Here is a 57,671-nt window from a genome sequence, read left to right as displayed (position 1 = left end):
TTATAGGATTTTCTTTTTCACGTATGCCTTGAGCAACCCCCATTACCGCTTTATTATATTCGGCTTTGCCTTCTTTTGACATACCCCATGTGGCGGGGCCATACGCCGCTGATTGAATGCTTGCAGCAGAACTTTTATTAAATTGTTCCGCAAAAAATTCTATATCTGAGGCTCGGTTATTATAAAGCTGACTCATCACCCCGATAGTCATCATGTTCTGTGCATCATTGATGTCGCTAATCGTACTAACTATTGATTTAAAATAAGAATTTGATTTTGAATCTACCGACCCTGTTATATTATCTCCGTCAATTAGTGCAGCCTCTTTTGCAATATCCAACACTTTCTCAACGGTATACAGCAGCCCCGGTACATTACCGTTATTCATCAGCACATCAGAACCGTGATACGCCGCCGCATTACCACAAAAACGCACCGTTGGTGAACCGCTGGTGATAATACAATCTCCGCTGCCTTGACTTGTGCCCGAAATAATCCCCGAACCCGCATTACTCTGAGTGCCTTTAATAATACTCCCGACGGTTAACGTCGGCACGCCATTGACACGAACACTTTTGACATACGACTGCTCTGAACTTAATTGCTGATAGCTATCAAAGGGAACGACACTATTACCTACTTTACAGACATCAGGCCCTGATGAGACAACACAATAATCCCCATTTTTATTTCCGACGACTTTTTTCATGCCTGACATTATCCTTATGGTAGCTTGTAAGCATTTAATTGCAGCACTGTCCCTGCCTGTAAAGCCAATTGACTGTAACGCCATGTCAAATACAGTTTTCGCTCATCTAATGACACATGCACAGTATCAAGATTGAGTTGATGATATTCACTGGCTTGTTCTGGCGCTTGCTGTTCTGCTAAAAAACCGATTTTCGGTAAGGAGAGCATGACTACGGGATTTTCAGCAAATACCCCCTTTAACGTGAGAGTTTCATCCCCCTTAAAATAGACTTGCTGTTGGTCAACAGGCGCCCCCATTAAAAAATCACGTTTAAAATCAGCAGGGTAATAAGGGCGAGTTTCATTGAGCCACATATCATCATACGTTCCCGCATATTGCAGCCGCTGTTGCCACCATCGGCTATATAAGCCAAACCCCGCAACGGGGAAAGTAGCTCCAATTTCATTGTCTAGTTGTGAATAGGTGATTTGCGGTGCCGCATATTTCTCAGATGTATTGAATTTTGTCGCGTCATACCAGCCTAACCCTATCGGATTATCGGGATAAGCTTGATTCTCATAGTGACCACCAAATGCATGCTCATAAATTAGCGGCAATGCCGCAATCGGCAACGGCTCTGTGAGTCGCCATGTATCTTGGTATGCCCAATAACGCGGTCCACTCAAGGTTAGTTGCTTATTGAGTGAACCAAGGGTAAATCCACTTTCCCACTGAGGGACTGCTTGCCCTTCGAGCGCACGTGCAGTCCCCGTTAGATAAAATTCCCCTCGCGGTTTATGGGACACTAAATCCGTTTCGACTAATAAGCTGCTATTTTCGGGTGTAGTCCGGTATTTATCAGCCATCACAACGGGCAATTGCGTATCAGAAAACTCACAATGGTTTGTTGTGGGATTAATATCACACGTTGCCTTGATAACGACAGTAAACCAGTGCTCATTAATATAACCGAGCTTTTCAAACGCAAAATGGGGAAACGGCGTTTTATTTATCACTTGAGCTAACATGAAAAGACCTCAGTTAATGTCCACATCTTTACCCGTAATTTGCACAGGACCTGATGCATTAAACGTAAATTCCGTGCCATTAATCGTGACATGACCGCCACTGTCCATACGCAGAACACTTGCGCCACAACGTAGCTCAATCACATCACCCACATTGATTGAGAGGGTATTCCCCACCGTGATGCGCTTGTGTTGCCCCACCGTTTCCGTATTATCTTTATCAATATTTTCGGTGCGATTGCCTTTCACCCGCATGGCTTGATTGTTATCAATCACTTCCGCATGGTCATGCAATACGTGTGTGGTGCGGTCATTCAACACTTTAGTATTCATGTCCTTTTGGGCATGTATAAACACTTCCTGTTTGCCGTTTTCATCCTCAAAACGCAGTTCGTTAAACCCATCCCCTTTGTGGGTTTTCGTCCGAAACGTAGTGCGGGTTTTGTTTTCAGGAAAACTGATTGGGGTCGCATTGCGCCCATCGTAAGTACAACCCGTAATAATCGGCCTATCGATATCGCCATTCAGGTAACTGATTTGAACGACCGTTCCGATGCGTGGTACCGCAGAAAAACCGTAGCCACCGCCGCTCCACCCCATCGCAACACGCACCCAGCACGAGGCACTGTGGTCAGGCTCGCCCCGTCTGTCCCAGTGAAAGTGCACTTTCACTGCCCCGTGTTCATTCACATAGATTTCTTCACCCGGAGGACCCACGACAGTCGCAACTTCATCCCCATCCGCGGTTGGTTTATAACGATAAGGTGGGCGCCACTCTTGCGTGCCGGGGATAAAGGACACGCTGTTCGACAACTGGGTGCCTTCGCCGCCGCCATTGTCTGCCAGAGGTTGCACGCCATGATGGCTGACGCTAATTACCTGCCAACTGTCATTCATTGGTAGGTGCGGGTGGTTCGATAGCGTGAAGATTTTACCCGGCATCAGGGCAAAACAGTTCGTTGTGGCATTGCCCACCTTGCTGCCATTACGCAACTGTTCAAATCGGATTTGGGTCAGTGGTTTACCTTCGTCATCCAATTGGAAGCGGCCGTAACTTTCAAAGACACTGTGCTGCCCGCCATTTTCCACTTTATTTTCATGTTTGAGGGGGTAAGAGGGGCGAATAAAGTTATTGTCTTTATGAATAGTTTCATCCACACACAGGTATTCACCGTATTGCCATGTCATGGCGGTGCTGTCACTGATATCCGTATCCGCTTGGGGGTTATACGTCAGGTAAATCCCTGCCGTCATCCCCATGTGTTCATCACTGTAAAATAATTGGTTTTCTTCAAACCAAAAGTTAATCCCTTCCTCAAAGGCAAGGCGACACCAGAAATCAAACGCAGACTCGCGCTTTTGGGTGGTGTAAATCCGTTCGGGATGTAAATCCTCACGGTAAAATTTGCAGTCCGACTTCACATGCGCTTCATCCAGCAAGGTTTTTAATATCGTCGGGACATTTTGGTTTTGAAAAATACGGCTATCTTGATTGAGGGTCATGACCCACATTTCAGGGCGAATATCAAAGTGATACCACGTCTTCACGCCATCCGTGTTTCCTTGAACTGCCCCGGCTAAAATGCCATTCACTTTACGGACTTGAACACCATCACGCTTGACGGTTAAAGATGAGGCGACGCCAAGGTGTTGCTGAAAATCAATAAACGGTAAGGCACTGACCGCACTAATCGAAAGGGAAAATAACGATGATAACCCTTCTGTTAAATTAAATTCGGTGACTTGAAAGGTCTCATCCGGTAGCCCAGCAATCGAGCAGGTGAATACCAAGCCACTTTCCAAACTTCTCATGCCTAATGCATCTAATAATGCCCCATGAGCAGCTTGTAACGCCTGACTTTCTGAAAAAGTGTGCCCACCACCGAGTTTCATGCCGCCACCGAACCCACCGCCGGGAATGAGTGGATTATTGGCAACGCTGTTTAATTGCGATGTCGCCTGAGTTGTCATGGATGCCGCGGTTGATGCCAAAGCCCCACCTTGCTGTACAAATGCCGCCGCTGTTTGGGCTTTACTGGACACCAACTTATTGACTTGAGATTGCACGTTATTTTTAATTTGGTTTACCGCTTCATCTTTAACAATGGAAGCTGGGTCAATGATTGCTTTTGGGGAGCCTTTGTTATCGTCATTCGATATTGCTGATGCTTGGCTCTGTGTTGAAGATGAGCCACTGGTTGGTGCGGATGACGCACCTGAAGTTGAGGTTGTCGCCGAACTTGCCGTATTCGATGTTGCTGATGTTTGGCTCTGTGTTGAAGATGAGCCACTGGTTGGTGCGGATGACGCACCTGAAGTTGAGGTTGTCGCCGAACTTGCCGCATTCGATGTTGCTGATGTTTGGCTCTGTGTTGAAGATGAGCCACTGGTTGGTGCGGATGATGCACCTGAAGTTGAGGTTGTCGCCGAACTTGCCGCATTCGATGTTGCTGATGTTTGGCTCTGTGTTGAAGATGAGCCACTGGTTGGTGAATTAACCTTTTTTAAATCAGCAACATCCTTTTTTAATTCTTCTATCTCTTCATCTTTTTTCTTATTTATTTTTTGCTCTTTTGATACCTTAAACATACTGGCAATAGTTGTGGCTACACCAACTCCGACCGCCACTGATTTTAATGCAGTTTTTGCCTCAGGGGATACTTCTCCAACAAGTTCACCAACTGAACCTGTTAAATCTTTAGCACCACCTAATCCATCACTAACGACTTCAGCTGGATTCTCGTTAACGCTCCCATCCATTACTTTACTGATAACTTTTGCACTTGATCTAGCAACCCCTGCTGCAATACCTACTGATTTCATTGCAGTTTCAGCTTCTGGGGATACGTCTGCCAAAATGTCACCTATCGAATTAAAGGTATCGCAGCCCCCCTCTAATCCCTCAGAAGCAATATCGGCCTTATCGGTATGTGATTTTTTGTCATTCATCAAAGAAACCTTCACGTTTATGCATTGTCATTAAAAGATTGAAATAAGGTACAATGAAGAAAAATAATTGATTTGAAAGGTATCTCTTACTTCCTTATTTATTTCTTCTGAAGCATGACGCGAATAAAGTTCTCGCGTCATGTGAGGCTTGTAACAATACCTACTAATTTATATTTCTTACGCTTCGAGCGGTGCACGCCAGTCATCAGCACCAGATGTGCCTGCAACGGTGTGCTCCCAATCAATTTTACGGTAGGCCAGTGACACTTCAATTAGCTGCGTGAAGTCCGCTTTTGCCGGGTCTTGGCAGTGCGGCATTTGGCAATCGATATTAACAATCGTCGCATCGGTCAGTGTGGTGGTGAAGAAATGCTCTTGCTTGCCTTCAACCGAGGTGCGGTACCATTTCAGTTCCACTTTCGGCAGCATTTCACCCGACGCTAAGGCGTTATACAGCAGCGGAACCGCTTTGTTTAACGCTACGGTAAAACGAAATGGTTTGTGCGCACGTTGACCGGAAGGCTGACCAGATTGTGGGTCAGTCGGCACAGTCACAACGTGAGAAAACTCTTGCACCAACATTTGGTCTTCATGACCTTCAACGTAGATATTACCCACTGAATCTGGGGTAAATGCACCCGCGGTAATGTTACCTTGGGTTTTGCCTTGAATAGCGATATAACATGGAGTTGGCATAGCGATGTCCTTTATCAATAATAATGAGTTGAGTTAGGTAAATAGTTCTACCTATTAATTTCCATTATCTCAGCCAGTGCGCACGGTAAGATTTGCGTTAAGGATAATAAAAGCGGATGAAGGGACTGTAAACCTGATGACTTTTTTGTATCTCTCTAGGATAAGTGACTTAGCGTAAACTGGTTGAAATATCGATATATAATGCCAGTTAAAACACTTCAAATGAATTATATCAGAATAATCATCGAACAAAAAACGCACCAAACTACGATGAGCCCAGTAAGTTCTAATGTACATAGAAATAAACTATGTAACCAAATGTTATTAATTAAAAATTATTTTAATTAATTGATTTAATTGAAATAAACTTCATGAAATCGATTTTTATCTGTTTGAGCAGAATATGCCCTGAAATAACCCAGATAATTAAACTGTTAAAATAAATTTATTGGCGATATATTTTACACTTAGTCATTTTACGAATTATTCTATAATTTAAGCTGTTATTTTCAATTTAAACCATGAGATATTCATCAAATAATGACAGAGAATGTATCCTTTGTGAGGCCTCAAATTCATCGACAATCTATTTATCCTGAATGACATATTTGGTTATTTCTAACTAGGAGGCGTTAATATTCACGTAGACGTTTATATAGGGTGTTCCCCCATCTTGAATAAGCTTAGAATAAAATAATGACCAATATCGCCTACACCTATATATTTAAATTGATAAATACTCATCGTAATTGAGGCAATAACCATGAATAGCGTACCATCTTTTCGAGATATTATTTATAGCCTCATAGGAAGTATTCCTAGCGGTAGAGTCGTGACTTATGGAACGCTGGCTAAAATGGCAGGTTATCCTGCTCATGTGCGTCAAGTTTGCCAAGCTATTAGAACTATCCCTGCGGATAGCACCCTACCCTGCCACCGTATCATTAATGGTCAAGGAAAGTTATCAGTCAAAGGCGAATGCTATCTACGCCATAAGCAAGCCCTCATGGATGAAGGTATTATTTTTAATTTGAATGATAAAATAAAATTACAAGACTATTTGTGGGAAGGGTTTGATTAGTTTTAACGTACTAGCATGACAAATAAAAGAATAATGCCTTGGTCTATATTATGATTCCGCAAAAGGTATAATCCTCTTTGAGACGGACTATACCTTGTAGAATAGCTAGCTTCCCGGAGTGAAATAAATCGGGGAACCTGGGCCAACTGGAATACCCAAGACAAATACCCAGACAATGAAGAACAATGACCAACCGATTAGGAAAATAATCGAATAAGGCAACATCATCGACACCAATGTCCCGATACCTGCATCTTTCTTATATTTAACGACTATCGCCATGATCAGTCCAAAGTAGCTCATCATTGGCGTAATAATATTGGTGACTGAATCCCCAATACGGTACGCCGCTTGAATAGTTTCGGGGGCATAGCCTGCCAACATTAACATTGGTACGAAGATAGGTGCGGTGACTGCCCATTGAGCAGATGCGGAACCTATCATTAAATTAATAAAAGCGCAGATAAGAATAAAGCCAATAAATAGAACACCGCCATGAAGGTCGATACTATTTAAGAAATTAGCACCTTTAACTGCGATGACTTGCCCAATGTTCGTCCAGCCAAAGAAGGCCACAAATTGCGCTGCAAAGAAAATAATAACAAGGTATAAACCGAGTGTACTCATTGCCCCTGCCATTGCGTCAACAATGTCTTTATCTGAGCGCATTGTTTTCGCAATATAACCATACACAATCCCAGGAATAGCAAAGAAAACAAAAATGAAGACCACGATGCCTTTTAGGAAAGGCGAGTTACTGACTAACCCTGTATCTTGATTACGCAATATTCCACTTTCTGGCACCACCATCAATGCCAATATCGCGGCTAATCCCCAAAAAGTGATAGAAGCCCAAAATAAAGCTTTTTTCTCCAGCGGAGTGACATTGGCTGATGCATAGAGGCTATTTTCATCTTCATCAACTGCACCACCCGTGTAGGGACCCAGCTGTGGCTCTACAATTTTTTCGGTGATCAAATAACCCAAAAGAGTAATTAAAAATGTACTAGCAAACATAAAGTACCAGTTTGCTTCAGCGCCTACGATATACGTAGGATCAATGATTTGTGCAGCCTGCTGAGTAATACCCGAAAGTAACGGATCAACGGTACCTAATAATAAGTTTGCTGAATAACCACCTGAAACGCCAGCAAATGCAGCAGCAAGACCGGCTAAAGGATGACGACCTAATGAGTGGAAAATAATGGCAGCCAGTGGAATAAGCACCACATACCCCAATTCTGCCGCAGTGTTTGACATGATCCCTGCAAACACGATAGCCATCGTGGTTAATTTCCGAGGGGCTTTGGTTACAACCAAGCGCATAGCGGCAGAAAGTAAACCTGCTCGCTCTGCAATACCAACCCCTAATAAAGCCACTAATACCGTTCCTAATGGTGCAAACCCTGTAAAGTTTGTTACAACATTAGCGATAATTTTTCGAATTCCTTCGGCATCCAATAAACTGACAATGTGAATGATGCCGTCTTCTGCTCGCCCTTTTGCCCCTTCTGGACGAGGGTCAGGTACACTCACACCAAAATACTGACCAATTGCTGAGGAAACTAATAAAATCGCAATCAAAATAATAAATAAAATGACTGGGTGTGGTAGCGCATTGCCTAGCCACTCAACCGTTCGTAAAAAACGGCTGCCATCTTGCTTTTTTTGTTCCATATTTTCTCCTTATAAACAAGAAAAATGGACATTACACAATGTTTTTCCTTTTTGCTATTTACAAATAGATAATTCCAAATCAACAAAATTCACACAAATTAGACATAAAAATCAACATAATTGGATTTTATTTATTTTTATTAGTTATTAGTTTCATAAATTTAAAAAAAGATAAAAATTAAATCCGAAAATAACACGCAAAATCAATTTCAATAAATGTGGTCAATGTAACAATTTAAACATTATTCATGACTATTTTTCATTACTTATCACTAAATATATGTCAATTTTTAGCGATTTTATTTTATATAAACAGCTAACCCCTTATTTATAAACATTCGATAAAACCTTGTTTATTATTCGGAATAACAATACCAATAAAGAATAATATACTGACTTTGTTTCCACTAACATGGACAGCTATAATGTGAGAAAATCAACTCATGGAGTTATTATCATGTCAGTTATTGATCTTTGGGCAGAACGCTATATTCAAGAAGCTCTAAGTAAAGGGGAACTTTCAAATTTAAATGGAGAAGGAAAAGCATTACAACTTGAAGATGATAGCTTGGTTCCGCCTGAACTCAGAGCTGGGTACAGACTATTAAAAAATTCAGGCTATTTACCTGCCGAATTGCAACAAAGGAAAGATGCTCTAACACTTAGCCATATGCTAAAAGGGCTCTCTCTGGATGACCCCAATTATGCATCGCTAAGTCAGCAATTAGCGTTACTTGAGCTCAAACTCAAGCAAGCCAATGTAAACACCGATTTTTTACATAGTCATTATGCAGATGCCATTTCTGAACAAATAGCCAATAAATCAAATGTAAAATAATATTTGCTAAAAAAATCTCTGAAAAACGAATATATCGCCAGTTTACTTTATGTTTTTTTATACCTTTATCTTTCTCGTTTAGTCCTTAATTAAGTAAGCCTTACCATATTCATATTAAGATTATTTACCTCTGTATTTATGAAAATATCCAAGTATTATCAATTCTTATTTTATATTTAATAGGTTTAGAAAATGGAACAAAAACAATATTCTAATAAATGGCAAAAACGTTTCGATTTTTATGATAAACATGGAGCCCCTAATACACCAGAATTCAAAACTGCGTTAAAAACAGCATCGTTTGGTCAACGTCTTTTAATTAACATGAACTTTTTTGCCTTTTTCTTTGGCTTAATTTATTTCTTAATTTTAGGTTTGTGGAAAAAGGGGCTAGTTCTACTGGGTGTGAGTTTAGGGATAGCAATCCTCGTCACGATTATTGATGGTTTAACTGGCTGGTCTTTCCCTGATGGCGTTTATAATGGACTTTCAGTCGGTATTTCCGCTATGTGGGCTATGCTCGCTAATTACAACTACTATCTTAAAGAAACTAAAGGGTTAGATGGTTGGAATCCACTCGAAGGGATGCGCATGGTGTAATTATAGAAGATAAAAATTGGCGACTTTAATGGTGGCTAATTTTTATCTCAGCATGATGAAAATTAGATACATGATATAAAAACCAAACCAACCGTTAATAATCTACCTCAAATGAACACATTGCACACGATATTCATTCGGTGTTTTTCCATAAAATTGGCGAAATGCATGACTAAATGCAGAGTGTGATTCATAGCCCACCACTAATGCGGTCTGTTCTATTGAGATGTTGGTTAATAATAATCTCCCCGCTGCTTCCATGCGTTTTTGCAACACGAATTGCATAGCCGTCAATTGCGTTTCTGCTTTTATTTTGCGTTGAAGCGTACTTACTGACATACAAAAAGCTGTCGCCATATCTTCACAACTAATAGGATGGTGTAAACGTAGTTCCACCCATTGAGAAACCTCATTAATCCATTTATTTTCAGGTGTTAGCTGAGCCAATAACAAACGAGCAACAGTAAAATTATGCTCGGGAGCTTGAGGAAAACTTCGCAACCAACTCAAAAGGCCTACTGCGGCAGGGGTCAGAGTAAATTGCGTCATTTTTTCATTCAATGCCCACTGTGCTGTAGCAGGTATTTCTAATACGTAGTTTTGATTTCCAACCTGACCACTAAAAGCATGATTAACACTCGGTGGGATCACCATCCCTTTACCTGCATTGAGTAAAAAATGCTGCCGATGCATATTGATTTCCATTTGGCCAGATAACGACAAAACGAGTTGCCACTGCCCATCATGTTGATGAGAAATGACTTCGTCTGAGTATTGGCGAAAATGAAGCTCAGGTAATCGCAAAAGGTTACACTCCTACTGATACAGTTGGCAGCAGTATAACCTTTTTACTGATAAATGGCAGTGATACCAACATACCACCGATTGAGGAAGGGAAATATAACAAACGCGTTATATATTCTAAATAATTCGTTTATCGCTAAGCGGCAAGCAAATGAGTCCCTAGAAACAAAGGTAAGTATGTGACTAGGGTTAATACACGAAGGCAACAACGCGATAAAGCGAGGTATGGCGAGCATTAGGCTAAAAGCGCACCATTCGGCAGAGGCAAATTAAATTCAGCAAGGACAATCGCCCCCGTTTCATCAGGCGCCCCTGTAATTAATACCTCAGATTTAATTCCCGCAATCCGTTTGACCTCAAAATTACACACGCACAATACTCGCTTACCAATCAAATCATCTGGTGTATAATTAACGGTGATCTGGGCGCTAGAGCGTTTAATACCCAATTCTCCTAGGTCAACTTCCATCACATAGGCCGGCTTTTTGGCTTTACTGTTGACTTGTGCACTAATAATGGTTCCAACACGCATTTCAACACGGGTAAAATCATCCCATTCAATAATTTGCATAAATCCATTCCTAAATTAAATTACTTATGTGTTATAAATTAACATAAAATAGATTTTGCTTTTTATCGCTAGAACGTCATTTTATATAGCCAAACCATCATTTAGCTAAGATGATAAGCAAAAAATAGCCCTCACAATCACAGTATGAGGGCAAAATAATAAATGAAAGAAAGAGTGCAGCTGTAACCTATAAGTTGACTACATGGTTGAGAACGTATTCATAATGATCCCACCTGTAATGATGAGCCCCATTGCAAATACAGCAGGGAAGTCTGGCTTTTGTTTATATAAAACCATAGAAACTAATGTGACACCCACAATACCAAACCCACACCATAATGAATAAGCGATACCAACTGGGATATACCCCATTGCACGTGTTAAAGCGAAATAACACAAGCAATAAGCAATAATCACTAATACCGATGGAGCCAACTTACTAAAACTATTTGTCTTTTTAATCATCGAGGTGCCCGTTATTTCAGAGCCAATAGAAAGTGCTAACCATAAAAAGCCAGTAAACATAATATTCCCCTTAGCTTTGAATTAATGCGCTGTTTTATTTTTTGCTGATAATAATGAAGATTCAGTTTCTTCTTTCGATTGTTCTATTTCTTCTGGATCATCTGAGCCCATTTTGGAGAATAGGTTCATGATCACAATACCGCAAGCAATTACGGCCATACCGATAATCGCCGCAGTGTCTGGATGTTGGCCGTAAAATAGCATCCCAAGAGTAGAAACCATTAAGATCCCCGTACCTGACCATGTCGCATAAGCCAAACCAACAGGAATATATTTAACTGCACGAGAAAGTGAATAATAGCAAATAACATACAGCACAACGATTAATGCCAATAATAATGATTTAGTCATACCTTCACTGTTATCAAACATTTTTAAGGTCGATGTTGCTGAGGTTTCAGAAATAATAACCGCCAGCATCCAAAGCCATGACTTTGCTTTAGGGGACATAGATAATACTCCTACAATGAATAGAAAGATTAAAGTTAATTTCTAATTAGATTAAATTACTTTGTTATTTCAAAGACTTTAAATAATCGATTGCAGAATCCGTTAATTTATTGTCATTCGCACAATACCCCCTAGGGTTATTCATTACTTCTTTTAAAGTAATATAGCGATTTGGATTTTCATTATTTATTTCAGGTTTTAAATCTTCAGAAAAAACATTAGTTAAAAGTTTATTTTCTATTTCATTTAATGAATCAAAATGAATACCTAACTTAATTGCTTTACTAATATTTTCTTTAATCAGACGATTATAATTTTCATTTTTATTTAAACCTAAAATCTGGCTTAACTCACTTTCAGGGCAACAATGGTATTTCAATGCGAATATTGGTATGTTTTGTGATAATGCATGCAGCGCCAATTCGCTTTCTTCACTCACCAATAAACCATTGGCAATCTCACTAATCCCTTTGACATCAATAAAAGGTAAAAATAAGCAGCCATAGCAGCTTAACGTATTTATTGATAATGTACTTTTGTTGATAACACGTCCTAGCTTAGCCCATTTTTCAATATGTGAAGACTGAAGCATTGATGCGGTGGCATAAAAGGAAAAAGAGACTGAGTCTAGCTGCGCCAACCTTTGATAAATTGCTTGCTGATAACCTTCAACAGGGGATAACACAACCAAAACTTGCCTCTGCAACTGACGTAAAACTTGCTGTACTATTTGTTCAATCAGTTTTTCGTTCATTTTGCCACCATCCCTTAACCCGCAATGAATACGCTATCGTTATTACGTAATCCCGCAGCATTTGCCTCATCAGTATCAATATGAAACTCAAGGGAAAACCGCTCATCGACTCTGACAACAACCTCATCGAAGATCAAGCTACGCTCACCTTCTGTACGGATATTCACCTTTTGTCCATTTATCACATTTAAGGATCTCGCATCCATCACACTCATATGAATATGGCGCTGAGCACAAATGACTTGTGACTCAAGATTGACATGCCCCGCAGGTCCAATCAGTAACGCGTTACCAGACCCCGTTAAATCCCCTGATTCTCTAACAGGAGCTTTAATACCAAGGGCAAAACAATCTGCTTTAGACACTTCAAGCTGTGTTTTTGGGCGAACCGGCCCCAATACTCTCACTTTGCTAATTGACCCTTTTGGCCCAACCACCATGACACATTCTTTCGCCGCAAATTGCCCTGGCTGTTTTAAATCTTTGAATGGCGTGAGTTGATAACCTTGACCAAACAATGCTTCAACGTCCTGTTGTGAAAGGTGAACATGGCGGTTAGATATTCCGACAGGGATAGCAATGTTAGCCACACCACCTTGTGCCGGTGTGTATGCACAAAGCCGAGCAAGTATCTTCCCCATCAATTGCTCATTCATCATGATTTTTTCCCTTTACGTGGGTCATTTTTGATATCTTTGCCATGAATATCGGTTTTTACTTCAGCCACTGGCGATTCAGCGTTGGTTTCCATAGCCGCTTTTTCCATTAACTTTTCTACTTTGACTTCTGGCTGAATACTTTTCTCTAATTCACCTTTTTTACTTTTCACGGTAAGCAGTTTACTGATCACGCTTTCTTCAGGACGCGCAATCACCAATGAACCGACTAATAATTGGCTATTCGCAATTACCTCAATGCCGTGGTCAACCGCAGTACGAACCGCACTAATTTCCCCTTGAAAACAAACGGATACCAGTCCAGAACCTATTTTCCGATAGCCTATAATTTCTACACTGGCCGCTTTGCATGCCGCATCCGCAGCCTGTATGGCGGATGTCAGCCCCCGAGTTTCAATTACGCCTAAACTTTTCATCTGTCTCTCCTACTTAGTGACGAACCAGTCGAATATCGAAATCAAATTGTTTGAAGAATGCCTCAAGTTGATCTAATTCTTCCGCGCTATAGGTTGGGTCTTGTTTAACGGGATAAATCATATCCAGTTTGTCGTATTTACCACGGCCCAACTGGTGATAAGGCAAAATATCGATGCGTTTTACATTGCCGCGTTTGGACAATTCCATCGCATAGTTAATCGCACCCGTGATGGCATCAAAGGAGTCGTTATAGCCACGAACAATCGGCATTCTAACGACCACGTTAGCACCGAGATCCACCAGCCTTTCGAGGTTGCGCCGAACATTTTCATTGCCAATGCCGAATAAATTTTTATGCTGCGCTGTATCGATATGTTTAATGTCATAGAGGAACAAGTCGACAACTTCAGCTAACTTTTCATAATTCGCTAACGAGGTCGTACCTTGGGTTTCAACCGCTGTATTGATCATCATTTTTTTACACTCACGCAGTAACGCAACGGCAAAATCGGTTTGTAGGCTCATTTCACCACCACCGATTGTCACACCACCACCGGAAGAAATATAAAAATCATAATCTTGCATGATGATTTCCATCATTTCGGCTACAGTGACATCTTTCCCCATAATGTCTAAAGCATCCGCAATGCACACTTCTTCACATTTACGGCAACCAATGCAATCAATACTGCGATTCACACGATGAATTTGTTCACCATGCTCATTAATGGTTTTATAGTGAATACCTGTAGGGCAAACATCGACGCATTTTCCACAGTTGACGCATTTATCATGGGAAAACATCACTTGAAACTGACTGCTTAACCCTTCTGGATTTGCACACCACGGACAACGAATATTGCATCCTTTTAAGAAAATCAGCGTTCGAATACCATCGCCATCGTAAATCGAGTATTTTTGAATATTAAATATCCGACCTTTAATCTCTGCCGCGCTCATCATGCACCTCTAAAATCAGTTCAAAATTTATTATTGTTGTTATGAAATAGCCGGTATGAAATGGCAGGTATGAAGCCATACCCGCCAAGGTTGATTTAGAATTTCTCAATCACAGTACGACTAATAATTTCATCTTGAACCTCTTTACAAAGCTCAACGAAATACGCACTGTACCCAGCGACACGAACAATTAAATCACGATATTTTTCAGGCTCTTGCTGTGCTTTTTTCAGCATTTCGTTATCAACATAACTAAACTGCATTTGCCCGTTTCCTAAGATAGATGCGGTTCTCAGTAAGGTGATTAAGCCATGACGACCTTCCGGTGTATCCAATAAGCCTTTTAAGAACTTAAAGTTATGCACCATACCAATATTCATCGTTTCAACATTCATTTTACTGATTGATTTAATGATGGCAGTTGGGCCTTGCTTATCCGCACCTTGTGTTGGGCTGATCCCATCGGATAACGGCATCCACGCCAAGCGACCATTGGCACTCGCAGCGGTTAATTCTCCAATTGGCGTGTTGTTGGAAATGGATAAAGTTCCATGACTCAATGTGGAATACAGCATGTCGTACTTACGGCACTCACGCTCTGTCCACTCCGTAATATCCAGCGCATATTGGTCAACATAGTCATCATCATTACCAAACTTAGGCGCATTTAAGCAGTCACGGCGTAGCTCATCATAGCCTTCAAAGTTGGCTAATAAGCCATCACGGATTTGTTCAAGGGTATAGCGGCCATCTTCATAAACTAATTTTCGAATAGCGACAATGGAGTCAACATAGGTCGCTAGACCAGAGAAAATCAATCCAGGACCGTGGTTGATCATCGCCCCGCCCGCTGCAACGTCTTTGCCTTTTTCCATACAACCTTCCACCAGCAAGGACATCAATGGTTTTGGAGCCACATCGCGGTGTACACGCTGACTGATGACTGTGCCGATAGCTGATAAGCGAACAATATGTGCTATCTGCGCTTTCACTGCATTATCAAAGTCTTCGAATGTTTTCAGGTCACGTAAATCACCGGTATCTAAACCTTGATAGCTATCGAATAACACCATGCGACCGCGGTTTAATACGAACTCAATCGCAATAGGCCATTGGGTGTAACCCGTTGAAGTCCACTGGTAAATACGGCCTGATTTTTGCGGCTCGACACAACCCATCAAGCAGTAATCACGCGCATCTTCAAAGTCGAAGCCTTTACGCAACATCATTTTGATGTGGGAATCATCGAAGTGACATGCAGGGAAGCCCATACCGGCTTTCACGACATCAACGATTTTTTCCATGTATTTCTGTGGTGATTGGTTATGAATACGGCAAGCCAGCGATGGCTGATACACTTTCACAAAGCGAACCGCATCCATAATTAAGTAGGTTAGGTCGTTACATGCATCACCGCCTGAGCGTTTTTGCCCACCCACCGTTAAGTTAATAAATGGCTGATAACCTGCGAAGTATTTCGCACCTAGCTCACTTGACATCCACATTAACTCAGCACACTTGATGATGAATGCCTGCATCATTTCTAATGCTTGGTCTTGGGTTAAGCGGCCTGTTTTGATGTCGTTCTCGTACATTGGTAAGCAATATTGGTCGAGGCGCCCCAGAGAAAGACCGGTTTGGTTTTCTTCGATTTCAAATAAAGACTCGACAGTCCAAATGCTCTGTAGCGCTTCTTGTAATGTCACTGGTGGGTTTGCGGGTACATTTTCATTGACCTGAGCAATAGTGAGCAATTCTTCGCGACGTTTTTGGTCTGATTCAAGCATGGCTAGTTCACGAGCGTGCGCGGCTATGCGGTGTGAATAAGCCACTACCCCTTCACAGGTTTCAATTGACGCTTTATAGAAATAAATGCGGTCAATGTCGTCTGGGTTTTCCATGCTCAGCTCTGCCAATTTCGCCTGAGCATCTGCCTTAATACCATTCATTCCTTTGGTGAATAACAGCACGTCGTAGCCAGGGCAGGTATCACCACCACCGTTAATTTGGTGATAAGACAAATCACTGACGAAAGTTTCACCACTGAATTCCCATACTCCCGCTTCACGGTATTGCGCTTCACAAATTTCATCTAAAGAGCGTCCCTCCCAGAATGGAGCGATTTCCTCACGGATCACTTTTTTATCTTCTTCAGAGATAACAAATGGGTCTTGTGGGCGAGTGCTCATAGTATCGAGCTCTTCGACTACCCAACGCCATGCGATATCCGGTGAGAATGCACCCGCACGGGCTTTACCACATGGATGTCCCACAATCAGTTCTTCAGGTTGGATTAAAATTGGTGCAGTTTCACATGCACGGCGGAATGCTTTCGCACGCAGTAAAATTGGCGGTAAACCTGGGTTATTTTTAACGACGTCAGTAAAGGCGAGTGCGCGATAGATAGACACACTTGGACGTGCTTCTAAGTAGCGATTACGCAAACGTTGTAAACGTGGCGTCAATCCTTCCATCACTTTGAATTCATTTTCAGCTTGAGCCATTGGTGCAACATAGCTGGCATTTGGTGCGGCATATTGCGGCTGAACGCTGTTTTTTCCACAATATAAACGAACTTTCAAACCATTATTGATGGCACTGATGTTTTCATTAGCGGATAACATCATGGCTGATAATTCGTTAATGCAGACACGAGGGTCATTCAGATAAATACCGTCTTTTAATGCATCAAACATGGGGTAGCCATCGACTTGCTTCGTCGAGCGAACTTCAGAAAGCTCAGCCAGTTTCAACCATAGACTTTCCACTATTTCATAAGCTTGTGCGTGAGTTAAACGGCCTTGCTCAATATCGCGTTGGTAGAATGGGTATACTGCTTTATCGAAGCCCATTGGATTAACGGCATAGCTACCATTTTCCAAATGTAGGATCAATTGAAGTAAGTAGAAAGCTTGGCAAGCTTCTTTGAAGGTTTGCGCAGGTTTTGCCGGCACATTACGTAAAATCGCTGCACTTTCTTGTAATTCCGCACGACGGTATTGGTTAGACTCTACGGCGGCCATACTTTCAGCTTTAGATGCTAAAGCTTGTGCAAAATGAATAGCGGCATCGCATGCATAAATTGCAGAACGACAATTATTAGCCTCATCAATACTATTACGACTCACTGCACTACCGATGTTTCTAACTTTGTTCTCTAACTGTGTTTTGATAGCCAAGAAACCCATATTTAAAACCGCTAAATAATCGGGTGCATCAACGGTGCTATCGCCAGCTAAAAAGGTATAAATACTGTGGCTATTGATTTCATTTTCAGTATGGAAAATCGCACCGCGAGGAGTTGATGATTGGCTACCGATAATTAACTCATCTTGTGCGATAAACGCAGGAAAATGACGGATAAATTCATAAAAACGTTGAGCAGGTTTAATCGCCTGCGGTGCGCCAGACAGTTGGTTGCCAAGCGCTTCTAAAATATTGGCACGTTCAGTAATAATTGAGCTATTGCGGGCACTTAAGCGTTCAGCCAGCATTTTTACGCGTGGGGTCAAAGCATATTTATTCATGTTAGCCTATCCTGATGTTCTTTCTAGTTTGTTGTTCATCACATAAAGCGTTAACTGTTAAAAAGACTGTCTATACAGCACTTCCAGTTGCACCTTGCTCACATCCCGTGGATTGGTCGGAGTGCAACTATCGCGCAGTGCTTGCCCAACCATTTCCCCTAAACGGGCGTTAAAATCGAATTCATTGATACCGGTTGCTTGAATGCCTTTTGGCATATTCATTTCATCTTTCAATACGTTAATTGCCACAATTAGGCTTTCAACACCTTCACGCATTGTGGATGCAGGTAAATTTAAATTTTTCGCGAGATTGGCATAACGTTTTGCGGCTTCGTTGTCGCAGCGCCCTTCTAAATCCGCATTGAAAGCGACGACTTGTGCCATCAATAGCGCATTGGCACGGCCATGAGGAATGTGGAATACACCGCCTAATGCGTGGGCTAAACTGTGCGTTATTCCAAGTGATGCGTTGGTAAAGGCCATGCCTGCAATGCAGGAAGCGTTATGCATTTTTTCGCGAGCCACTAAATTGCTGCCGTCGCGATAGCAATCAATTAGATGTCCAAAAACTAATTGCACCGCTTTCTCGGCTAAGGCATCAGAAAAGTCAGATGCAGTCCGAGAAACATACGCTTCGAGTGCATGGCACAGCACGTCCATTCCCGTGTCAGCCGTAATAGATGCGGGGACTGACTTCACCAGTACAGGGTCTAAAATAGCGACATCTGGCAACATAAATTCATCAACCAAAACCAGCTTTTCAGACTGGGACTTGATCACTGAAAACGACGTCACTTCCGAGCCCGTTCCACTGGTGGTTGGGATGGCAATAAACTGCGGTTTCACTCGGTTGACGTCTTTTTTCGTGTGCCAAAGGGAGTAAATAACAGCTTTCGCAGCATCAATAACCGACCCACCACCGAGCGCAATCACCACATCAGGGTATTGCATATCCATAATTTTCATCCCTTTAACGATGGCTGAAATATCTGGATCTGGCATGACATCATCGTAGATAGAAAATGTGATGCCACTTTGGGTTAGCCTGCGAGTGACTTCATCAGCTAAGCCAAATTTCACCATCGCTTTGTCAGTAACGATAAAGGCATGGTGAGCATGCATTTGTGAGATAAAGTCCAATGCGTTAGCACCGAATTGGACTTTAGGTTTAATCAAAAACTGGTTCATGCTGTTTTTACTCCTTGGTATAAACCTTCTCAACAATGGCAACCACTGACATGGCTTTGTAATTATCTTTATTCAAAGCGAAGTAAGCTTCAGCTAACACAATGTCGTTAATACCTGCACCAACACTGTCGACTGCCACATACGTTTTGTTTTTCAACGGTTCAAGGTCATCCCCTAGCTTTGTCACCATCAATAAGTTACTGCCGCTAAGTTCTTGGCATTTCTGCGTTGCAACAACATGTCCGACTACCTTTGCGAGGATCATGGTTTATACCGCCTTATTCCAATGAGTTACTTATTTAGACGTCCGAGAACAGCCTTGATGATTTGCTCAACATTTTCTTCAGTGATATCACCTTGAGAAACCACCGCCTCTGCAATCGCAGCCGTTGTTACCGCACTCCCGAATCGGTCATCACCTGTTGAATTCATCGTCACCGGTGATGCTGTCGCAGCAACAGGGCTACGGAAGCGGTTATCATCAAAAATGCTGACTTGCGGTTGATTTACGGCTGCCGATACCGCAGGCTGTGCTGAAGCGCAAGGTTGAACGGGCTGTCTTAAATCATCAATTGAGCGCACGCCATAACCGACTTTACGAATGTTCAATAAGTTCATCGGGCCCACGTTATCTGAGCTAGAACCGCCACCAACCGCACCACAACCTAGTGTTAACGCTGGTGTGATATTGGTTGTTGCACCGATCCCACCCAGTGCAGCTGGTGTATTAATCAAAATACGATTAACCGGTTTTTCCAGTGAGAATTGACGAATGACATCTTCGTTTTGTGTGTGGATCACCAAAGTATGACCGAGACCTTCATTAGTCAGTAAGTCAACCACGCGGTGACACGCTGATTTCCAATCTTCCTCGATATACATCCCTAAGATTGGGCATAATTTTTCACGGGAATATGGGTTTTTCGGTGAGACGGTGTCTTGCAAAGCAATCAACACGCGGGTGTTAGCCGGAACGGTAAAACCAGCACGCTGACTTAAGGTAATCGCATCTTTACCCACCACTTCTGGATTGATAGTACCGTTCGCCCTAAGCAACATTGATGCCATGCGTTTCGCTTCTTCTTCATTCATGAAGTAGGCGCCTTGAGCGAGAAGCTCACGATGGACTTCATTGTAGATACAGCGTTCAACAATGATGGATTGCTCAGATGCACAGATCACACCATTATCGAAGGTTTTACTGGTGATGATGTCATTCACCGCTTGTTTAATATTGGCGCTACGTTCAATAAACGCAGGACCATTACCTGGGCCGCCACTAATGGTCGGCGTACCTGATGCGTAAGCTGCACGTACCATGCCTTCACCACCAGTTGCCAAAATCAAAGAAACATCTTTGCTATGCATCAGCTCTTTCGTTGCTTCAAGCGTTAACATTGTGACGCCATCCACAATACCGGCGGGAGCACCCGCTTCTAATGCGGCTTTTTTGACAATTTCTAATGTGCGGAAACTGCATGCTTTGGCATTTGGATGAGGGGAGAAGACAATGGCATTACCCGCCTTCAAGGCAATCAACGTTTTATAGATGATGGTTGATGTTGGATTAGTTGAAGGAACTAATGCCGTGATCACACCAAGAGGTACACCTACATCCATCACTTTGTTGACTTTGTCATCATTAATGATGCCAACGGTTTTTAGATCTTTAATGTGCTCATAAACACGCATTGAAGCAAAAGTGTTTTTTAGGACTTTATCTTGCCACTTACCAAACCCAGTCTCTTCATTGGCCATTTTCGCCAGCTCTTCTGCATGAAGTGCGGACTCAATCGCGATGTGTTTAATAATATTATCGATTTTTTCCTGCGAAAATGTCGCAAACTCTTTCTGCGCTTGTTTCGCGTTTCTAACTAGCTCTCTTGCTAGTTGTCTGGATTGCAGATCTTTATCTAATGCAACCATGTCTTCCCCCGTATCGGAGTCAAAAATTAACTAATTAACTTGTTGTTTTATTTGCTTATCAGCCAACAACTTAGGCTTTGTGCTGCTGCGCAATTTTGCCGATATCGTTGTGTGGTCTTGCAATAACACGTGAAGTCACCACAGTTCCGATACGTTTTGCTGCCTCAACACCTGATTCAACAGCAGCGTTAACGGCACCCACATCGCCTTTAACCATTGCTGTTACCAGCCCTGAGCCGACATTTTCATAACCGATTAGCTCAACATTTGCGGCTTTGCACATGGCATCCGCTGCTTCAATACAAGCCACTAATCCTTTGGTTTCAATTAGACCAAGTGCTTCTTTCATAAGTAATTTCCTGTTTTATTCCGTGACTTTATACTGGGCGACGATTTTTTGAATATCGCTGTGAGGCCGCGCGATAACCAAAGATGTCACGACTGTGCCAACACGAGAGGCCGACTCAACACCTGAATCCACAGCAGCTTTCACTGCGCCTACATCGCCTTTGACCATGGCGGTAACTAAACCTGACCCAACATTTTCATAACCAATCAGCACAACGTTTGCGGCTTTGCACATCGAGTCTGCCGCTTCAATACAAGCAACTAACCCTTGAGTTTCGATAAGACCTAATGCGTCACCCATGTTTTTTCCTCCGGAAAAAGTTATGCCTTATGTTTAATAACGATTTTGTTGATATCGTTGTGTGGACGCGCAATAACCAATGAGGTCACGACTTCGCCAACTCGTTGAGCGGACTCAACACCAGAGTCGACAGCCGCTTTGACGGCACCCACATCGCCTTTAACCATTGCAGTCACGAGCCCTGAGCCGACATTTTCATAACCAATTAGCTCAACATTCGCCGCTTTGCACATGGCATCTGCGGCTTCGATACAAGCCACCAGACCTTTAGTTTCAATAAGACCTAATGCATCACCCATTGTTGTTTCCTCCGAGAAGCCTTCTTTGTTTTTCTTTACCGCTGATATCCAAGCTGATGTGTCCGAGTACATGTCCCTTGAAATATCTGAGTAATCATTTACGCCAATGGTGTCTGCGCGGTGATTTATTGAACGCAGCCTTTGGCTTCAAACTCACTATAAAGCTGAAAAATAAAAACAAAATATAAATCCACAAAAAGAAGATACTTAGTGTTTTAGTCTAAAAAATAACGATATTGACGAGTCAATTCACATTGCTATGCTAAAAAAAACAAAAATTCACGTATCTATCTGGTAGGTAAAAAATGACAAAAACTTGATTTGATATTAATCAAAAGAGTTGTTAACAAGATATTATCGAGCTGATACAAGGGGGTAATTTAGAGAGTAGTAACTGTGGGGTAGCTCACCTGCTTATAAGCTTAACGGAGTCGGCGATGTATGATAGCAAGTCATATATTTTTGAGAGCTGTACAAAACAACCAAATCCTTTCTTTTGAAAACGATAAATAAGCCGAATATAAGCTAGGTTAATGCCGGTAAAATAGGGATTCAATTATTCAGCTCATAAAAGGAAAAGGCCGTATAGCGATGCGGATAAAATGACACGAAAAAGGAGCCTGCGCCCCTCTAGTCATCATGATATTATCACAAGGGGTTAATCAAACTTACTGCCCGGTTTGAGGGTACAAATATAAAGTGGGGAATTAATTGAACTTAGCAATAAGGCCTTGTCATTGAGCTTTTGTGCATTAATAAACAAACCGTCATGGCTATCTGACATTTCTCTCATAAAGTAATCAAAAATCACATCAGGAGATTCATCAATAGACGATGCACTCGACTCCCATTGGCTAATATTATAGTGCCGCTCCGTCGATGATATACGCTTTGTCGTATAGTTAAATTTCACATAGCGTTGCAAGTACAACCATCCCGCTTTAGAGTCGGTATAACCTTCTACCACAATCGACCCCTTTCCATTCGGACCAAAATTGAAGTGAATATTACCGTTAACGTTTTCATCTTTCATATTTTCAAAGCGCATGATGCCTTTGGTGGAACATACCATTAAACCATCTTGTTTATTTGAAAATAAGACTGACTGGGTATAAATCACCACAATGATAAATATCAAAGCACTCAAAAAACATAATACTTTTCCAGATATTTTCATGACGGATTCCAAGAATAGTAAAAATAATTATCACAATAGCTAAATGGATTGTCTTCATTCACTGCACAATGCGCGAGAAATACCCGCCCCAATCCATTTGTTTGTAGTTTGTCACCGTAGAAAAAAACAAATCGTTCTTTCTCAACACAAGTTAAGTTTAAATTATTTCTTACTTTGTCAAAATTTTTCACGTAATTCAGTGCTACGGTAGCATTGATCATTTTTTCATTTGATAACACATCGCAATTCGAGTGTTCCAGCACAGTCATATTAATGGGTAATGATGGTTGGTTAGAAAGATAGGCCATTATCGCTAACAAAACTGAACAGAGTAAAAAAGCTGCGCTGGCGAGATACCAACAAATTTCCTTCTTTTCAGGGGGTAATGAAGACACAACTTTTGGTTCTTCATTAGGTTGTGATAGCAAATCCATTGGAGGAGATAACACAACAGCAGCTTCATCTATTTCACTTAAGCTACTGATAGATTCGATCGGGTTGATTTTAATATCATCAATTAATTCTAATGAAACTTCTGAATTGAACTCTAGCCGCCCGCGAGCAACCGTCACAATAATATTCTCAATACCATATTGGCGAAATGCTTTTCGTAATAAGCTCAAATACTGATTTAAATTACTGTTCGATGATACAAGACCATTATCATCCCATACGGCCTTTAATACATCATCACGAGAAATAATGCCTCTGTGCTGTATAAAATAAAACAATAATGCATTCGCCGTAATAGACAATTGCGTATCAACCTCATCTTCTTTTAAAGATAAAGATCCATCAACTGCATCATATATAATGAAAGCATTGATTTTATATTTCACTGTCGCCTCACGTGCTTATTATATTAATGAAATTGCACTACCGATATCACCGTTACTCTAGGGTACTTTTTCAAATGAGATTTCAGTTAACCGACTGATTATCGCCTCTCGTTCTTGCTGTAGTAGCGTTTCCCCCTCAGTCAAAGAGGAAAGCCACAATCCATCAGCGCCATAACGTACAAGCGCACCTAAATAACTGTTATCGAATTCATCACCTTTAACGAGGTGCTCAAGAACCCAATTGCGCCAACATTGCCGTAATACAGGTTCTGTTGGCATCGCCAAAGAAAGCAAAGCCAATTGAAAACTCTCATCAGACTCCTTCAGGCGGCCAATATAATGCAAATAGGCACGTGAAAAACGCCCGTAAGGATTTGGGTCATCCTCCATAATCAAATGAATTCGTTCTTCCATAACCCCTAATAATTGAAGAAACAACGCGTGAATGAGTTCCTGTTTGCTTGGGAAATGGTGCATCAAACCACCCTTGCTGACACCTGCTTCTCTTGCTACCGCATTGAGTGATAACGAAGAAAAACCCTCCCTGCCCGCAATAATACGAGCGGCTTTCAGTAGCTCACCTTGGAGTTTGGCTGGATCTTTTTTTCTATGTTGCGTTGCTTTGTTCATGAAACGAATGATACCGACCAGTCGGTATGTTTCATGTTGACTAAAATCAAGTAACCCTGATTTGTTAATGGGTAATTGGCAATAGTGGAATGAGACTCACAGTATCCCCTATCAAGAATATCTAACCATATAATTAATTTAAATATTTAAAATTTTTTTGATGCAAAAGTGTTTTTTATATTTTTATCATTCCACTTAGTTTTGCATAAATACAAGATATAATGTTTGGCGGCAAGTCATATAGGTTTTGAAGATAAGCTAGAAAAACCAATCCATTGATTTTCGGCTGATAACACAAAGCGGGAAAAACACGCGTTTATCCCGCTTTGTCAACAACCTCAGGGCACTTCTTAAAATGCCCCTTACATGAGTAATCGTAATAATCAGGCCATTAACGCCCTGCTTTTAGCTTCTGAAAATACTCTTCGTACAAAATATTGGTATTACCAACATCGCTTTGCCATTCACCTTTTTTCAACACCTCTTCACTTGGATAAAGGGATGGGTCATTCGCAATTTCAGCAGGTAATAGTTTTTTCGCGGCTAAGTTTGGCGTTGGGTAGCCGATGGATTCTGCTACTTGTGCGGCAATCTCAGGGCGCAGTAAGAAGTTAATCAACTTATGGGCGCCTTCCACGTTTTTCGCATTGGCAGGGATGGCTAAGCTGTCCATCCAAAAAATGCCCCCCTCTTTTGGCCATACAACCTCGATAGGCAACCCTGCTTGCCTTGCGACGAACGCCGAGCCATTCCATAACATACCCACATCCACTTCGCCTTCAATAAACGGCGTAGCCGGGTTATCCGAGTTAAAGGCTAAAATATTTGGACGCAGTTTTTGTAGCTCTTGATAGGCTTCTTCAATCTGTTTCGGATCAGTGGTGTTCCCTGAATACCCTAATTTAGTCAACGCCACTTGGAAGACTTCACGTGCATCATCCATCATTAATAGGCTATTTTTATATTCAGGTTTCCAAAAATCAGCCCATGAGGTAATAGACTGCGGGTCAACCGCTTCATTATTAATACCAATCCCCGTCGCGCCCCAAATATAAGGTACCGAGTAGTCGTTATTTGGGTCGAACTCTTTATGGGTAAGGTTCGGATCAAGGTTGCTAAAGTTACTCAGTTTACTTTGATCGATTTTTTGCAGCATCCCTTCCTTACTCATTTTGGCAATAAAATAAGTGGACGGTACCACCAAATCATAAGCCCCTTCTTTATAAGTCTTCAATTTGGTGTACATGCTTTCGTTTGATTCATAGGTGGAGTAAATCACCTTGATGCCAGTTTCTTTGGTAAATTGCTCTAATAAACCGGGGGGAACATATTCTGTCCAGTTATAGAAATACAGTACGTCTTTATTATCGTCAGCGGCAGTTGCCGTGCCAATACTTGCAGCCATTAAGCCTGCTGCCAGTAGATAGGACCATTTTTTCATGACTGAGTTTCCCTCAACAAAGTGTCTTTATCCCTTAATTCACCACAAGTAACCACTTGAGTAATTTCGGGTATATATCAATATAGGCTCAGTTCGAGCCCACCCTCTCGCCTAATGGCACTGAAAAAAGATACTGCTCTATAAAAGTATGCAGCACCGTCGTTTTAGCGTATTACTTCGCTTTTTTAGCATATTTATCCCGCATTACCCACTGACTTAGGCACACCAGCAAGAGGGACATGATCAACAACACGGTAGCTAATGCATTGACCTCAGGAGAAATACCTACCTTCACCATTGAATAGATTTTTAACGGTAAAATTTCATAGCTTGGCCCCGTCACAAATGACGAAACCACCACATCATCCATCGATAATGTGAAACTGAGTAACCACCCCGCGACAACCGCAGGTAGTGCTAAAGGCAGAATGATTTTACGTAAAATAGTAAACTCGCCAGCACCAAGGTCACGGGCCGCTTCTAACATCTTCACATCAAAGTCTTTAAGCCTTGCATACACGGTGACAACTACAAACGGTAAACAGAATGTAATATGAGAAAACAGTAATGACCAAAAGCCCAAAGACACCCCAAGGATCATAAACAGTACGAGTAATGAAATCGCCATCACAATATCAGGGGACATCATCACCACGAACAACATGCCACCGACAAACGGTTTTCCCCTAAAGCGATAGCGAAACAGAGCAACTGCCGTGAGTGTGCCAATGACAGTGGCAAATGAGGCCGATAAAACCGCCATAGTCAGTGAATGTCCTGCGGCTTCTAATAAACTGTCGTTATTACTCAGTAGCCCATACCACTTAGTTGAAAAACCTTGCCACTGAATACCAAAACGCGACTCATTGAATGAATTAACAATCAAAATGATGATTGGAATATAAAGATAAGCGTAGATGATGGTCATAAAGCCACCACGTAAAGTACGTCCGATCATTCTTCATACGCCTTTTTATTCAGAAGCTTAGCGGCTCGATAATACACATACAGTAATAACCCCATCATCACTGTCAGGAAAATACTGGTTGCAGCTCCAAATGGCCAATCACGAATATTTAAGAACTGGCTCTTAATCACATTACCAATTAGCAAGTTCTTCGCGCCGCCCATTAAATCGGCAACGTAGAATAATCCCATCGCTGGCAATAAGACTAATAAGCAACCCGCAATAATACCTGGCATGGTTAGTGGAATAACAATTTTCACAAACCGTTGAAACTTGTTCGCACCAAGGTCTTTCGCTGCTTCGATATAGGATTTATCGAGCTTTTCAATGCTCGAATAAAGTGGCATGACCATGAAAGGCAACAAAATATAGATAAGTCCGAGCACTACCGCTTCTGGCGTGTACATAATTCTCAACGGCTTATCAATAATGCCAATCCAAAGTAAAAAATCATTCAGATACCCTTTGGTACTGAGAAACACTTTTAAGCCATAGATGCGAATAAGTGAATTTGTCCAAAAAGGCACAATCAACAAAAATAGCATCAAAGGTTGGATACGCTTTGGCAACTTGGCCAAAATAAAGGCAAATGGGTAGCCAATGACTAAGCAGAAGAATGTCGCAATCAATGCCATATTGAGCGAATGTAACATCACTTCTGCATACATTGGGTCAGATAAGCGAATGTAGTTATCCCACGTAAAAATGAGGTCAACGAGGTTAGTATCACTGCGCGTCAAAAAGCTTGCACCAATGATCATGATATTGGGCAAAAAGACAAACAATACCAACCAAGCAACGACGCCAGCAATAATGACATTCTGAAAAATTTTATGTTTACGAATGATCATCCAGAACTACCTCCCAGCTTTCAACCCAAGTCACAGCAACTTTTTGGTTAAGGGAGTGGTCAACGTCGGGGTCATCTTCATTGAAGAATTCGCTCACCATGATAATTTTACCATCTTCCATCTCAACCACTGAGTCTAGCGTCATGCCTTTATAGTTACGTTCACGCACGTAACCAATTAGCCCCGGATGATTTTCGGCATCATTCACCTCTTCAACGCGTAAATCTTCAGGGCGCAATAACACATGGAGATGTTGCCCTTCTTGAACAGGAAGTTCAGTGAAAATATCACACTCATGACCTTCAACATTGGCACGAATGCGTTTTTCATCGATACGCTGTAAAACTGTCGCATCAAAAATATTAATTTCACCAATAAACTGAGCAACAAATAAGTTTTTCGGCTCCTCGTAAATTTCACGAGGCGTGCCATCTTGCTCAATTTTCCCTTCACGCATGACGATGATCCGATCAGACATGGCTAAGGCTTCTTCTTGATCGTGGGTGACAAAAATGAAAGTGATCCCCAGTTTTCGTTGAAGCGCTTTTAGTTCATTCTGCATTTGCTTGCGTAGTTTGTAATCTAACGCAGACAATGATTCATCCAGCAGTAACACTTTTGGACGATTAACAACCGCGCGGGCTATCGCCACGCGTTGTTGTTGACCGCCAGACAGTTGGTTGGGTCTACGCTCTGCAAAATCTTCCAATTGAACCATACGTAAGGCTTGATCAACCCGCTTTTGTATTTCAGCCGCAGGCGTTTTTTGCATGCGTAAGCCAAATGCAACGTTGTCAAAAACCGTCATATGAGGGAATAAAGCGTAACTTTGGAACACAGTATTCACAAAGCGTTGCTCTGCGGGAATATCTGTAATATCTTGACCATCAAGAATAATTTGGCCATCGTCGACATCTTCTAGCCCTGCAATAAGACGTAAAACCGTCGTTTTGCCACAACCAGAAGGCCCTAATATGGTCAAAAACTCACCGTTTTGAATGGTTAAGTCAAGCTCAGAAATAATTTGTTTGCCATCGAAACCTTTATTTAAAGATTTCAATTCCACGAGTGGTGTCAGAGAGGTTGTCTCAGTCATTTATTATACACTCTATCCCTAGGACTAATGCAGATAGAACCGCCACCGTTAAAGACTGTATAAGCTTGTCGGAGATATACTCTTCATCCTTCCCCAGCAAAGCCCAAAACCAGTAGCGCCATTTTAAAGTTCATTAAGCCCAGCATGATAAACACTGTTTTTGCAAATTGAAAGCCATTTTCGCCAGTTCGTTTGCCTTTCATTATGAATTATCGATAAATAAAACCGTTTTTTGATAAAAATAAGCCACATAGCGATAAACTTCGTCACCTTGTCGATATCTATAAGTTTGATTGATTTACCTATCACTTATACTTAAGCTAAACTTAATAAAATTCATCGAGTTAAATTAGCAAGCATCGAAAAACAATGACAATTGAAAATTTAATGATTTCTATTTTTTTTATTTTCAATATATAAATAAAAGCATTAATGATGTAATTATTTATATAAGAAAACTGTCATTAATTTAGCTAAGAACTGAATCGTTTAATTTCACCGATAAATAACGTCAATAGCAATTAGTGATGATTACACATAAAAACACGCAATAATCACTAACATCTATAACAAATAGTTAAAATAATAGTTAATAATATTATTATGTGATTTGAATCTAATTTTTATTCTTCAGCTATTTTTATCTTCATAAGTTTAACCCGTATCATATTATCTCTTGCATCTCTTTGAATATAATAACCAAATTGATATAATTCCAGATAACATTGTAACTATGCGTTATTTGTTTTATGCTTTTTCCATTATTATTCCTATAATTTTTTACCTTTGTATCTTTTGAATTTAGTTAATTAAAAAATAAACATATGCCTACGGGTGATGATTTTTTGGATATTCCACCAAAATTAATATGTGAGTGAGCAAAATGGCTAATAAAGAGTTTTTTTATCAAGAACCGTATCCGTTGTCTGAGGATAAAACCGAATATTACCAAGTCTCTGATCAATATGTTTCTGTAGAGCAATTTGCTGGAAAGCAAATTTTAAAAATTGAGCCAGAGGCTTTAACCCTTCTTGCTGAACATGCAATTTATGAATCACAATTCTTTTTAAGACCTGCCCACCAAAAACAAGTTGCAGCTATCTTAGAAGACCCCGAAGCCAGTGAAAATGATAAGTATGTCGCCCTGCAATTGCTGCGTAATGCTGAAATTTCCGCAAAAGGGGTTCTACCAAACTGTCAAGATACCGGAACGGTTGCGGTTGTTGGGAAAAAAGGCCAGCAAGTCTGGACTGGCTGTGATGACGAAGAATACCTCTCTCGAGGAATTTATAACGTATTCCAAAACGAAAACTTGCGTTTTTCTCAAAATGCCCCACTGGATATGTTCAACGAAGTTAATACAGGCACCAACTTGCCGGCTCAGTTTGATATTTTTGCCACCACAGGCGATGAATACCATTTCTTGTTTGTCAACAAGGGCGGTGGCTCGGCAAATAAATCAGCCCTTTATCAAGAAACTAAAGCAACACTAACCCCTGCTAAGTTAAAGAATTTCTTAATTGATAAAATGAGAAACTTAGGGACAACCGCTTGCCCACCTTATCATATTGCATTCGTGATCGGCGGAACTTCAGCAGAAACAACACTGAAAACAGCCAAGCTCGCTTCGGCAAAATACTATGATAACCTGCCAACCACAGGGAATGAGTATGGCCGTGCTTTTCGCGACATTGAGCTAGAAAATGAGTTATTAGAAGCTTCACGTCACCTTGGTTTTGGTGCACAATTTGGCGGTAAATATTTTGCTCACGATGTACGTGTTATTCGCTTACCTCGCCATGGTGCCTCTTGCCCAATCGGTTTAGCGATCTCTTGCTCAGCAGATCGCAATATCAAAGCAAAAATCACCAAAGACGGCTTGTGGCTGGAGAAAATGGAACATAACCCAGCACAATATATCCCTGAGTCTATGCGCAATCAGACAGAAGGGACCGTAGTTCATATCGACCTCAACCGACCAATGAACGATATTTTGGCCGAGCTGAGTAAACACCCTGTCTCAACTCGCGTTTCTCTCAGTGGTCCACTCATCATCGCACGCGATATTGCACACACTAAGCTCAAAGAGCGATTAGATAACGGTGAAGAGCTACCACAATATTTTAAAGACCACATGGTGTATTACGCAGGACCTGCGAAAAAACCTGAGGACATGGTTTCTGGCTCCTTGGGCCCAACCACAGGAAACCGTATGGACCCATATGTTGACCTCTTCCAATCTCATGGTGCAAGCATGTTGATGTTAGCGAAAGGCAACCGAACCCAAGCGGTAACTGATGCCTGTAAAAAACATGGCGGTTTCTACTTAGGCAGTATCGGTGGCTCAGCCGCAATACTGGCGCAAGAATATGTAAAAAGCCTAAGTTGCTTGGAATACCCAGAATTAGGAATGGAAGCGATTTGGAAAATGGAAGTTGAAGGGTTGCCAGCCTTTATTCTTGTGGATGACAAAGGAAATAATTTCTTTGAACAAGTCCAAGATGAATCATGCCGTAAATGTATTAAATAGCATTTACCACAGGATAGTAAGGAAATACATTAACTTTCATTAGTTTATTTTAATGTATATTGTCGTCCAAAAGAGCAGGTTGAGGCTGTAATTTAACCTGCTCTTGCCTATTCGTGCTAGTAATAATTAATACGCGCAATCGTCGAAGCGCTAAATGCCCCTGTTTTAACTGTATTCACTTTCTTAATTATTGCGCTGTAATCACGAGTTACTGATGTTCTCCCCTGAGGTAAACTACCGAAAAAATCGAAATAATTAAATTTTACTAGGTTACTTTTATCATCCATGATAATCAAATTAGTGCCATTTTTTAAATCAATCGCATACTCACCATTTAAGGGAGCTGTCGTTTCGAAATTGATATTCATTGAGAAATTATCTAAACAACCTCTTTTCACTGCTTGAATCTGAAAGTCCTTTTTAAATTCTTTACCTTGATTAAGCTCAGTGATCATCAACTGGCCAAAATCAATCTGCTGAGATTCAGGGTAAACTTTAATATCTGCACCACATTTTAAGAAACGGATACCCCTTAGCCCAGAGATAGAATATCGTAAGTTTTTTGCTCCTGGGGTCAGGTTAATCCCCCCGCTGCCATCAAATTGGAAAACAGTAAACTCATTGTCACCCTCATAATACCCTGATGGGGGAACTGTTCCTGTCACTTTGATATATAAAGTGAAAGTCACAGTAACAGTCACATTTTGCTTACCACTAATTGGGGGAGTTCCTAAGCTCACTTTTTGTTTGTCATGCTCGAGCAATTCACCTTGATAGTTAGCGCCTAATAACAAACCTGTGCCTAATTTTTGTGAAGTCGGATTAAAGTACATATGTACTACGTCAACCATATTGCCAAGAACGTTATCGCAAAATACAGTAACCGTCATTGGGTCCGATTGCCAAATAATTGAGCCTGCTTGGGTATCTGAAGGAATAGCCAGCTGACCCACAGGCACTGCGGGCTTAATGACTACCCCTGTTCCTGCCTCTACACAGTCTAAAGAAAATGCTTTTGAACTAATAAAAACGAATAAAAATAAAAAATAGCAACCATATTCTTTTAGTAACTTGTGTATCATAATTTATACACCTTTTATAAATAGGTAATATTCAAGGTAATTTGCGTTTTAATATTACCCACCGTTAATTCATTTCTTGTAAGATAGCTTTCCAGCATGGAATAGAAGGTAATTTGCTGATTATCATCAAAATAAACAGGGTAGTTGCGATATTCGCCATTTGGAACAATATTACCGTCTTTATCCATGAGACGAATGCCATAACCGTTTAGTAAGGTTTTACCGCCAAATAAATTACGATCCGTGCTACTTGTTGGCTCCGAAATAAACATAATACGAACTATCGGTTCTCTATCATCGCGTCCGCGACTGGGGAAAATGCAATCATCAAATTTTAATTTGATCTCTTGCTTAGGGCTGCGATCCCCGATTTCATTAAAGTAATTCAGAGAAATAGGCCCTAATTCAACATTTTGAGCTATCGTTGAGAATGTAATTTTACAGGGTAGTGAAATCACATTTCCGATAAAATTCAGATCGCCTTTTAGCATGCTACTGTCTGCATATGCATGACTACCAAACAGTGTTGACATCAAAAGACACATTGAAAAGTAGCAATTTCTCATCTTTAAAACACCCTATTTACTGTCCTTTGATAGTTGACATATAGATGCAGTACACTGATAACTCAATATTTTCATGCCACCAAAATCATCCATATACCCCACATATAATTGATTAAAACTCGCTGTGGGCACGCCCACGCTTGCTTTTGAAAATGGCGCTATCATAACGCTTTCAAAACCCGGAAAATTTTTCTTATTACTGGCACTAAGGTAACCTAAGGTCACATAGTATTTAGTTGGATTTTCAATCACTAATTGCCCACCTGTATGGGTATATTTCAGTTCTTTCGCCCATATTTTTTCACTGTTATTTTCAATTTGCGCTGGCCGATAAAACATTTTTAAACGGCTTTGGATAGCGATTTGAACAATATTTTCTTTTTCAGCAACAGGGGGAATTTCACGTACATTTAAATAGAATAATGATTCTCTATCCTGAGGCAGTAAATCTACCCCTCGGGTTTTCACAATTTTAATTTGGTTTTTTGCCGTGGGTTCAACCCGTTGCATTGGTGGTAATACAGTAAAAGGCTCTGAGATTTTGTTCCCTTTTTCATCTTCCATCCATGATTGAGCTAAATAGGGCATTGTTTTACTTTGATTATTAATCACCAAGCTCATTGATTTGTCTTTACCTGAAAAAATAATTCGAGTGCGGTCAATATTGATTGCAGCGAATGTAAATTGCATCCCAATTAAAACTAAATAAAAACCGAATACAACCTGATATTTTTTACTCATAAATTTGTCCTTTAATGACAAGGGATCAAAATTTTCCCCTGATTTAATTCAATAATATTGGGTAAATTTAAACTGCACTGTTTAGCGCCCCCCGCCCATTTAACAATGTATTGTTTATTAGGATTAATACCGGTTAAATATACAATTCCATTATCAGCGATAATGCCGACTTCTCTACCAGTGCCTACTTCAATAACACTGGTTCCTAACGGTGGAGAATGACCATGACTTAAGCGAATCGCCGCTAAAATACGTTGACCTTGGCTCGCTCTGATTTTTTGATAACCGATTGCGCCTTCCGTCAGTGTTTTGCCAATGATGTTGTCATTCACATCCACATCATCTGGCAATGTGTTCATATCGATATAAACATCTGAATTAGAAAAACTATTTAGACTGGTTGCTACACCGATACCATAACGGTTAGTAATTGATTGGCCATTATCGATAGAAATTCCCGCAACATTATCGCTATCAATCATAACCCTAGGTTCATTGTTGGTTCCGTTGCGGTGCAGTGCTGCGCCGTATTTAGTCGCCGTCATTGAGCCATACCAACTGCCACCAAATGAACGATAAGAGTTTATATTTTCTGTGACATTAACGTTTAACACGCCATATGCAGACGAATATTGATAACTACCACTAATATTCGGTTCTAAGCGCCCCAATTCATGCTTATTGCCCCCCAAACGCATACTCCAGTAATTGTTATTTATATTCTCACTGTAATACCCGACAGATTGGCCAACATTATGATCAGAATCGGAATATTGAGCGTCATAGCTAACAGAGCCCCCACTTTCTAGTGGTATTGAGAACGAGAGATAAACTTGGTTATCATCCGTTTTTTCATACTTAATTTTATTAAGGGACAAGGTTCCTGAAATATTTTTAACACTACCTAAATTTAATAGTTTGCTAAGACTCATACCAAAATTGGTCGTTGACTCACTATTCCAAAATTGATGATGCGTAGCATTAAAATAGAGCGTGACATCTAATGGGCTAATATATTGGTTAAAAGAGGCTGTATAGACATTTTTGTCACGCCTAAAATCAAGCAGTCCATTAACCGCGTCAATATATTGCGGCATAGTTAGAAATTCTTTTTCGGAGAATTTATACCCCGCGAAGGTGACTTGCGAGTTCGTTGACTCAAAACGTTTCGAGTAATTTAAACGGTAACTGTTACCTGAATAAGAACCATAATGGTTTAAATTCGCGTGAGTTCGCGTAATATCAAACGATATCGCACCAAACATATTCATATTTTGGCCAATTCCCATATTGAATGCTTGGTAATTGGTATTATTGATTGTGGCAATCAAACCACCAAAAATAGAGGTATTACCTAATACCCCATAGGATGCCTCACCCGATATAAACCTCGGTTCTGTTTTTTGAGAACGCCCAAATGGGTCAGATTTACCAATAGCAAATTTATATAAAACCTGCCCTTGTCGGGTCAAAAAAGGCAGTGATGCAGCAGTGACCTGATAAGTGGTTTTGGAGCCATCCTCTTCATCAATAGTCACATCTAAAGTTCCTTGAACTGCCTCTGTAATATCTTGAATATTAAAGGGGCCTGGCGCAACTTGTGTCTGTTTGATGACACGCCCATTTTGAGAAACCACCACCACCGCGTTTGTTTTAGCTACCCCTGTGACTGGAGGCGCATAACCACGTAAAGACGGTGGTAACATACGGTTATCACTAAAAAAAGAAGCACCAATATAGCGGAAACTATCAAACAAGTTCGTTCTCAAATAAGTTTCACCGAGTAAAACTTTAGCGCCAATTTGAGGGAGCGCTCGAAAAGCATATATTTGAGTCCAATCAAAACGTTCATTTTTCATTCCATTTACACGGTTATATTGATATTGGTAATCTGCTCGAAAACGCCAAGCGCCTAAGTTGAGCCCTGTTGTTCCATTACTACTACCACTAAATGTATCTCTGCCATTTTTGGGTGAAAAATAGTTAGCAAAAAGATTGTAATCAATGAATGTCCCTGTAATTCCATTTTCCCATTGAGAAGGCGGAACCCAATACGGGTCATCGTAATCTAACCATGCTTGGGGAATTGAAAATAATATATTCTGATTTTCTTTATCAAACCGATAAGTAATATCTGACTGTTGAGATAATTCAATACACTGACCATGATTATTTTGCAGAAATTTATTCTTAATTTTCTTTTTTAATGCAAGAATGTTAATCATTTCAGGTGTAATACAGAGTGTTGAATTATCTTTACTCTCTTCGATAAACTTAATTAAGTATTGGCCAAATAATTTCCTACCATTAAGTGTTATATCTGCAAGGTATTCACCCGGTGGTATAAAATCAGGATTTGCAAATTGGCTTAGGTCAATGTTTCCTCTATCTTCTGCATCAATAATGTTCATATTAAATTCTACTGCTCTTGCGACTCCCAAAAAGGAAAATGCTAGAGTGATCGAAATTAATATTTTATTTATTTTAAACTGAGGCAATAAAGACATGCAATTCCCTGTCAAAAAATGAGAAACTAAATAGCAACGAGAAAATAACAGACAACTAAATGCCTGTTATTTAATCTATAGAATTACAAGTAATTTAATGCATAAGTTGCTTGAGAAATAATACTTCCTGTTTCTACTTTATTGCCATTCGCTTCAACACGTGCACTAAAAGACAACTTGTTAGGGCCATCAACTAATGGGATATCTACACTTTTATCACCCACTTTCATTGTTGAACCATCAGCATTGATCAAGCGTACGCCAACACCTTTAGAAGTCCCTGTGTTTGCTAATAATTCTCTCACGGTTGTATCTGGAGTCCCATTAAAAGTGACTTGAACTTTGCTGACAGCAGGGAACACCACTTGGTCAGAAGTATTTTTCACTTCACCTAAGTCACAGTTTTCTAACAAAATATTATACTGAACACTTTGGCTAAATTTATTACCTGTTTCTAATACTTTATTAGCAACTTGGCCAAGGTCTACATTAACAGTGCCGTCACCAGGAAGTGTACATGGTGCATTGATCACTTTACCAGTAAAGTTAATCACACCGCTTCCTTGGTCAACAGGCGCTGCATTTGCGACACCAAATGAAGAAGCAATAATTGTAGCCAATATAATCTTAGTTAATTTCATTCATATTTTCCTATAAAAAGACAACAGATATACCAATCACCTAATAATAAATATAATTATTAAGTCGATATTTTTTCGCCATGAATATAATAAAAACACGACAATTAATAAACGTCGTAAAAGTCACGTTATAAAAAACATATAATTACTAAATTTATATTTATTTTTAATTTATTAATTATAATTAGCACATTAATAATAACTTAATTAATCTTATTATTAATAAATGCGTCATCAATAAAAAAACAAATCATTTCCGTATCTAAAGCATTAGCAAGCATGTGAAGGTTTTCAATATTAATATTGCATTCACCTCTTTCATAGCGCGAAATTTGTTGTTGGCTCACACCAACAAGATTCGCTAGTTCAATACCAGAAAGCCCTAAATACTTTCTTCTTTTTCTGATTTCTCTGCCTACGATTAGATTTACATTTATCATCAACTATAGCCCAAGATAACTTAAATATTTAACGGCTAAACTCTATAACAGATCAGGAATATTTAGTGTAATTAAATTTTCACTTGAAGGTGAAAACAAAAATAGAACAAATCAGTTAAAACACAAAATTTAAGTTAATTATAATTTTTAACATATAAAAGTAAAACTGTTTATAACGATCAATAAAATAAATTAAAGTCAACAAAACCTATCAATATTCACCCGTTTAAGTTTAACTTTAAAGATAAGAAAAAATATACATTTTTGATATAATTCAAATCCATAATCATGATTCGCACTTTATATCTAACCTCATGATTTAAATAAATTTAAAAAAATAACAATCAGTAATTGTAATATGTTTTTATCTCAATTAATTTATCATTATCTATGAATTAAGATATTTATTAAAATCATTATAATATATATCGCTACCAATAAGTACTTGTGCTTATTTTTATTTTTAAATTAATTTATTTTTTACATTTTTATTTTTGTTTAAAAATACCATTGTTAGTGGTTATTTTAATTTTATTATATTTATAAATAGAAATTAAAGGTATTTTTACATATCTTAAATAAAAATACGGCAGATAAAAAAAAGAATTTTTAATAATTATAGAACCACTTTATTACTATAATTTGCTATTTATTTGTTTTACACGTTTTTTATTCATTAAACCCATTAAATATCCTAAAGTTAAAAAAATAATAACTATTACCTTTCGATATATCCCTTAAATAACAACGAGTTAAATTCATTTCAAATTGTAACAAATCGAGAAATTTTATTTCGTGTAAAATGATTAGTTTTACCGAGTATAGCTAAATCATTTTCAATTAAACATAGATACTTATTAGAAACACTAATAAATTGCAATGATAAAAACACTAATTCAATAACCATTAGTTATTGAATGGGAAAATAACTCATTATTTTTCTCTGCTATAACATGATTTGATCTTCTTAACTAAGGAGATACCAAGGAAAGACTTATGCAGACACCATCATTACTTCGCGTTGCCACAGTTCAATTTCAACATCGCCCTAGTGATAAGAAATACAATTTGGCATGCATTCATCAATTTATAGATCAAGCGGCACAACAGAACGTAAAAATATTGGTACTACCCGAAATGTGCATCACAGGTTATTGGCATGTACCTAAATTACCCGATTCCGCCGTTTATGAGCTTAGTGAAACATTACATGATAGTCCGTCTCTGGCTCCAATTCGCCAAAGAGCTACTGAATTAGACATGATTATTGGCGTAGGACTGATTGAAAAAGGCCTAGATGGGAAATGTTATAATACATGGGTCGCTTGCATGCCGGATGGTCAATACCATGCCCACCGAAAATTACATGCGTTTGAGCACCCCGTTATACATAGTGGAGATAGCTATACCGTTTTCGATACACCGTGGGGAGTAAAAGCAGGGATTTTAATTTGTTGGGACAATAATTTAATTGAAAATCCACGTGCTAATGCACTCTTAGGCGCGGATATCATTCTTGCTCCGCATCAAACGGGCGGAACACATTCAAGTAGCCCATATGGTATGAAACCGCTAGATTTGAGTCTTTGGAAAAATAGAAAACAGAACCCACAAGCTTTGTTCGATGCTTGCCAAGGGGAAAATGGTCGAGGATGGCTTATGCGTTGGCTACCCGCTAGAGCTCATGACAACGGCGTATTCTATCTATTTAGCAATGGCGTTGGCTTAGATGATGACGAAATTCGTACCGGCAATGCAATGGTGATTGACCCCTATGGCCGAATTATCAATGAGAGTTTATTAGTTGAGGACGACATGGTCATAGCTGATCTTGACCTCAATTTGCTACCGACATCAAATGGCCGTCGCTGGCTGACAGGGCGACGACCAGAGCTATACAGAGTCATCACTGATATCTTGGGGTATGAAACTGATATGCGTCGTGTTCGTTTCGCTTCTCAGAATTCCCCAACAATAAGGCACAAAAAATAGCATCCATTTACAAAATTAATAACTGTATAGCGTCTTATTGGCAACCCATATAATATACAGTTCATAAATTTCTAGTGAGAGGCTAAAGGCAAGCACTTATGGATACTCGGCTCCTACGCGCATTTATTATTCTTGCTGACACGGAAAATTACCGTGAAGCCTCATCACGTTTATACATCAGCCAGCCGGCTTTAACCAAGCAAATTAAGTTATTAGAAAACCAACTGGATTTAAAACTATTTGAGCGAGGACGCCATGGTGCAATGCTTACCGAGCACGGTCGAATATTGTTGCCTTATGCGAAACAAGCTCTAAACCACATGGCAGAGTTATTAAACCAAGCCATCGTACTTAGAGAAACACCCCCACTCTCTTTAAATGTTGGATTTGGTATTTCAACCTTCCAAGAGGCCTCTTTTTTTGTTGCTCGCCTACAGGAACAATTACCAAACTTAACGATTCAACTGGATGATATGCCATCAGATACGATGAGGGAAAAGCTTCATCAACATCAACTAGATATTGCATTTATCCGCTTCGATCATCAAGATTCAGTAGACAGCCTTGTCAGCCACCCATTAAAAACAGAAGTACTTGCGCTCGCCATTGCTAAAGATCACCCACAAAATTCAGCTATTAATGATTATTTAACCCGCTACCCTTTGTTAATGTTACGTGCCGAGCGTGGATTTGGTCTTTATCAACAAATCCAACAGTATCTACAATCTGAAAATATCCACATCGCACCACTACAAGAGGCGAATGACATCCAAACTTTAGTTGCCTTAGTTACAGCTAAAATTGGCATTAGTCTTGTTCCTTTTAGTGCAAGACATATTGGTGGAGAAAATATCGATTTCATTCCTATTCAGCACAACCCCAATGCTAAATGGCAAATTGCTGTCGTGTGGCAAACCTCATTGCCTAAAGCATGGCAAACCACCTTTGAGAGATTGCTTGAGGAAATTCACGTTAAATTCGCTAACGATTCTTAATACGAAGAACTCCGTAATTCCTATATATTAAATAATTAAACTCTGATATTTATTGTCATTATCTTCGTTAGATAGGCTCTACATTATATGTCTGGTAATAATTCAATCACACCACTAAAAATTATTGCTTCTGGTGTGGCACTACCTGAAAACAAAATTTACTCCTCAATGCTTGATGAAAAACTCAATAAACCCAAAGGGTTTGTTGAAAAACACTCAGGGATTGAATACCGTTATCACGCTAACAATACCGACCCCCAAGCATTGTTAGCCGCCCGAGCAATTCAACATGCATTGAACACCAATCATATTGATCCTAAAAGTATTGATATGCTAATCAATGCATCTGCAATTCCTGTGCAAGCACTACCTTGCTCAGCAGCGCATATTCTTGAACAATCAAATTTAAATCAGGGTATTGCCTGTTTTGATGTTAACTCCAGCTGCATCAGTTTTATCACGGCATTGCAGGTGGCGGCTGGCTTATTGGCGACCCATGTTTATCAGCGCATTGCGATTGTTTCGGCAGATATTGCGTCGCGAGGCATCGATTGGCAAGACAAAGAATCTTCCTTAATTTTTGGCGATGGTGCGGCTTGCGTGATCGTTGAAAAAGGGGATGGGACAAGTGGAATTATTTCCTACACTCATACAACTTACACCGCAGGTATCGACCTTTGCGAAATCCGTGCAGGAGGGACAAAACGTAATCCTCGAGCGGGTATGACAGAAGATGATTTCTTATTTCATATGCAAGGCAAAAAGCTATTTCGCCTAGCCTCCTCGCTGATTGACGATTTTATGCAACAAGTTTTCCATGAGTCAGGCTTACAATTGAAGCAAATAGGTACCGTCATTCCACACCAAGCTAGCCATTTATCATTAGAACATATGCGCCAGCGCGTAGGGGTTACGACTGACCAACTGATTGATATTTATCGTCACCGAGGTAACCAAGTTGCCGCTTCAATTCCTTCTGCACTGCACGAAGCGATTATCACTGGCCGTTTCTATGAAAAACAAAGTGCGATGTTGATCGGCACTGCTGCTGGCCTTGCGTTATGCGCCATGGTACTGGTTCCATGAAAATACTCATCACGGGAGCCACTAGCGGTCTAGGCCGTAATGCTTGCGAGTACTTACTTCAAAGAGGCGTCGAGGTCATCGCCTGTGGGCGAAATCAACAAGCTGGCCAGCAACTGAGCGATATGGGCGCGACTTTTATTGCGCAAGAACTCGCAGAGCTCACCCTACAAAACGCCAAAAAAATGATGGCAGGCTGTGATGCAGTTTGGCATTGTGCTGCGCTTTCTTCTCCTTGGGGAAAACGCCAAGATTTTGAAAATACCAATGTACATGCGACTCGTATTCTCGCAATGGCGGCGGGCGAAGCAGAAGTCCCTCGTTTTATTCATATTTCTACCCCTGCAATTTATTTCAATTTCACACACCAACAGAATATTGCTGAATCCACGGTTAATAAGCATTTTGCTAATCAATATGCGAGAACAAAGTACTTAGCTGAAACCATTATCGAACAATGTGTGACCAAGTTCCCCGCGACTCGCTACACTATTTTGCGCCCTAGAGGGCTATTTGGCCCTCATGATCGCGTGTTGCTGCCACGCCTATTGGCTCAAATTAAATCACGCAATGGGAAATTGGTATTACCTAATGGTGGTAATAACCATTTTGACCTAACTTATGTCGGTAATGTGGTTCACGCTATGCAACTCGCGACACACCAGTCTGATTTAAAAAGTGGTGAAATTTATAACATTACCAATCAACAGCCACAGGCTTTAAAACACACATTGCAGCAGTTATTTGGAGAACTCAATCTATCTTGTGAGATCCGTTCAGCGCCTTATCCTCTCTTATATGGGCTGGCTGCAACCTTAGAGTTCATCGCTCACTTTACAGGTAAAGAGCCGCTACTAACACGCTATAGTCTAGGAGCTGCCTATTTCACCATGACATTGGATAACCAAAAAGCCCAGCAAGAGCTTGGATATTATCCTTTATATACTATGCAGCAAGGGATCTATCTAACCGCTAAATGGCTTAAGCAGGAGAATTCATGTTAACCATCCACCAATATGAAGTAGGTTATTGCACGCATCCGGGGTGTGTCGCCCTAAAAGGTGCCAGTTTTAAATCCTGCAAATTCCCTGCAAGAGCATGGTTAATTGAAGATGAAAACCAGCGTTGGTTATTCGATACCGGCTATGCCACACATTTTTATGATCACACACGCGATGGCATTATGCGGCTATACCGCGCAGTTACCCCTGTTTATTTCGAAAGCCAACAGGCGCTCGTGAACCAACTGGCGGGTGATGGTATTCACCCCAAAGATATTAACGGTATTATTTTGTCTCACTTCCACGGTGACCATATTGCAGGGCTACGGGACTTCCCGAACCTACCAATTATTTGTTCGGGGGATGGGTGGGCTAAAACCCGCAAACTCACCGGCTTTGCGGCATTGAAGAATGCCTTTGTTAGCGGCCTATTACCCGATGATTTTGAACAACGCACTATGTTCTATGAAGGGTTTGAGAAAACGAGTCTACCTAGCGAATTACAAGTCTTAGGTCAGGGCTACGCCGTTAATACTGAAAAAACCTTATTGATCGTACCACTTCCCGGCCATGCCGCAGGTCACATTGGTTTATGTGTATTAACACAAGCGGGTTGGGTATTGCTGGCAGGTGATGCGGCTTGGTCACCAACTAACTATAAACAGTTACGTGGCCCAATGGCGATTGCCAATATCATCATGGATGATAAACACGCTTATTATCAAACCTTAAATAAGTTACATGAGATAGATAAACAAAATATTGTTATTCAACTTTGTCACGAGGGTGAGTTGCTGTGATCCTCTCTATGCTTTGGCATTACTGGCGTGCACGTCATTTAAAATTTCAAACTCGTGATGAGCTAGAAGCCTATCAACAACGACGTTTAATATCATTTAAACATAATGTATTAGCAAAAAGCCCTTATTTTCAACCTTATATTCATCAAGAATTACATGATTTCCCCATCATGAATAAACAAATAATGATGGATAATTTTGATGAAATGAATACCGCAGGGCTCTCTAGCCAAATCCTGCTCGATTGTGCTCAAAAGAGTGAACAGTCTCGTGATTTTGCACCTAAAGTCGGCAAATATAGTGTGGGTTTATCTTCAGGAACATCAGGACGACGAGGCCTGTTTGTGGTTAGCCCAGAAGAACAAAATGTTTGGTCAGGGAGCATGTTGGCCAAAATGCTGCCAAAAGGATTATTCAATGGTGAAAGAGTCGCTTTATTTTTGCGCGCCAACAATAACCTATATGAAAGCGTTAATAACCGGTGGATTTCCTTACGCTTTTATGACCTTTTTGCCGATTTTCGACAACAATTAGTTGCGCTTGAGCAATACCAACCGTCAATCATTGTTGCCCCAGCGCAAGTTCTTTGTGCCATCGCCGAGGCAATAAACCACCAGCAAATCCACGTAAATGTACAAAAAGTGATCTCGGTGGCAGAAGTCTTAGAACAACATGATAAACAGAAACTACAACGTTGTTTTCCCCATGTTGCCGAGGTTTACCAAGCGACTGAAGGTTTTTTAGGTTGCACATGCCCTCATGGCACATTGCATTTAAATGAGGCCTTTATACACATTGAACCAAACTGGCTGGATCATGCTCGTTTTTCACCGATTATTACCGATTTCACCCGCAAAACACAGCCTATCGTGCGTTACCAACTCGATGATGTTTTAGTCATAAGAAAAACGCCTTGTCCTTGTGGCTCCCCTGAGTTAGCTATCGAACGTATTGAAGGACGCTGTGATGATTTACTGCAACTCCCTGATCATCAAGGTCATACAATCACTATTTTTGCTGATCCTTGTGCACGAGTGATGGTGAACCATCTCCCCCTTAGTGCTGATTTTAGACTAACTCAACAAGGCCATCTACTATATTTACAAGCCGAGTGCGCACACACGGAATTAATTCATTGTCAGCAACAACTTGAAAATTATTTCACAAGCCAACACGTTGATGTCACTAAATTACATTGGGAATTATCATCAAAGCCTATTGAACAGACACTTTCTATCAAAAAAAGGCGGATCATTCGCAAGGGGAGCTTATGAATAGCAAAACATTATTCACACGCCTTCTATGTTGCTTAATCGGTTGGGGAACCGTTGGTGTTGTGTATAACTATACGGGCCGACCTACGGATAAAGCTCATGTTTTAGCACCGAGCATGGTTGATAATGCCTTCTTTTTCGCTCCCGAGGCTATCTGGTTTTATCTCTCTTTCTTTGTGTTTATACCTCTTGGTTACCTTTGTTGTCGCAAAGAACGCGTTCGCCCATTGATGGTAGCAATGCAACTGTGTGCATTGATTTCCGGGGCGATTTATTTGCTGTATCCTACCACCATGCTGTATCACGATTATGACGTGTCGACGCTTTCAGGGCGGGCGCTATCTGTCTTAATAAATATTGATAGCCCACAAAATTTATTACCCTCTTTACATGTCTCATTGACCCTTATCGTGCTGAATGCATTATGGTCAACACAACAAAAATTTCACACGTTACTTTATAGTCTTTGGGCTATCGCAATTTGCGTCTCCGTATTAGTACTAAAGCGCCATTTGTTTATTGATATCGTGACGGGAACCGCCACGGCAGGTGGGGCATTACTGATTGTTTACATCACAAAATACGGCTTAGAGAGAAACCGCCGATGAATGAATTAACTTTTCCTATTATTTTCATGCTAGCTGTAGTGATCGCTGAAGGACTGGTGATAGCAAAAACACAAAAGGGCACTGTCAGTTGGCAAGAGTTAGTTTTCAACCTTAACTCAGGCCATATCATGTTGTGGCTATTTAGAGGATTAGAGCTGTTTTGCTATGGTTTTGTGGTCAGCCACTACTCATTCCATCTGGTCGAAAACTGGCCTACCGCGTTAGTGTGGGTTTTTACCATTTTTGCATGGGATTTTGGCTTCTACTGGCTGCACCGCTTACATCACACTTATCGTATTTTATGGGCCGTCCATGTGGTTCATCACCAAGGAGAACACTACAACCTCTCTTTGGGCGTCCGTAATTCATGGTATTCATCACTAACATCAATTCCATTTTTCATGTTATTGGCACTGATGGGCATCCCACTCGAGGTCTTCATCACCGTATCAATATTACACTATACCATTCAATTTTTTAATCATAGTGCTCTTATTCCACGCCTTGGCTGGCTAGAAAAAGTGATGGTAACGCCTCAGCACCACCGTGTTCACCATGTTAAAGAGGGGCATTATTCTAATCGTAATTTTGCGGGGAGCTTTATCTTTTGGGATAAGCTATTCGGCACATTTTCCAAATTACCCGAAGAAGAACACCATTTTGGCATCAAGGGCACTCCCGCATCCGAGAACCCTTTTATCGATAGTAATTTACCTTTTTGGAAAATGGTTCGCCGCCAGCGAAAGCCCTCAGAAAAACCGGCTCCACTATTTCGCATCAACCAATTTTCTCTGGTTATAGGAACTTTACTTCTATTCATTTTAGTAATTGGCTATGTTTACCTTTATGGTTATGGCTACCAAGGTACTACACTGCAACAAGCGATTTTATTCGTTCTCTTAGCATTAGGAACCGTTGCCTTATCAGGAATTTCAGATGGACGTAAAAGTGGCCTCATTAGCTGGTTTTTCATCGCTTGCTCATTACTGATTTGCGTATTATTCGTTTGGCAATGGACAACCCCTTTCTGGGTGTTTGCTACCTGTGCATTGTGGCTACACAGTTTATTGATATTAATCGGGGTTGGCCGAAAACCAATACAGGTGCTGAATGTCTCTTGAACCACTAAGGCCATTAGGCTATCAACATCGCCATGATCAAGCGTTTAAAAAAGCACTGAATGCCGCGGCTAATCAGTATTTAAAAGAGAGCGGCGATCATCGTTTTGCTGACGTGCGCTTTTATGCCAAAAGCCTCATCTTAGTTGTGTGTTGTTTGGGTAGCTACGCCGCTGCATTATGTATCAATGTACCGTGGTTTTTTTTCACTTTTTACCCTCTGTTTATCTGTTTCGCCTTACTACTTGCCATCAATTTAGTCCATGATGCATCGCATAATGCCATTTTTAAACGGGCAAAAGCCAATTATTGGCTGAATTTTTTGGTCACCATTCCCCTTGGTTTAGACCCCGAGTGTTGGCGTGTTCGGCACATTATTTTTCACCATGCCCATACCAATATTCGTCATTATGATTTGGATATTGAAGAAAATTTTGTACTACGCCAAACGCCATACCAACGCTGGTACCCATTCATGCGAGCCCAACACCTTTATTGGCCTCTCGTTGCTGCGATGACTTTCCCTGCACTCATCTGGTTTTTTGACTGGCTAGATAGATTCAACGGAACGCGGGTTGCCCCTCATATGCGTCATCAAGGAAACCTCGGTATTTTGACTTTTTTAATAGCTAAGGTACTGCACCTGCTAGTAGCCATTGCGATACCGGCATGGGCTATTCCAGATATTGGCTTAGGCACCTTATTGCTCACCTATATTATTAGCCAAATGTTTGCTTCATTGATATTCGTTGTATTAATACTGGGGACGCACTGGGCGAAGGCAACATTTTATACCCCACCGAGAGAGGGAAATATGCCTCATGGGTTTTATGCACACACCTTTTCAACTACTTATGATTGGGAAACCACACCTCGCTGGCTAACCTATTGGTTAGGGGGCTTGAACCTCCACCTAACTCATCATTTGTTTCCAAATTGGAATCACCGCCACTATCCCGCTCTTGCTGAAATTATCGAGCGAACGGCCAAACAGTTTTCGATGGATTATCACTGCATTAGTGCGAAAGAGTTATTTGTCTACCAACAACGCTTTTTAAAAGAGATGGGAGCAGGCAAACAAGTCGATGAGCACTGAGTTTGCGATAACCTCAGCGCCCCATTTTTCTCATTCACTTATCAATAATAATATTTTGGTTTATAACGCCTTGCTCACTGTTGCCTACCATTTGCGAAAATTTATCCAGCGGATCAGTACGCAGCGCATACAACCGTTTTAACGCAAATGGGTTATCCCCTACTTTGACTTTTCCTTGAATGGTTGTGACAGCAAGGTATAACCCTGCTTCTTTTGCTGCATCCATCGCTGATCGGTTATAACCACCAAATGGGTACGCAAGGTAGCGTTGATCTGGCTCGAACTGGCTAAGCACTTTCATCGACCGTTTAAAATCCAGCATAATCGTATGCTCTTTACGGCTAAAAATAATGGGGGAATTGTGGTTATCTAAACGGTGTAAAAAATGGGTATGCGATTGAATATTAAATACATCCTGGCTATTTTTAATTTCTTGTTTGCTCATAAACTGCAATGCATCCGCTGACCACTTTTGTGGCTGTGTTTTGACTCTTGATGAAATAACAAACAACGTTGCCTGCTGTTGATTATGCCGCAAAATGGGTAATGCATAACGGTAAACCGATTTTAGCCCATCATCAAACGTTAACGCCACGGCTTTACCCGGTAAGTTCGCGGACTTGTTCAAGTAATTTGCCACATCGTCTAATGACAATGTTTGATACCCAGCTTGTTTGAGGTAATTCATTTGCTCACTGAATGCTTCAAGTGATGTGGTGGTGGAAGTATGACGAAACAACTTATTTTCACCATCTTTTAAGATGTGATGATAGGTTAAAATTGGAATACCTTTGTCTAGCATTACATCATCTAACCGGATATAACCTAATCGGTCACCTAAGCGGATAGTCAACCACGCCACTTTTCCCCCTACTTTATCCGTTTTAATCATACGCGCTAATATGGGATAACGCAGGTTTTCCCATAAAGATGCGATTTGCTGACCATTCACATCCGTTGACCGGTAAACAGGGGTCTTTTCAGTCGTGATCAAATAATCATAAATAGGTTTTTGTAAATCATTCAATCTATCCACATCAGGAATATAACGAGGAGATTGGCTAGCAAGAGTCGTTGCTTTCACAAAGGCATAATCATTGCCGAATTGCATTGCACGATAATCACCAGCAGGAGTATAGGCGAAAAACCCGTGATCACGGTTAAGTTGTGCAACAGCTCGCATCTTACCTGCAACAGAAGAGAAAATAATTTCATCTTGTCTTGTTTGAACTAATGTCGGGGGAATATCCGCCAACTTCCAATCTTCTGTGTTGTTATTTATTTCGCTCGCCAGTGATTGAGGTAGGTAATTGGTGAATAATACACACAGTAGTAGTAATCGTTTAACCATTTTTCATCCACACTTAAATAGCGTTTTTCCGCAGCTATTCTAAACCGACTCAATATTTAACCCTATACCTCAACAAAAATTTTTATTTTCCTTAAAAATAAATAGATTACCTTCAATTTATGATAGCTATTACTCTTTTCCTGCTTCTGTATTTCAATTCCTTATCATTTCTTTTCCATTTTATTTTCAATTCCAACCATAAAGCTATTACACCAATTAAAGTATTTACCTATGAGTTATCATACAAAATAAAGAGATCTAGCTCATATTTATCAGTAAAAAACCTATTCTAGGCACAATCTGTAAATCATTTGACAGTTAATTGTATTTCCCACTGCTAGATTGACATCCAACCACTGTTCAATGCCAGGGAATAACAATGAAAATAAAAGAAATTAGTACCTTTATTATGCACGTACCAGTCACTAATGACTTGATTGGCGATTCAACCCATAGCATCACCCATTGGGGAATGCCCGGCGTCATGATCAAGACAGAGTGCGGCCTTGTAGGCTATGGGCACACCGGAACTCACGCAGATATCACGACAGATCGCTTAATTACCACCATCATTGAAGACGTGTTTGGCCCTATGTTATTAGGTGAAGATCCAACGGAAGTGCGTTATTTACACCGTAAGCTCACGCGCAGCTCCACCAACATTTGGGTGGGACGTGGTGGATTAATGCAAATGGCAATTTCCGCTATTGATATCGCTCTGTGGGATCTTAAAGCAAAAGCTGCTGATCAGCCTTTATGGCAGCTGTTTGGAGGATCAAAACACAATAAAGTTAATGCCTATAATACAGACTGTGGCTGGTTAGTGCGTAGCCAAGCAGATCTGGTTGATGATTGTAAAAAAATGATCTTCGAAGAAGGTTTTAAAGCCATCAAAATGAAGATTGGTAAGCCTGATCCGCGTGAAGACTTACAACGGATTGAAGCAGTTCGCCATGCAATTGGCGATGATATCGACCTAATGGTTGACGCTAACGGTAAATGGGATATCAGCATTGCTAAACAATATGGCCACCGTTTAAATGATTTCAATATCAAATGGTTTGAAGAACCACTATGGCATGACGACGTGGCAAGCCATAAGCAATTAGCGGCTTACATGGATACGCCTATCGCATTAGGTGAGTTGCTGTATCACAATGATTCATTTAAAGAATTTGTTCTTGCGGGTGCAGTCGATTATTTACAACCCGATGCCACTCGTTGTGGCGGTTTAACTGCAGTATGGGAAATTGCAGATTTAGGTATGGCCTTTAACTTACCTGTGACACCACATCATGGCGACATGATGCAAGCCCAACTGCACTTAGTCATGGCACATCCAGCCTGTTCATTACTGGAATTTATTCCGTGGACATTGGATTGCTTTGTTGATCCGGTTGAAGTCATTGATGGTGTTTATACCACCCCAACGACTCCGGGAGCAGGCACAACGTTAAAACCTGAAGCACTGGCTAAATTTAACGTGAAATAATAATAATACCCTTTTTCGCTATTTCATAACTAACACCACGAAAAAGGGAAATAAATAACAAGAATTATTCATTTTAAATTACTTATTTATACTCTAAATAATTCATGGTGCAGTTAGGCGACAAATGAATGAGACTCTAGGAGCCTACAGCAGTAGGTGACTAGTGTGAATGAGTGCAGTCAACAACACAGCAACTTGAAGTATGACGAATATATTAGCTCTATACTCTACTCTGCTGATAACTCAGTGGTGGGCTAAACACGTAATAAAAATGAATAGATAACATCATTACCTTATAAAAAACTGGGGTGAACCATGTCCACCAATACTGATCATTTATCATCGGCTACCAGCAAAGCAATACGAAAAATAATACCTATGGTGGTATTAATGTTTATATTGGCTTACTTAGACCGTTCAAATATTGGCTTTGCAAAACAAGAGTTTCAATTAACAACAGGGCTAAGTGATGCTGCCTATGCATTCGGTGCAGGGATCTTTTTTATCGGCTATGCGCTGTTTGAAGTCCCCAGTAATATCTTATTGTACCGTATTGGAGCTCGGGTGTGGCTATCGCGTATCATGGTCACGTGGGGATTAATTTCTGCCGCGATGATGTTCGCCCATGATGAGACCACTTTTATCATTTTACGTTTCTTACTGGGTGTCAGTGAAGCCGGCTTCTTTCCTGGGGTCATTTTATATTTGACCTTCTGGTTCCCACAGAATATTCGAGCTCGCGTCACCGGTTACTTCTTATTTGGAGCCCCTCTGGCATTTATCATTGGGGGCCCGTTATCCGGTTCATTACTGGCACTAGAAGGTTCTTCGTTCGCGTTTGGTTTATATGGTTGGCAGCTAATGTTCGTGGTGGAAGGCTTGCTCGCTTCCCTTGTCGGTATTTGGGTGTTTTTCTACCTTGATGACCGCCCAGAAAAAGCGAAATGGCTGACTGTGGAAGAAAAAAATGCGCTTTCGGCTCAGTTAGCAACGGAAGAGGATGCGAAAAAAGGCCACAGTCCGAAAGGTGCATTGAGTGCCCTGCTAGACATGCGTGTCCTGTATTTATGCTTAATTTGGTTCACCGTTCAGGTGTGTGGATATGGTATTTATTTTTTCCTACCAACCCAAATCGGGACTTTATTAGGTAGCAAAGTCGGTGTGTTAGTTGGCTTTGTGACGGCAATCCCACCGCTGTGTGCCGCCATTGCCGTTTATTATGTTCCTCGTATTTCAGAGCGCTTAAAAGAGCGTCGTAAAGTTGCCGCAATGACCTTTATGTTAGGTGCGGCAGGGATTGCAGTTTCAGGTTTATTCGATAGCATTCCAGTCATCGCTATTATTGCCCTGTGCGTGGCAGCAGCGGGCCACTTAGCAATGCAACCTCTTTATTGGAGCTTTCCATCGGCTTATTTAGGAGGAACCGCGGCTGCATCCGGTATTGCTTTGATTAACTCCGTGGGTAACTTAGGCGGTTTCGTGGCTCCCAACTTGCGTGTTTGGGCTGAAACAACCTTCGAATCAGCACGAGCTGGGTTATATTTTATCGCCTTCGTCGCCTTCATTGGTGGATTGTTTATTCTAACGTTGAAAAAGCTCGGTATTGAAAAGCGCTTTGAAGATTAGTGAATACGCTTTGTATTACTCCCGAGTCGTCATCGATGACTCGGGATTTTATATTTAATACACTTATGGTTTAACACATAAAAAAGATCGGGCAAATATTGCTATAGATGTTGATTGAATATAACCCCACCAAATGCCATGATAAAGCTAGCCTATGCATGTAGGGAGCATTCAAATGAACATTGCGGTACAAAATAGTCAGTTAATTTTGACCCATGAAAACATTCTTGAAATATTACAAACGAATAGCTGGTTTAATAACTTACCTGACTATTTGATTAGCGTATTAATGGAATGTGCAACCTTGCGCTATTATAGCGACAGTGAAATGGTTCACTACCAAGGCGACCCCGCTCGTGGGCTATATGCCGTGATCCAAGGCTCCGTTAAAGTGAGTTCTATCTCCACTGACGGCCGTGAATGCGTCTTCCGTTACCTTTCTCCAGGAAACTGGTTTGGCGAAATTGCCATGCTAGATAAATCGGCTCGCACACACGATGCGAAAGCCATCAGCCCTACGATCCTATTGACGATTTCGCCAAAAGACTTAGCGACCATTTTGGAGAAGTATCCAGTTTTTTACCAATCACTGAATATTTTACTGTGTAAAGTCATTCGTAATGCCTTTACCATCATTAATGACAGCGCCTTACTTTCGGTTTCGGCTCGATTAGCTAAACGCTTACTGAGCTTAGCCGAAGGGTATGGCGAGCCCCATGAAAAAGGCATTCAACTGAGTTTGTATCTTACCCAAGACGATCTCGCCACCATTATTAATACCACACGACAAACCATCAATAAGCGTTTGGTCGCATGGGAAAAATTAGGTTGGATTGATGCTAAATATGGGAAAATCATTTTAGTGAATCTCCCGGCTTTGAAGCAAATCTCTGAGGACGATGAAGAATAGCTAATCGTTATGGTCGACCGCAGGGCTTTCAGCAAAGAAATAACGATCCATGGTAAATTCAAAGTCGTCACTGGTCGCATTAAATAGCATCTTTTTGGTATTTTCCAAATGTTGCCACATGGCTTGCCGAGCCCCTTTTGGATCACGACGCGCTAGCGCTTGCAGTATTTGATCATGCTCATCACACCAGCTTTCAATAGAACGGTTATCAATGTGTTCATGAAGCTTGATCCAATATGGATTGCGTAAACGCTGGCTCCACATCTGCTCAACAATCACTACCATCGCACTATTATGGGTCGATGCCGCAATCTGCATATGAAACGCCAAGTCCCATTGCGAGTCACGAAAACGGTCTTCCTTACGTGCATTCTTTTGAATTTCAAGTAATTTTAGAATATCTTCTTTAGTAGCCTGCGTCGCAGCAAATTCTGCAATATGGCTTTCAATAAGCTGTCTGGCTTGTAATAATTCAAATGGCCCACAACGGCTAAATTCTAACCCGCTGTCCACACTCTCTGAGTTATTAGACCGATTATTAATGACATGTATACCAGAACCTTTACGGACATCAACGTAGCCTTCTACTTCTAGCATAATAATAGCTTCGCGGATCACGGTGCGACTGACGTTCATTTCATCAGCTAATAAGCGCTCAGCAGGCAGTTTAGTACCAACCTGATATTCATCATTTTCAATTCGTTGTTTCACCAAAGCCGCAACTTGCTGGTATAAGCGCGGTTCACTCTCTTGTGAGCTCATTAATTTCTCCTTTCGCCATCCGGCATACTAGCAACTTTGTCATAGTGGCTAGTATAGCGAAATTCCTCAGTCTGAGTGAAATAGAAAATAAGTCACCAATAAATTGGTATAACATCTTTCAAAGTTATAAACCAGATCGTATAATGCATGAAATTTAGCCATTCGATGATCATAGGTCTCTTTGGCTGAGCAATGTCCAATACAGGGAATTCATCATGATAAAAGAAATAATTCAAATACATGCTAATGACAATGTCGCAGTCACGCTAGTCGACAGGCAGGCAGGAGAAACCATCACCCTCAATTCCCTGCAAATCACCTTAAAACAAGATGTAAGCCGTGGCCATAAAATTGCCCTTCAGCCTATCGAGCAAGGTCAAAACGTCTTGAAGTATGGCGCACCTATTGGCCATGCGACAGCCCCGATTAGTGTGGGGGAACATGTGCATACACATAATACCGCCACCAATTTAAGTGCATTGAATGATTATGAATACCATCCTGAGCATAATGCGATTTCAGCCTCACTTGTCAATCCCGATGTGCAGATCTATCGTCGTCAAAATGGTGATGTTGCTATCCGTAATGAGATCTGGGTGATCCCAACCGTCGGTTGCGTGAATGCTCTCGCGAGAAAGATGATCGAACGATTCAATAAACAACATAATGATGCCTCCGATATTGATGGCGTTTATCTTTATAACCACACTCTAGGCTGCTCTCAATTAGGTGATGACCATTTAACCACCCGCACGATTTTGCAAGATATGGTAAAACACCCTAACGCAGGAGGTGTTCTGGTTATCGGTTTAGGCTGTGAAAACAATCAAGTCGCCGCGTTTAGAGAAACACTAGGTGATTATGATAGTGAACGCGTTAAATTTATGGTGTGCCAACAGCTAGAAGATGAAATTGAAGTGGGCGTTGAATACCTTAATGATCTGTATCAACTCGTTAAACAAGATAAACGGGTTGCAGGTAAGTTAAGTGAAGTGAAATTTGGCCTCGAGTGTGGAGGATCAGATGGGTTGTCGGGGATCACCGCGAATCCACTATTAGGGCGTTTTTCAGATTTCCTCGTCAGCCATAATGGCACCACGGTATTAACCGAAGTGCCTGAAATGTTTGGGGCAGAGCAAATTCTAATGAATCATTGCTATGACAAGCCTACTTTCGAAAAAACCGTCAGTATGATCAATGATTTTAAGCAATATTTTATCGCCCATGACCAACCTATTTACGAAAATCCCTCTCCGGGTAACAAAGCCGGCGGCATTTCCACACTAGAGGAAAAGTCTCTTGGCTGTACACAAAAAGCCGGCACAAGCCAAGTTATGGATGTACTAAAATATGGCGAACGCCTCTCTACTTCTGGCTTTAACCTACTCAGTGCACCCGGTAACGATGCCATTGCGACTAGTGCCTTAGGTGCAGCAGGGTGCCATATGGTGTTGTTTACGACAGGCCGCGGCACGCCTTATGGTGGCTTTGTGCCAACAATGAAAATTGCCACCAATAATGAATTGGCAGCCAAAAAGCCTCATTGGATTGATTTTAATGCAGGCGCCTTATTAACAGGCAAATCTATGGATCAACTATTGGATGATTTTATTGTTCATGTCGTTAAAACCGTTAATGGTGAACCAACCAAAAATGAAATTAATGACTTCCGTGAATTAGCCATTTTTAAAATGGGCGTCACACTTTAAAATAAAATGCCCTTATGATTTTATGATCTTCGAAACCATTAGGGCTTTCTTAACCTATTCTAGGTTTAAGATATAGTAGGAGCTATTGAAAATATAATTTTCACCCCCCTAAAAAATAAGGTACTAAAAATCTAATGACTTAAAAAACATTTAACCTAAAGTTAAACTACAGCTTTATAAAAATAACCTTGTGAAAATGATTATTTTAAAAATAGCCACATTGAAATTTCTTTGTAGCTATTTTATATATAGAACTACCTTTTGATTTTAATAAAAATCAAACCTTGGTATTTATTATTCTTTAATCGGATTTATCGAATCAAGTTAATTTATATTTACTTTTGTCCATAATACGCATTTTTACCATGCTTGCGTAAATAGTGTTTATCCAATAATTTTTGTTGCATTGCTCCGACAGATGGTTGTAGCTGGCGAGTAAATAAATTCATATAGGCAATTTCTTCCAACACCACTGCATTATGAACCGCATTATCAGGGCTAGTTCCCCATGCAAATGGGCCATGACTATTGACTAAAACCGCAGGGACATCTTTTGCCGTTAACCCTTTTTCATGGAAAGTCTCAATGATAACATTCCCCGTTTCCCTCTCATAATCTCCCGCTATTTCAGCTTCTGTCATTTTACGGGTACATGGGATTTCCCCATAAAAATAATCAGCATGGGTGGTTCCTAATGCGCTTAATGGCAGCCCCGCTTGAGCCCAAATCGTGGCATGCCGTGAGTGAGTATGAACAATACCGCCAATTTCAGGAAAGGCTTTGTAGAGTGCTAAGTGAGTATCAGTATCAGATGAGGGGCGAAATTTACCTTCAACGACACTGCCCGTTTCCAGTGACACAACCACCATATCTTCCGCTTTCATCGTTTCATAATCCACACCCGATGGCTTGATCACCATGAGTCCTGCTCCGCGATCAATGCCACTCACATTTCCCCAAGTGAAGGTCACAAGGTTATGCTTTGGCAATGCAAGGTTTGCTTCAAAGACTTGTTGTTTCAATTGTTCTAACATAACGGCCCCCTGGCTTTAAATATGCTTAAATATCAACAACAAAAATTTATTATATCGGTTTTTTCTGTGTGTTGATTTCCTGTTTCTACCTATTAAGGTAAACAGGTTTCGTCTATTTAAAAAGCAGCCACATTTACAAAACTAATGCAAAATAGCTCAGTTCGGAATAAATCGGGCATAAACAGTCAAATACGGTCAGCATTTTGATGTGGATAAATGACCGAATTGGATGAGAGCTTTTTGTTTCTTGACAGTAAACCGTTAATACCAATCAAATAAAGAGACTTTCATCAAAAAATAAAATGCAACAATTGTAATCAACAGCATTAAACTGCATTAATGATCACTTTAAATCGCTTTTATTTTTTCAAAAACAGATTACTTGAGTCCAGTCACGACAAAAAAAAGATGGCACAGGCAGAATAAATATCGTGGAAAGAATAGGAGTTAAATATGTTACAAGCCGAACGCCATAAATTAATTTGTTCTCATGTTTCACAAAATGGGTCGGCCTTAGTGCGTGATTTAGCTAAGTTATATTCTGTATCACAAGAAACTATCCGCCGCGATTTAACTGTATTGGAACGCGAAAATAAGATTATTCGCAGCTTCGGTGGTGCAGTCGCCATTGACCAAGAAGAGATGCCTTTCGTCAATGTTATGCCATCTTCGGTCAAACTCAGTCAAATGGTGGATGGCGCAGAGTCATTTCGCAAAAGAACAGAAGAACACCCTGATGCAAAAATGAAAATATCTAAAGCTGCGCTGAAATTTATCCACCCCGGTGACTGTATTATGTTGGATAACAGCAGTACCTGCTGGTTTTTAGCAAGGCAAATACCCGATATTGATATCACGGTCGTCACAAACTCCGTAAAAATCATCCAAGCACTGGCTTGCCGTGACCGAGTACGTGTTATTGGTATTGGTGGAGAATATTCTGAACGCCACGATGATTTTCATGGCCCGATCGCCGAGAGTATTATTCGTAGCTTTCAGATAAAA

Annotated in this window: 54 protein-coding genes (2 of these 54 cut by a window edge); 18 read left to right on the top strand and 36 right to left on the bottom strand. The window is 40.6% G+C overall.

Features of this window, described 5'->3' with window-relative positions; genetic code table 11:
- The 4 genes from ACLPIE_RS10305 to ACLPIE_RS10290 all read right to left on the bottom strand — a co-directional run.
- Positions 1 to 709 carry the beginning of an RHS repeat-associated core domain-containing protein gene (locus tag ACLPIE_RS10305; protein ID WP_430261539.1) on the bottom strand. 3,800 nt of this gene lie to the left of the window's left edge, so the window shows 709 of its 4,509 coding nt (coding positions 1–709); the start codon lies at positions 707 to 709; its stop codon lies off the left edge, out of view.
- Positions 710 to 723: 14 nt separating this feature from the next.
- Positions 724 to 1,719 (bottom strand): DUF2169 family type VI secretion system accessory protein, encoded by a 996-nt coding sequence (locus ACLPIE_RS10300; RefSeq protein WP_430261538.1) that lies wholly within the window; start codon positions 1,717 to 1,719, stop codon positions 724 to 726.
- 9 nt (positions 1,720 to 1,728) lie between these two features.
- The gene (locus ACLPIE_RS10295; protein WP_430261549.1) at positions 1,729 to 3,690 is read right to left on the bottom strand and encodes a type VI secretion system Vgr family protein; all 1,962 of its coding nucleotides are present in this window, start codon (positions 3,688 to 3,690) and stop codon (positions 1,729 to 1,731) included.
- A 1,155-nt stretch (positions 3,691 to 4,845) separates the two neighbouring features.
- Positions 4,846 to 5,364: an Hcp family type VI secretion system effector gene (locus ACLPIE_RS10290; RefSeq protein WP_430261537.1), complete on the bottom strand. Its 519-nt coding sequence runs from the start codon at positions 5,362 to 5,364 to the stop codon at positions 4,846 to 4,848.
- 763 nt (positions 5,365 to 6,127) lie between these two features.
- Here ACLPIE_RS10290 and ACLPIE_RS10285 point away from each other — a divergent pair.
- Positions 6,128 to 6,445, top strand: a complete 318-nt coding sequence (locus ACLPIE_RS10285; protein WP_430261536.1) for an MGMT family protein — start codon at positions 6,128 to 6,130, stop codon at positions 6,443 to 6,445.
- A gap of 105 nt (positions 6,446 to 6,550) precedes the next feature.
- Here ACLPIE_RS10285 and ACLPIE_RS10280 read toward each other — a convergent pair whose 3' ends face one another.
- A complete protein-coding gene (locus tag ACLPIE_RS10280; RefSeq protein ID WP_430261535.1) occupies positions 6,551 to 8,122 on the bottom strand; it encodes an AbgT family transporter in 1,572 nt (523 codons plus the stop codon).
- Between the two features lie 457 nt (positions 8,123 to 8,579).
- Between ACLPIE_RS10280 and ACLPIE_RS10275 the strand changes: the two genes are divergently transcribed.
- On the top strand, positions 8,580 to 8,960 hold the full coding sequence (locus tag ACLPIE_RS10275; protein WP_430261534.1) for a DnaJ family domain-containing protein: 381 nt from the start codon (positions 8,580 to 8,582) through the stop codon (positions 8,958 to 8,960).
- Positions 8,961 to 9,152: 192 nt separating this feature from the next.
- Positions 9,153 to 9,560: a DUF2628 domain-containing protein gene (locus tag ACLPIE_RS10270; RefSeq protein WP_430261533.1), complete on the top strand. Its 408-nt coding sequence runs from the start codon at positions 9,153 to 9,155 to the stop codon at positions 9,558 to 9,560.
- 102 nt (positions 9,561 to 9,662) lie between these two features.
- Here ACLPIE_RS10270 and ACLPIE_RS10265 read toward each other — a convergent pair whose 3' ends face one another.
- The 22 genes from ACLPIE_RS10265 to potA all read right to left on the bottom strand — a co-directional run bounded on the left by ACLPIE_RS10265 (position 9,663) and on the right by potA (position 29,308).
- The gene (locus tag ACLPIE_RS10265) at positions 9,663 to 10,364 is read right to left on the bottom strand and encodes a helix-turn-helix domain-containing protein (protein ID WP_430261532.1); all 702 of its coding nucleotides are present in this window, start codon (positions 10,362 to 10,364) and stop codon (positions 9,663 to 9,665) included.
- Between the two features lie 235 nt (positions 10,365 to 10,599).
- A complete protein-coding gene (locus ACLPIE_RS10260) occupies positions 10,600 to 10,935 on the bottom strand; it encodes a tRNA-binding protein (RefSeq protein ID WP_430261531.1) in 336 nt (111 codons plus the stop codon).
- Positions 10,936 to 11,133: 198 nt separating this feature from the next.
- Positions 11,134 to 11,460 (bottom strand): DMT family transporter, encoded by a 327-nt coding sequence (locus ACLPIE_RS10255; protein ID WP_430261530.1) that lies wholly within the window; start codon positions 11,458 to 11,460, stop codon positions 11,134 to 11,136.
- A 21-nt stretch (positions 11,461 to 11,481) separates the two neighbouring features.
- Positions 11,482 to 11,910, bottom strand: coding sequence for a DMT family transporter (locus ACLPIE_RS10250; RefSeq protein WP_430261529.1), 429 nt, complete (start codon positions 11,908 to 11,910; stop codon positions 11,482 to 11,484).
- Between the two features lie 64 nt (positions 11,911 to 11,974).
- Positions 11,975 to 12,664 carry a hypothetical protein gene (locus ACLPIE_RS10245; RefSeq protein ID WP_430261528.1) on the bottom strand — a complete coding sequence of 230 codons (690 nt, stop codon included), beginning with the start codon at positions 12,662 to 12,664 and terminating at the stop codon, positions 11,975 to 11,977.
- Between the two features lie 14 nt (positions 12,665 to 12,678).
- Positions 12,679 to 13,323: a phosphate propanoyltransferase gene (locus ACLPIE_RS10240; protein ID WP_430261527.1), complete on the bottom strand. Its 645-nt coding sequence runs from the start codon at positions 13,321 to 13,323 to the stop codon at positions 12,679 to 12,681.
- Positions 13,320 to 13,757 (bottom strand): BMC domain-containing protein, encoded by a 438-nt coding sequence (locus ACLPIE_RS10235; protein ID WP_430261526.1) that lies wholly within the window; start codon positions 13,755 to 13,757, stop codon positions 13,320 to 13,322. The genes ACLPIE_RS10240 and ACLPIE_RS10235 overlap by 4 nt, the downstream gene beginning before the upstream one ends.
- A gap of 13 nt (positions 13,758 to 13,770) precedes the next feature.
- On the bottom strand, positions 13,771 to 14,721 hold the full coding sequence (cutD, locus tag ACLPIE_RS10230; protein WP_430261525.1) for a choline TMA-lyase-activating enzyme: 951 nt from the start codon (positions 14,719 to 14,721) through the stop codon (positions 13,771 to 13,773).
- A gap of 92 nt (positions 14,722 to 14,813) precedes the next feature.
- A complete protein-coding gene (gene cutC / locus ACLPIE_RS10225) occupies positions 14,814 to 18,245 on the bottom strand; it encodes a choline trimethylamine-lyase (protein ID WP_430261524.1) in 3,432 nt (1,143 codons plus the stop codon).
- Between the two features lie 57 nt (positions 18,246 to 18,302).
- Positions 18,303 to 19,433, bottom strand: a complete 1,131-nt coding sequence (locus ACLPIE_RS10220; protein WP_430261523.1) for a 1-propanol dehydrogenase PduQ — start codon at positions 19,431 to 19,433, stop codon at positions 18,303 to 18,305.
- 7 nt (positions 19,434 to 19,440) lie between these two features.
- Positions 19,441 to 19,698, bottom strand: a complete 258-nt coding sequence (locus tag ACLPIE_RS10215) for a EutN/CcmL family microcompartment protein (protein ID WP_004259057.1) — start codon at positions 19,696 to 19,698, stop codon at positions 19,441 to 19,443.
- 26 nt (positions 19,699 to 19,724) lie between these two features.
- A complete protein-coding gene (locus tag ACLPIE_RS10210) occupies positions 19,725 to 21,359 on the bottom strand; it encodes an acetaldehyde dehydrogenase (acetylating) (RefSeq protein WP_430261522.1) in 1,635 nt (544 codons plus the stop codon).
- 70 nt (positions 21,360 to 21,429) lie between these two features.
- Positions 21,430 to 21,708, bottom strand: coding sequence for a BMC domain-containing protein (locus ACLPIE_RS10205; RefSeq protein ID WP_004259063.1), 279 nt, complete (start codon positions 21,706 to 21,708; stop codon positions 21,430 to 21,432).
- Between the two features lie 15 nt (positions 21,709 to 21,723).
- A complete protein-coding gene (locus ACLPIE_RS10200) occupies positions 21,724 to 22,008 on the bottom strand; it encodes a BMC domain-containing protein (protein ID WP_042845468.1) in 285 nt (94 codons plus the stop codon).
- A gap of 20 nt (positions 22,009 to 22,028) precedes the next feature.
- Entirely contained in the window at positions 22,029 to 22,307 is a 279-nt protein-coding gene (locus ACLPIE_RS10195) for a BMC domain-containing protein (RefSeq protein WP_004249182.1), read from the bottom strand.
- A gap of 658 nt (positions 22,308 to 22,965) precedes the next feature.
- The gene (locus tag ACLPIE_RS10190) at positions 22,966 to 23,484 is read right to left on the bottom strand and encodes a FidL-like protein (RefSeq protein ID WP_430261521.1); all 519 of its coding nucleotides are present in this window, start codon (positions 23,482 to 23,484) and stop codon (positions 22,966 to 22,968) included.
- Positions 23,481 to 24,323 (bottom strand): winged helix-turn-helix domain-containing protein, encoded by an 843-nt coding sequence (locus tag ACLPIE_RS10185; RefSeq protein WP_430261520.1) that lies wholly within the window; start codon positions 24,321 to 24,323, stop codon positions 23,481 to 23,483. The genes ACLPIE_RS10190 and ACLPIE_RS10185 overlap by 4 nt, the downstream gene beginning before the upstream one ends.
- Positions 24,324 to 24,380: 57 nt before the next feature.
- Positions 24,381 to 24,953, bottom strand: a complete 573-nt coding sequence (locus ACLPIE_RS10180) for a TetR/AcrR family transcriptional regulator (protein ID WP_430261519.1) — start codon at positions 24,951 to 24,953, stop codon at positions 24,381 to 24,383.
- 391 nt (positions 24,954 to 25,344) lie between these two features.
- Positions 25,345 to 26,394 (bottom strand): spermidine/putrescine ABC transporter substrate-binding protein PotD, encoded by a 1,050-nt coding sequence (potD, locus tag ACLPIE_RS10175; RefSeq protein WP_430261518.1) that lies wholly within the window; start codon positions 26,392 to 26,394, stop codon positions 25,345 to 25,347.
- A 172-nt stretch (positions 26,395 to 26,566) separates the two neighbouring features.
- Positions 26,567 to 27,352 carry a spermidine/putrescine ABC transporter permease PotC gene (gene potC, locus ACLPIE_RS10170; protein WP_430261517.1) on the bottom strand — a complete coding sequence of 262 codons (786 nt, stop codon included), beginning with the start codon at positions 27,350 to 27,352 and terminating at the stop codon, positions 26,567 to 26,569.
- On the bottom strand, positions 27,349 to 28,212 hold the full coding sequence (potB, locus tag ACLPIE_RS10165) for a spermidine/putrescine ABC transporter permease PotB (protein WP_430261516.1): 864 nt from the start codon (positions 28,210 to 28,212) through the stop codon (positions 27,349 to 27,351). Before potB ends, potC begins: the two co-directional genes overlap by 4 nt.
- Positions 28,199 to 29,308: a spermidine/putrescine ABC transporter ATP-binding protein PotA gene (potA, locus tag ACLPIE_RS10160; RefSeq protein WP_430261515.1), complete on the bottom strand. Its 1,110-nt coding sequence runs from the start codon at positions 29,306 to 29,308 to the stop codon at positions 28,199 to 28,201. Before potA ends, potB begins: the two co-directional genes overlap by 14 nt.
- A gap of 883 nt (positions 29,309 to 30,191) precedes the next feature.
- On the opposite strand from potA, the gene ACLPIE_RS10155 reads away from it, so the two are divergent.
- The gene (locus ACLPIE_RS10155; RefSeq protein WP_430261514.1) at positions 30,192 to 31,838 is read left to right on the top strand and encodes a fumarate hydratase; all 1,647 of its coding nucleotides are present in this window, start codon (positions 30,192 to 30,194) and stop codon (positions 31,836 to 31,838) included.
- Positions 31,839 to 31,954: 116 nt separating this feature from the next.
- On the opposite strand, the gene ACLPIE_RS10150 is transcribed toward ACLPIE_RS10155, so the two are convergent.
- From ACLPIE_RS10150 to ACLPIE_RS10125, 6 genes are all read right to left on the bottom strand, one after another.
- Entirely contained in the window at positions 31,955 to 32,920 is a 966-nt protein-coding gene (locus ACLPIE_RS10150) for a fimbrial protein (RefSeq protein WP_430261513.1), read from the bottom strand.
- A gap of 14 nt (positions 32,921 to 32,934) precedes the next feature.
- Positions 32,935 to 33,453, bottom strand: a complete 519-nt coding sequence (locus tag ACLPIE_RS10145; protein ID WP_430261512.1) for a fimbrial protein — start codon at positions 33,451 to 33,453, stop codon at positions 32,935 to 32,937.
- Between the two features lie 45 nt (positions 33,454 to 33,498).
- Entirely contained in the window at positions 33,499 to 34,227 is a 729-nt protein-coding gene (locus ACLPIE_RS10140) for a fimbrial biogenesis chaperone (RefSeq protein ID WP_430261511.1), read from the bottom strand.
- 11 nt (positions 34,228 to 34,238) lie between these two features.
- Complete coding sequence (locus tag ACLPIE_RS10135; RefSeq protein ID WP_430261510.1) at positions 34,239 to 36,638, bottom strand: fimbria/pilus outer membrane usher protein; 2,400 nt, start codon at positions 36,636 to 36,638, stop codon at positions 34,239 to 34,241.
- A 179-nt stretch (positions 36,639 to 36,817) separates the two neighbouring features.
- Positions 36,818 to 37,375, bottom strand: a complete 558-nt coding sequence (locus tag ACLPIE_RS10130) for a fimbrial protein (protein WP_430261509.1) — start codon at positions 37,373 to 37,375, stop codon at positions 36,818 to 36,820.
- Between the two features lie 203 nt (positions 37,376 to 37,578).
- Entirely contained in the window at positions 37,579 to 37,815 is a 237-nt protein-coding gene (locus tag ACLPIE_RS10125; RefSeq protein ID WP_430261508.1) for a helix-turn-helix domain-containing protein, read from the bottom strand.
- A 996-nt stretch (positions 37,816 to 38,811) separates the two neighbouring features.
- Here ACLPIE_RS10125 and ACLPIE_RS10120 point away from each other — a divergent pair.
- The 9 genes from ACLPIE_RS10120 (at position 38,812) to ACLPIE_RS10080 (ending at position 47,782) form a co-directional block, all read left to right on the top strand.
- Positions 38,812 to 39,807 (top strand): nitrilase family protein, encoded by a 996-nt coding sequence (locus ACLPIE_RS10120; RefSeq protein ID WP_430261507.1) that lies wholly within the window; start codon positions 38,812 to 38,814, stop codon positions 39,805 to 39,807.
- Between the two features lie 98 nt (positions 39,808 to 39,905).
- Entirely contained in the window at positions 39,906 to 40,802 is an 897-nt protein-coding gene (locus tag ACLPIE_RS10115; RefSeq protein WP_430261506.1) for a LysR family transcriptional regulator, read from the top strand.
- Positions 40,803 to 40,889: 87 nt separating this feature from the next.
- Positions 40,890 to 41,888 carry a 3-oxoacyl-[acyl-carrier-protein] synthase III C-terminal domain-containing protein gene (locus ACLPIE_RS10110; RefSeq protein ID WP_430261505.1) on the top strand — a complete coding sequence of 333 codons (999 nt, stop codon included), beginning with the start codon at positions 40,890 to 40,892 and terminating at the stop codon, positions 41,886 to 41,888.
- Complete coding sequence (locus ACLPIE_RS10105; protein ID WP_430261504.1) at positions 41,885 to 42,889, top strand: NAD-dependent epimerase/dehydratase family protein; 1,005 nt, start codon at positions 41,885 to 41,887, stop codon at positions 42,887 to 42,889. Before ACLPIE_RS10110 ends, ACLPIE_RS10105 begins: the two co-directional genes overlap by 4 nt.
- Positions 42,883 to 43,686, top strand: a complete 804-nt coding sequence (locus ACLPIE_RS10100; RefSeq protein WP_430261503.1) for an MBL fold metallo-hydrolase — start codon at positions 42,883 to 42,885, stop codon at positions 43,684 to 43,686. Before ACLPIE_RS10105 ends, ACLPIE_RS10100 begins: the two co-directional genes overlap by 7 nt.
- 8 nt (positions 43,687 to 43,694) lie before the next feature.
- Positions 43,695 to 44,960, top strand: coding sequence for a F390 synthetase-related protein (locus ACLPIE_RS10095; protein WP_430261548.1), 1,266 nt, complete (start codon positions 43,695 to 43,697; stop codon positions 44,958 to 44,960).
- Positions 44,957 to 45,568 carry a phosphatase PAP2 family protein gene (locus ACLPIE_RS10090; protein WP_430261502.1) on the top strand — a complete coding sequence of 204 codons (612 nt, stop codon included), beginning with the start codon at positions 44,957 to 44,959 and terminating at the stop codon, positions 45,566 to 45,568. Before ACLPIE_RS10095 ends, ACLPIE_RS10090 begins: the two co-directional genes overlap by 4 nt.
- Entirely contained in the window at positions 45,565 to 46,689 is a 1,125-nt protein-coding gene (locus tag ACLPIE_RS10085) for a sterol desaturase family protein (protein WP_430261501.1), read from the top strand. Before ACLPIE_RS10090 ends, ACLPIE_RS10085 begins: the two co-directional genes overlap by 4 nt.
- A complete protein-coding gene (locus ACLPIE_RS10080) occupies positions 46,679 to 47,782 on the top strand; it encodes a fatty acid desaturase family protein (protein ID WP_430261500.1) in 1,104 nt (367 codons plus the stop codon). The genes ACLPIE_RS10085 and ACLPIE_RS10080 overlap by 11 nt, the downstream gene beginning before the upstream one ends.
- 34 nt (positions 47,783 to 47,816) lie before the next feature.
- On the opposite strand, the gene ACLPIE_RS10075 is transcribed toward ACLPIE_RS10080, so the two are convergent.
- A complete protein-coding gene (locus tag ACLPIE_RS10075) occupies positions 47,817 to 49,133 on the bottom strand; it encodes a polysaccharide deacetylase family protein (RefSeq protein WP_430261499.1) in 1,317 nt (438 codons plus the stop codon).
- Between the two features lie 379 nt (positions 49,134 to 49,512).
- On the opposite strand from ACLPIE_RS10075, the gene ACLPIE_RS10070 reads away from it, so the two are divergent.
- The 3 genes from ACLPIE_RS10070 (at position 49,513) to ACLPIE_RS10060 (ending at position 53,161) form a co-directional block, all read left to right on the top strand.
- Positions 49,513 to 50,625, top strand: a complete 1,113-nt coding sequence (locus ACLPIE_RS10070; protein ID WP_430261498.1) for a mandelate racemase/muconate lactonizing enzyme family protein — start codon at positions 49,513 to 49,515, stop codon at positions 50,623 to 50,625.
- A gap of 315 nt (positions 50,626 to 50,940) precedes the next feature.
- Positions 50,941 to 52,251: an MFS transporter gene (locus tag ACLPIE_RS10065; protein ID WP_430261497.1), complete on the top strand. Its 1,311-nt coding sequence runs from the start codon at positions 50,941 to 50,943 to the stop codon at positions 52,249 to 52,251.
- 175 nt (positions 52,252 to 52,426) lie between these two features.
- Positions 52,427 to 53,161 carry a Crp/Fnr family transcriptional regulator gene (locus tag ACLPIE_RS10060; protein ID WP_430261496.1) on the top strand — a complete coding sequence of 245 codons (735 nt, stop codon included), beginning with the start codon at positions 52,427 to 52,429 and terminating at the stop codon, positions 53,159 to 53,161.
- Here ACLPIE_RS10060 and exuR read toward each other — a convergent pair whose 3' ends face one another.
- Positions 53,162 to 53,923, bottom strand: coding sequence for a transcriptional regulator ExuR (exuR, locus tag ACLPIE_RS10055; RefSeq protein WP_430261495.1), 762 nt, complete (start codon positions 53,921 to 53,923; stop codon positions 53,162 to 53,164).
- A 215-nt stretch (positions 53,924 to 54,138) separates the two neighbouring features.
- Here exuR and ACLPIE_RS10050 point away from each other — a divergent pair, with 215 nt between their 5' ends.
- Positions 54,139 to 55,632, top strand: coding sequence for a UxaA family hydrolase (locus ACLPIE_RS10050; protein WP_430261494.1), 1,494 nt, complete (start codon positions 54,139 to 54,141; stop codon positions 55,630 to 55,632).
- Positions 55,633 to 55,967: 335 nt separating this feature from the next.
- On the opposite strand, the gene araD is transcribed toward ACLPIE_RS10050, so the two are convergent.
- Positions 55,968 to 56,666 (bottom strand): L-ribulose-5-phosphate 4-epimerase, encoded by a 699-nt coding sequence (gene araD / locus ACLPIE_RS10045; protein ID WP_430261493.1) that lies wholly within the window; start codon positions 56,664 to 56,666, stop codon positions 55,968 to 55,970.
- A gap of 453 nt (positions 56,667 to 57,119) precedes the next feature.
- On the opposite strand from araD, the gene ACLPIE_RS10040 reads away from it, so the two are divergent.
- A protein-coding gene (locus ACLPIE_RS10040) for a DeoR/GlpR family DNA-binding transcription regulator (protein WP_430261492.1) crosses the window boundary here: on the top strand, positions 57,120 to 57,671 show its 5' portion. The gene runs 261 nt beyond the window's last position; only the first 552 of its 813 coding nucleotides appear in the window; it begins with the start codon at positions 57,120 to 57,122; its stop codon lies beyond the right edge, outside the window.

Source organism: Providencia sp. Me31A, from assembly GCF_050487165.1.
Taxonomy (GTDB): Bacteria; Pseudomonadota; Gammaproteobacteria; order Enterobacterales; family Enterobacteriaceae; genus Providencia.
The sequence above is the reverse complement of the archived record's forward strand: the minus strand, read 5'-3'. Positions and strand labels throughout refer to the sequence as shown.

Bases quoted from the DNA above. Each gene is read 5' to 3' on its own strand.
- ACLPIE_RS10300 (WP_430261538.1), bottom strand. From the start codon at position 1,719: ATGTTAGCTCAAGTGATAAATAAAACGCCGTTTCCCCATTTTGCGTTT.
- ACLPIE_RS10295 (WP_430261549.1), bottom strand. From the start codon at position 3,690: ATGACAACTCAGGCGACATCGCAATTAAACAGCGTTGCCAATAATCCA.
- ACLPIE_RS10290 (WP_430261537.1), bottom strand. From the start codon at position 5,364: ATGCCAACTCCATGTTATATCGCTATTCAAGGCAAAACCCAAGGTAAC.
- ACLPIE_RS10285 (WP_430261536.1), top strand. From the start codon at position 6,128: ATGAATAGCGTACCATCTTTTCGAGATATTATTTATAGCCTCATAGGA.
- ACLPIE_RS10280 (WP_430261535.1), bottom strand. From the start codon at position 8,122: ATGGAACAAAAAAAGCAAGATGGCAGCCGTTTTTTACGAACGGTTGAG.
- ACLPIE_RS10275 (WP_430261534.1), top strand. From the start codon at position 8,580: ATGTCAGTTATTGATCTTTGGGCAGAACGCTATATTCAAGAAGCTCTA.
- ACLPIE_RS10270 (WP_430261533.1), top strand. From the start codon at position 9,153: ATGGAACAAAAACAATATTCTAATAAATGGCAAAAACGTTTCGATTTT.
- ACLPIE_RS10260 (WP_430261531.1), bottom strand. From the start codon at position 10,935: ATGCAAATTATTGAATGGGATGATTTTACCCGTGTTGAAATGCGTGTT.
- ACLPIE_RS10255 (WP_430261530.1), bottom strand. From the start codon at position 11,460: ATGTTTACTGGCTTTTTATGGTTAGCACTTTCTATTGGCTCTGAAATA.
- ACLPIE_RS10250 (WP_430261529.1), bottom strand. From the start codon at position 11,910: ATGTCCCCTAAAGCAAAGTCATGGCTTTGGATGCTGGCGGTTATTATT.
- ACLPIE_RS10245 (WP_430261528.1), bottom strand. From the start codon at position 12,664: ATGAACGAAAAACTGATTGAACAAATAGTACAGCAAGTTTTACGTCAG.
- ACLPIE_RS10240 (WP_430261527.1), bottom strand. From the start codon at position 13,323: ATGATGAATGAGCAATTGATGGGGAAGATACTTGCTCGGCTTTGTGCA.
- ACLPIE_RS10235 (WP_430261526.1), bottom strand. From the start codon at position 13,757: ATGAAAAGTTTAGGCGTAATTGAAACTCGGGGGCTGACATCCGCCATA.
- cutD (WP_430261525.1), bottom strand. From the start codon at position 14,721: ATGATGAGCGCGGCAGAGATTAAAGGTCGGATATTTAATATTCAAAAA.
- cutC (WP_430261524.1), bottom strand. From the start codon at position 18,245: ATGAATAAATATGCTTTGACCCCACGCGTAAAAATGCTGGCTGAACGC.
- ACLPIE_RS10220 (WP_430261523.1), bottom strand. From the start codon at position 19,433: ATGAACCAGTTTTTGATTAAACCTAAAGTCCAATTCGGTGCTAACGCA.
- ACLPIE_RS10215 (WP_004259057.1), bottom strand. From the start codon at position 19,698: ATGATCCTCGCAAAGGTAGTCGGACATGTTGTTGCAACGCAGAAATGC.
- ACLPIE_RS10210 (WP_430261522.1), bottom strand. From the start codon at position 21,359: ATGGTTGCATTAGATAAAGATCTGCAATCCAGACAACTAGCAAGAGAG.
- ACLPIE_RS10205 (WP_004259063.1), bottom strand. From the start codon at position 21,708: ATGAAAGAAGCACTTGGTCTAATTGAAACCAAAGGATTAGTGGCTTGT.
- ACLPIE_RS10200 (WP_042845468.1), bottom strand. From the start codon at position 22,008: ATGGGTGACGCATTAGGTCTTATCGAAACTCAAGGGTTAGTTGCTTGT.
- ACLPIE_RS10195 (WP_004249182.1), bottom strand. From the start codon at position 22,307: ATGGGTGATGCATTAGGTCTTATTGAAACTAAAGGTCTGGTGGCTTGT.
- ACLPIE_RS10190 (WP_430261521.1), bottom strand. From the start codon at position 23,484: ATGAAAATATCTGGAAAAGTATTATGTTTTTTGAGTGCTTTGATATTT.
- ACLPIE_RS10180 (WP_430261519.1), bottom strand. From the start codon at position 24,953: ATGAACAAAGCAACGCAACATAGAAAAAAAGATCCAGCCAAACTCCAA.
- potD (WP_430261518.1), bottom strand. From the start codon at position 26,394: ATGAAAAAATGGTCCTATCTACTGGCAGCAGGCTTAATGGCTGCAAGT.
- potC (WP_430261517.1), bottom strand. From the start codon at position 27,352: ATGATCGGACGTACTTTACGTGGTGGCTTTATGACCATCATCTACGCT.
- potB (WP_430261516.1), bottom strand. From the start codon at position 28,212: ATGATCATTCGTAAACATAAAATTTTTCAGAATGTCATTATTGCTGGC.
- potA (WP_430261515.1), bottom strand. From the start codon at position 29,308: ATGACTGAGACAACCTCTCTGACACCACTCGTGGAATTGAAATCTTTA.
- ACLPIE_RS10155 (WP_430261514.1), top strand. From the start codon at position 30,192: ATGGCTAATAAAGAGTTTTTTTATCAAGAACCGTATCCGTTGTCTGAG.
- ACLPIE_RS10150 (WP_430261513.1), bottom strand. From the start codon at position 32,920: ATGATACACAAGTTACTAAAAGAATATGGTTGCTATTTTTTATTTTTA.
- ACLPIE_RS10145 (WP_430261512.1), bottom strand. From the start codon at position 33,453: ATGTCAACACTGTTTGGTAGTCATGCATATGCAGACAGTAGCATGCTA.
- ACLPIE_RS10140 (WP_430261511.1), bottom strand. From the start codon at position 34,227: ATGAGTAAAAAATATCAGGTTGTATTCGGTTTTTATTTAGTTTTAATT.
- ACLPIE_RS10135 (WP_430261510.1), bottom strand. From the start codon at position 36,638: ATGAACATTATTGATGCAGAAGATAGAGGAAACATTGACCTAAGCCAA.
- ACLPIE_RS10130 (WP_430261509.1), bottom strand. From the start codon at position 37,375: ATGAAATTAACTAAGATTATATTGGCTACAATTATTGCTTCTTCATTT.
- ACLPIE_RS10125 (WP_430261508.1), bottom strand. From the start codon at position 37,815: ATGATAAATGTAAATCTAATCGTAGGCAGAGAAATCAGAAAAAGAAGA.
- ACLPIE_RS10120 (WP_430261507.1), top strand. From the start codon at position 38,812: ATGCAGACACCATCATTACTTCGCGTTGCCACAGTTCAATTTCAACAT.
- ACLPIE_RS10115 (WP_430261506.1), top strand. From the start codon at position 39,906: ATGGATACTCGGCTCCTACGCGCATTTATTATTCTTGCTGACACGGAA.
- ACLPIE_RS10110 (WP_430261505.1), top strand. From the start codon at position 40,890: ATGTCTGGTAATAATTCAATCACACCACTAAAAATTATTGCTTCTGGT.
- ACLPIE_RS10105 (WP_430261504.1), top strand. From the start codon at position 41,885: ATGAAAATACTCATCACGGGAGCCACTAGCGGTCTAGGCCGTAATGCT.
- ACLPIE_RS10100 (WP_430261503.1), top strand. From the start codon at position 42,883: ATGTTAACCATCCACCAATATGAAGTAGGTTATTGCACGCATCCGGGG.
- ACLPIE_RS10095 (WP_430261548.1), top strand. From the start codon at position 43,695: ATGCTTTGGCATTACTGGCGTGCACGTCATTTAAAATTTCAAACTCGT.
- ACLPIE_RS10090 (WP_430261502.1), top strand. From the start codon at position 44,957: ATGAATAGCAAAACATTATTCACACGCCTTCTATGTTGCTTAATCGGT.
- ACLPIE_RS10085 (WP_430261501.1), top strand. From the start codon at position 45,565: ATGAATGAATTAACTTTTCCTATTATTTTCATGCTAGCTGTAGTGATC.
- ACLPIE_RS10080 (WP_430261500.1), top strand. From the start codon at position 46,679: ATGTCTCTTGAACCACTAAGGCCATTAGGCTATCAACATCGCCATGAT.
- ACLPIE_RS10075 (WP_430261499.1), bottom strand. From the start codon at position 49,133: ATGGTTAAACGATTACTACTACTGTGTGTATTATTCACCAATTACCTA.
- ACLPIE_RS10070 (WP_430261498.1), top strand. From the start codon at position 49,513: ATGAAAATAAAAGAAATTAGTACCTTTATTATGCACGTACCAGTCACT.
- ACLPIE_RS10065 (WP_430261497.1), top strand. From the start codon at position 50,941: ATGTCCACCAATACTGATCATTTATCATCGGCTACCAGCAAAGCAATA.
- ACLPIE_RS10060 (WP_430261496.1), top strand. From the start codon at position 52,427: ATGAACATTGCGGTACAAAATAGTCAGTTAATTTTGACCCATGAAAAC.
- exuR (WP_430261495.1), bottom strand. From the start codon at position 53,923: ATGAGCTCACAAGAGAGTGAACCGCGCTTATACCAGCAAGTTGCGGCT.
- ACLPIE_RS10050 (WP_430261494.1), top strand. From the start codon at position 54,139: ATGATAAAAGAAATAATTCAAATACATGCTAATGACAATGTCGCAGTC.
- araD (WP_430261493.1), bottom strand. From the start codon at position 56,666: ATGTTAGAACAATTGAAACAACAAGTCTTTGAAGCAAACCTTGCATTG.